Source organism: Pseudomonas sp. lyk4-TYG-107, from assembly GCF_030209055.1.
Lineage (GTDB): Bacteria > Pseudomonadota > Gammaproteobacteria > Pseudomonadales > Pseudomonadaceae > Aquipseudomonas > Aquipseudomonas putida_A.
Map to the genome: position 1 here is coordinate 112,745 of NZ_JARVST010000006.1, position 56,847 is coordinate 169,591.

Annotated in this window: 55 protein-coding genes (2 of these 55 only partly in view); 8 read left to right on the top strand and 47 right to left on the bottom strand. The window is 60.1% G+C overall.

Annotation, left to right across the window (positions count from 1 at the left end; all coding sequences use genetic code 11):
• From QRN61_RS06290 to tssA, 32 genes are all read right to left on the bottom strand, one after another.
• Window positions 1-147: the start of a lysozyme inhibitor LprI family protein gene (locus QRN61_RS06290; protein WP_285373425.1), read on the bottom strand. It extends 612 nt beyond the left edge of the window; the window shows 147 of its 759 coding nt (coding positions 1-147); the start codon lies at window positions 145-147; the stop codon falls past the left edge of the window.
• 2 nt (window positions 148-149) lie between these two features.
• Window positions 150-998: a tetratricopeptide repeat protein gene (locus QRN61_RS06295; protein WP_285373426.1), complete on the bottom strand. Its 849-nt coding sequence runs from the start codon at window positions 996-998 to the stop codon at window positions 150-152.
• A complete protein-coding gene (locus QRN61_RS06300; RefSeq protein ID WP_047596813.1) occupies window positions 985-1,533 on the bottom strand; it encodes a hypothetical protein in 549 nt (182 codons plus the stop codon). Before QRN61_RS06300 ends, QRN61_RS06295 begins: the two co-directional genes overlap by 14 nt.
• 19 nt (window positions 1,534-1,552) lie before the next feature.
• The gene (locus QRN61_RS06305; RefSeq protein ID WP_052032672.1) at window positions 1,553-1,924 is read right to left on the bottom strand and encodes a hypothetical protein; all 372 of its coding nucleotides are present in this window, start codon (window positions 1,922-1,924) and stop codon (window positions 1,553-1,555) included.
• 4 nt (window positions 1,925-1,928) lie between these two features.
• On the bottom strand, window positions 1,929-2,384 hold the full coding sequence (locus QRN61_RS06310) for a hypothetical protein (RefSeq protein WP_183783528.1): 456 nt from the start codon (window positions 2,382-2,384) through the stop codon (window positions 1,929-1,931).
• 86 nt (window positions 2,385-2,470) lie between these two features.
• Window positions 2,471-2,980, bottom strand: a complete 510-nt coding sequence (locus QRN61_RS06315; protein ID WP_285373427.1) for a hypothetical protein — start codon at window positions 2,978-2,980, stop codon at window positions 2,471-2,473.
• Window positions 2,977-5,427 carry an alpha/beta fold hydrolase gene (locus QRN61_RS06320; RefSeq protein ID WP_285373428.1) on the bottom strand — a complete coding sequence of 817 codons (2,451 nt, stop codon included), beginning with the start codon at window positions 5,425-5,427 and terminating at the stop codon, window positions 2,977-2,979. Before QRN61_RS06320 ends, QRN61_RS06315 begins: the two co-directional genes overlap by 4 nt.
• A gap of 9 nt (window positions 5,428-5,436) precedes the next feature.
• Complete coding sequence (locus QRN61_RS06325) at window positions 5,437-6,831, bottom strand: TIGR01777 family oxidoreductase (RefSeq protein ID WP_285373429.1); 1,395 nt, start codon at window positions 6,829-6,831, stop codon at window positions 5,437-5,439.
• A gap of 86 nt (window positions 6,832-6,917) precedes the next feature.
• Complete coding sequence (locus tag QRN61_RS06330; RefSeq protein WP_096795402.1) at window positions 6,918-7,796, bottom strand: hypothetical protein; 879 nt, start codon at window positions 7,794-7,796, stop codon at window positions 6,918-6,920.
• Complete coding sequence (locus tag QRN61_RS06335; protein ID WP_096795403.1) at window positions 7,793-8,800, bottom strand: DUF2515 family protein; 1,008 nt, start codon at window positions 8,798-8,800, stop codon at window positions 7,793-7,795. The genes QRN61_RS06330 and QRN61_RS06335 overlap by 4 nt, the downstream gene beginning before the upstream one ends.
• A complete protein-coding gene (locus QRN61_RS06340; RefSeq protein ID WP_285373430.1) occupies window positions 8,797-11,022 on the bottom strand; it encodes a type VI secretion system Vgr family protein in 2,226 nt (741 codons plus the stop codon). Before QRN61_RS06340 ends, QRN61_RS06335 begins: the two co-directional genes overlap by 4 nt.
• A gap of 28 nt (window positions 11,023-11,050) precedes the next feature.
• Complete coding sequence (locus QRN61_RS06345) at window positions 11,051-12,052, bottom strand: serine/threonine-protein kinase (protein ID WP_096795405.1); 1,002 nt, start codon at window positions 12,050-12,052, stop codon at window positions 11,051-11,053.
• A complete protein-coding gene (locus tag QRN61_RS06350; protein WP_003229555.1) occupies window positions 12,049-12,777 on the bottom strand; it encodes a PP2C family protein-serine/threonine phosphatase in 729 nt (242 codons plus the stop codon). The genes QRN61_RS06345 and QRN61_RS06350 overlap by 4 nt, the downstream gene beginning before the upstream one ends.
• The gene (gene tssM, locus QRN61_RS06355; RefSeq protein ID WP_285373431.1) at window positions 12,777-16,316 is read right to left on the bottom strand and encodes a type VI secretion system membrane subunit TssM; all 3,540 of its coding nucleotides are present in this window, start codon (window positions 16,314-16,316) and stop codon (window positions 12,777-12,779) included. Before tssM ends, QRN61_RS06350 begins: the two co-directional genes overlap by 1 nt.
• Before the next feature lie 13 nt (window positions 16,317-16,329).
• A complete protein-coding gene (gene icmH / locus QRN61_RS06360) occupies window positions 16,330-17,205 on the bottom strand; it encodes a type IVB secretion system protein IcmH/DotU (protein WP_003229559.1) in 876 nt (291 codons plus the stop codon).
• Between the two features lie 5 nt (window positions 17,206-17,210).
• Window positions 17,211-18,542 (bottom strand): type VI secretion system baseplate subunit TssK, encoded by a 1,332-nt coding sequence (gene tssK, locus QRN61_RS06365; RefSeq protein WP_007962327.1) that lies wholly within the window; start codon window positions 18,540-18,542, stop codon window positions 17,211-17,213.
• A gap of 2 nt (window positions 18,543-18,544) precedes the next feature.
• The gene (tssJ, locus tag QRN61_RS06370) at window positions 18,545-19,045 is read right to left on the bottom strand and encodes a type VI secretion system lipoprotein TssJ (RefSeq protein WP_007962325.1); all 501 of its coding nucleotides are present in this window, start codon (window positions 19,043-19,045) and stop codon (window positions 18,545-18,547) included.
• A gap of 5 nt (window positions 19,046-19,050) precedes the next feature.
• Window positions 19,051-20,244, bottom strand: a complete 1,194-nt coding sequence (tagH, locus tag QRN61_RS06375; RefSeq protein ID WP_115988609.1) for a type VI secretion system-associated FHA domain protein TagH — start codon at window positions 20,242-20,244, stop codon at window positions 19,051-19,053.
• 18 nt (window positions 20,245-20,262) lie between these two features.
• Entirely contained in the window at window positions 20,263-20,403 is a 141-nt protein-coding gene (locus tag QRN61_RS06380) for a hypothetical protein (protein WP_003229566.1), read from the bottom strand.
• Window positions 20,404-20,736: 333 nt separating this feature from the next.
• A complete protein-coding gene (locus QRN61_RS06385) occupies window positions 20,737-22,257 on the bottom strand; it encodes a sigma-54 interaction domain-containing protein (RefSeq protein WP_097089472.1) in 1,521 nt (506 codons plus the stop codon).
• Window positions 22,258-22,267: 10 nt separating this feature from the next.
• Window positions 22,268-24,925 carry a type VI secretion system ATPase TssH gene (gene tssH / locus QRN61_RS06390; protein ID WP_282412664.1) on the bottom strand — a complete coding sequence of 886 codons (2,658 nt, stop codon included), beginning with the start codon at window positions 24,923-24,925 and terminating at the stop codon, window positions 22,268-22,270.
• A gap of 11 nt (window positions 24,926-24,936) precedes the next feature.
• Window positions 24,937-25,944, bottom strand: coding sequence for a type VI secretion system baseplate subunit TssG (tssG, locus tag QRN61_RS06395; RefSeq protein WP_003229570.1), 1,008 nt, complete (start codon window positions 25,942-25,944; stop codon window positions 24,937-24,939).
• Window positions 25,908-27,695, bottom strand: coding sequence for a type VI secretion system baseplate subunit TssF (gene tssF, locus QRN61_RS06400; RefSeq protein ID WP_285373433.1), 1,788 nt, complete (start codon window positions 27,693-27,695; stop codon window positions 25,908-25,910). Before tssF ends, tssG begins: the two co-directional genes overlap by 37 nt.
• A 69-nt stretch (window positions 27,696-27,764) precedes the next feature.
• Window positions 27,765-28,187 (bottom strand): hypothetical protein, encoded by a 423-nt coding sequence (locus QRN61_RS06405; RefSeq protein WP_027610383.1) that lies wholly within the window; start codon window positions 28,185-28,187, stop codon window positions 27,765-27,767.
• Window positions 28,184-28,408: a hypothetical protein gene (locus tag QRN61_RS06410; protein ID WP_047597110.1), complete on the bottom strand. Its 225-nt coding sequence runs from the start codon at window positions 28,406-28,408 to the stop codon at window positions 28,184-28,186. The genes QRN61_RS06405 and QRN61_RS06410 overlap by 4 nt, the downstream gene beginning before the upstream one ends.
• 47 nt (window positions 28,409-28,455) lie before the next feature.
• A complete protein-coding gene (locus QRN61_RS06415) occupies window positions 28,456-28,812 on the bottom strand; it encodes a hypothetical protein (protein ID WP_256214096.1) in 357 nt (118 codons plus the stop codon).
• Between the two features lie 5 nt (window positions 28,813-28,817).
• Window positions 28,818-29,468 carry a hypothetical protein gene (locus QRN61_RS06420; RefSeq protein ID WP_027610381.1) on the bottom strand — a complete coding sequence of 217 codons (651 nt, stop codon included), beginning with the start codon at window positions 29,466-29,468 and terminating at the stop codon, window positions 28,818-28,820.
• A gap of 1 nt (window position 29,469) precedes the next feature.
• Window positions 29,470-29,994: a PAAR domain-containing protein gene (locus QRN61_RS06425; protein WP_027610380.1), complete on the bottom strand. Its 525-nt coding sequence runs from the start codon at window positions 29,992-29,994 to the stop codon at window positions 29,470-29,472.
• 11 nt (window positions 29,995-30,005) lie between these two features.
• A complete protein-coding gene (gene tssE, locus QRN61_RS06430) occupies window positions 30,006-30,413 on the bottom strand; it encodes a type VI secretion system baseplate subunit TssE (RefSeq protein ID WP_007920274.1) in 408 nt (135 codons plus the stop codon).
• 9 nt (window positions 30,414-30,422) lie between these two features.
• A complete protein-coding gene (gene tssC, locus QRN61_RS06435; RefSeq protein ID WP_003229584.1) occupies window positions 30,423-31,898 on the bottom strand; it encodes a type VI secretion system contractile sheath large subunit in 1,476 nt (491 codons plus the stop codon).
• Between the two features lie 25 nt (window positions 31,899-31,923).
• A complete protein-coding gene (gene tssB / locus QRN61_RS06440; protein ID WP_003229587.1) occupies window positions 31,924-32,427 on the bottom strand; it encodes a type VI secretion system contractile sheath small subunit in 504 nt (167 codons plus the stop codon).
• Window positions 32,428-32,459: 32 nt separating this feature from the next.
• The gene (gene tssA / locus QRN61_RS06445; protein WP_027610379.1) at window positions 32,460-34,022 is read right to left on the bottom strand and encodes a type VI secretion system protein TssA; all 1,563 of its coding nucleotides are present in this window, start codon (window positions 34,020-34,022) and stop codon (window positions 32,460-32,462) included.
• A 752-nt stretch (window positions 34,023-34,774) separates the two neighbouring features.
• Between tssA and QRN61_RS06450 the strand changes: the two genes are divergently transcribed.
• Entirely contained in the window at window positions 34,775-35,131 is a 357-nt protein-coding gene (locus tag QRN61_RS06450) for a hypothetical protein (RefSeq protein WP_285373435.1), read from the top strand.
• 96 nt (window positions 35,132-35,227) lie between these two features.
• Here the strand turns inward: QRN61_RS06450 and QRN61_RS06455 are convergent, their stop codons facing one another.
• From QRN61_RS06455 to QRN61_RS06465, 3 genes are all read right to left on the bottom strand, one after another.
• Window positions 35,228-35,503, bottom strand: coding sequence for an HU family DNA-binding protein (locus tag QRN61_RS06455; RefSeq protein ID WP_003213368.1), 276 nt, complete (start codon window positions 35,501-35,503; stop codon window positions 35,228-35,230).
• A gap of 190 nt (window positions 35,504-35,693) precedes the next feature.
• Complete coding sequence (locus QRN61_RS06460) at window positions 35,694-36,842, bottom strand: NAD(P)/FAD-dependent oxidoreductase (protein WP_285373436.1); 1,149 nt, start codon at window positions 36,840-36,842, stop codon at window positions 35,694-35,696.
• 20 nt (window positions 36,843-36,862) lie between these two features.
• Window positions 36,863-37,030 carry a rubredoxin gene (locus tag QRN61_RS06465; protein ID WP_003437744.1) on the bottom strand — a complete coding sequence of 56 codons (168 nt, stop codon included), beginning with the start codon at window positions 37,028-37,030 and terminating at the stop codon, window positions 36,863-36,865.
• Between the two features lie 198 nt (window positions 37,031-37,228).
• On the opposite strand from QRN61_RS06465, the gene QRN61_RS06470 reads away from it, so the two are divergent.
• A complete protein-coding gene (locus QRN61_RS06470) occupies window positions 37,229-37,789 on the top strand; it encodes a chorismate--pyruvate lyase family protein (RefSeq protein ID WP_202369216.1) in 561 nt (186 codons plus the stop codon).
• Window positions 37,789-38,679 carry a 4-hydroxybenzoate octaprenyltransferase gene (gene ubiA / locus QRN61_RS06475; RefSeq protein ID WP_285373438.1) on the top strand — a complete coding sequence of 297 codons (891 nt, stop codon included), beginning with the start codon at window positions 37,789-37,791 and terminating at the stop codon, window positions 38,677-38,679. The genes QRN61_RS06470 and ubiA overlap by 1 nt, the downstream gene beginning before the upstream one ends.
• A gap of 112 nt (window positions 38,680-38,791) precedes the next feature.
• On the opposite strand, the gene QRN61_RS06480 is transcribed toward ubiA, so the two are convergent.
• Window positions 38,792-39,175 carry a COG4315 family predicted lipoprotein gene (locus tag QRN61_RS06480; RefSeq protein WP_027610374.1) on the bottom strand — a complete coding sequence of 128 codons (384 nt, stop codon included), beginning with the start codon at window positions 39,173-39,175 and terminating at the stop codon, window positions 38,792-38,794.
• 151 nt (window positions 39,176-39,326) lie between these two features.
• Between QRN61_RS06480 and phoB the strand changes: the two genes are divergently transcribed.
• From phoB to QRN61_RS06495, 3 genes are all read left to right on the top strand, one after another.
• Window positions 39,327-40,016, top strand: a complete 690-nt coding sequence (gene phoB / locus QRN61_RS06485) for a phosphate regulon transcriptional regulator PhoB (protein ID WP_003229608.1) — start codon at window positions 39,327-39,329, stop codon at window positions 40,014-40,016.
• A 74-nt stretch (window positions 40,017-40,090) separates the two neighbouring features.
• Complete coding sequence (gene phoR / locus QRN61_RS06490; RefSeq protein WP_263399147.1) at window positions 40,091-41,377, top strand: phosphate regulon sensor histidine kinase PhoR; 1,287 nt, start codon at window positions 40,091-40,093, stop codon at window positions 41,375-41,377.
• A gap of 110 nt (window positions 41,378-41,487) precedes the next feature.
• The gene (locus tag QRN61_RS06495) at window positions 41,488-42,828 is read left to right on the top strand and encodes a hemolysin family protein (RefSeq protein ID WP_007962298.1); all 1,341 of its coding nucleotides are present in this window, start codon (window positions 41,488-41,490) and stop codon (window positions 42,826-42,828) included.
• Window positions 42,829-42,942: 114 nt separating this feature from the next.
• Here QRN61_RS06495 and QRN61_RS06500 read toward each other — a convergent pair whose 3' ends face one another.
• The 8 genes from QRN61_RS06500 to QRN61_RS06535 form a co-directional block, all read right to left on the bottom strand.
• Complete coding sequence (locus QRN61_RS06500) at window positions 42,943-43,839, bottom strand: peptidoglycan DD-metalloendopeptidase family protein (protein ID WP_285373439.1); 897 nt, start codon at window positions 43,837-43,839, stop codon at window positions 42,943-42,945.
• 208 nt (window positions 43,840-44,047) lie between these two features.
• Window positions 44,048-45,007 (bottom strand): response regulator, encoded by a 960-nt coding sequence (locus tag QRN61_RS06505; RefSeq protein ID WP_027610371.1) that lies wholly within the window; start codon window positions 45,005-45,007, stop codon window positions 44,048-44,050.
• Window positions 45,008-45,187: 180 nt separating this feature from the next.
• Complete coding sequence (gene phoU / locus QRN61_RS06510) at window positions 45,188-45,949, bottom strand: phosphate signaling complex protein PhoU (RefSeq protein ID WP_003229617.1); 762 nt, start codon at window positions 45,947-45,949, stop codon at window positions 45,188-45,190.
• Window positions 45,950-46,019: 70 nt separating this feature from the next.
• Window positions 46,020-46,853, bottom strand: coding sequence for a phosphate ABC transporter ATP-binding protein PstB (gene pstB, locus QRN61_RS06515; protein ID WP_007962289.1), 834 nt, complete (start codon window positions 46,851-46,853; stop codon window positions 46,020-46,022).
• A 144-nt stretch (window positions 46,854-46,997) separates the two neighbouring features.
• Window positions 46,998-48,668, bottom strand: a complete 1,671-nt coding sequence (gene pstA, locus QRN61_RS06520; protein ID WP_007962288.1) for a phosphate ABC transporter permease PstA — start codon at window positions 48,666-48,668, stop codon at window positions 46,998-47,000.
• Between the two features lie 15 nt (window positions 48,669-48,683).
• On the bottom strand, window positions 48,684-50,717 hold the full coding sequence (locus QRN61_RS06525) for an ABC transporter permease subunit (protein ID WP_171061889.1): 2,034 nt from the start codon (window positions 50,715-50,717) through the stop codon (window positions 48,684-48,686).
• A gap of 483 nt (window positions 50,718-51,200) precedes the next feature.
• Window positions 51,201-52,202, bottom strand: coding sequence for a phosphate ABC transporter substrate-binding protein PstS (locus tag QRN61_RS06530; RefSeq protein ID WP_011336616.1), 1,002 nt, complete (start codon window positions 52,200-52,202; stop codon window positions 51,201-51,203).
• Window positions 52,203-52,434: 232 nt separating this feature from the next.
• A complete protein-coding gene (locus QRN61_RS06535) occupies window positions 52,435-53,733 on the bottom strand; it encodes an MFS transporter (protein ID WP_103368519.1) in 1,299 nt (432 codons plus the stop codon).
• A 376-nt stretch (window positions 53,734-54,109) separates the two neighbouring features.
• Here QRN61_RS06535 and QRN61_RS06540 point away from each other — a divergent pair, with 376 nt between their 5' ends.
• Together QRN61_RS06540 and QRN61_RS06545 are read left to right on the top strand one after the other, a co-directional pair.
• On the top strand, window positions 54,110-54,514 hold the full coding sequence (locus QRN61_RS06540) for an acyl-CoA thioesterase (RefSeq protein WP_003229628.1): 405 nt from the start codon (window positions 54,110-54,112) through the stop codon (window positions 54,512-54,514).
• Between the two features lie 58 nt (window positions 54,515-54,572).
• The gene (locus QRN61_RS06545) at window positions 54,573-55,472 is read left to right on the top strand and encodes a D-hexose-6-phosphate mutarotase (RefSeq protein ID WP_285373441.1); all 900 of its coding nucleotides are present in this window, start codon (window positions 54,573-54,575) and stop codon (window positions 55,470-55,472) included.
• A gap of 151 nt (window positions 55,473-55,623) precedes the next feature.
• Here the strand turns inward: QRN61_RS06545 and QRN61_RS06550 are convergent, their stop codons facing one another.
• The 3 genes from QRN61_RS06550 to QRN61_RS06560 form a co-directional block, all read right to left on the bottom strand.
• Window positions 55,624-56,160, bottom strand: a complete 537-nt coding sequence (locus tag QRN61_RS06550; RefSeq protein ID WP_027610367.1) for a DUF3299 domain-containing protein — start codon at window positions 56,158-56,160, stop codon at window positions 55,624-55,626.
• 102 nt (window positions 56,161-56,262) lie between these two features.
• On the bottom strand, window positions 56,263-56,508 hold the full coding sequence (locus QRN61_RS06555) for a GlsB/YeaQ/YmgE family stress response membrane protein (RefSeq protein WP_003229635.1): 246 nt from the start codon (window positions 56,506-56,508) through the stop codon (window positions 56,263-56,265).
• Between the two features lie 109 nt (window positions 56,509-56,617).
• On the bottom strand, window positions 56,618-56,847 hold the final stretch of the coding sequence (locus QRN61_RS06560; protein ID WP_285373442.1) for a 5-(carboxyamino)imidazole ribonucleotide synthase. Its footprint extends 853 nt past the window's final position; only the last 230 of its 1,083 coding nucleotides appear in the window; its start codon lies off the right edge, out of view; the stop codon is at window positions 56,618-56,620.

Below are 56,847 nucleotides of genomic sequence, written 5' to 3' on the forward strand. Positions count from 1 at the left end.
ATTGAGTTGCGTGTCGGCTTCCTTGCGGGCTGCCTCCACACACCGATCGACCTGGGCGCTAACGGTGATTTCTTTGCAGTCGTCCTCGGCCATCGCAAAAGAGGCAAATAGGCATCCAAAGGAAAACGCGATAAAACGCACAAACATGTTCAATTTTTCATTCCCTGAATTGCGGATCGCTCAACGACACGTTGAGGTATTTTCTGCGTCTTGCCGTCGGCGCTCATCGCGTCGCGGTACTGGCTGTAATAGCGCTGCGCTTCGTCTTTGCGATCGAGACGCCAGAGTGAATCGGCGATGTTCAACATCAGTACCGTGCGTTTACCAACGGCCTCAACGCCGCGATAAAACTTCAGCGCCAGCTCATCTCTACCGCCCTCGGCTAGATAAAAACCCAGGTCGTTGTACGCCTGAACATTTTGCGCCGGGGGATGGCACGCCATGTAGGACTCGGGGCTTAAAAAGTTCAGGCCCCATTCGATGGATTCTGCGCGGGATTGCGCCGGCCTCATACTTGAAACATATTTCAGCAAGTCCTTTGGGGACTTCGTCTCCAGGGCAGGAGTGAGCACATCACCGTCTGCGGAAATCCACTGATTGCCCTTCCACTGACCGACACAAAAAGTGGACCAACGATCAGCCAGCACGCAACCGGTCTCCATGGAGATCACAACGCAATGCTGTTGCGACTCCAGTTTTTCTTCACCATTCTCGAGCGACAACATCCCGAAGATCACTGGATCGAGCAGCAGAGTTTTCTTGTCAGGACTGAGCATATTGGAATGCCCATCGGCGCCAATGTCGGCGCCGAAAAGCGGGAAGGTTTTGCCGTTGGCGGTGAACCATGCGGTCCCCGGCTCAACGCCGGGCATAGTCCACTTTGTCGCTCGAAACGTAACCGTGTGTCCGTCGATACCGACTATGGGCGGGTCCTCGGCAAGGGCACTTGTGGCGGCAAGAAGGCAGTTGATCATCAACACCCACTTAAGGCTGGCCATAGACGATCCTCTTCACCGCCGGGCTTTCTGACATTAGCTGTCTCTTCGTAACGCCATAGGCCTTGATCAGCTCTTCCCGAGATCCCTTCGAGCCAAAAGAGCGTTGGTTATTATCGAAGCTGTATTGCTCCAATAGCCCTGCTGTCGAGTAATACCCATGCCACTCCGCGCAGGCACCACAACCGCCATATCCGCCTATCGAAACAAGGCTGCCCTGGGTGCCTTCCACGCAATCCATCGCCACAACGACATTGCTCAACATCTTCGTCTTCGCACCGTCGGAAGTGAGTTGTGAAACTTTGCTGATATCGCGTCGAAGCACCTTGCTACCGATGTTGATGGTCTGGTCGGAGCAAACCGGGATAACGTGGGTTTCCGCATCATCCACCGTCACCGATCGGCAAGACGACACCAACACCACTTCAACACCGCCGCACTGCATGACATCGCGTTGGGTGTAAGCATCCGTCGGCGCGGCGAAGGCTGGGGAAGAGAACAACCATGCCAGCCCCCCGAAAAACAAAAACTGATTCATTAAGAAATCCTTTTCGCCGTTAACCAGCCTGTTGTTCCGCCAAGCACTTCGCATAGCCGTCCGCAAACTTGGCATCGAATGACAATGCCACTGGCTCCTCCAACTCCGCCGAGCTATTGAGCAATACACGGGTAGCCGGGGTGTATTTGATCCAGCCAATCGTGCCGGTGCCGTCGGTGTCGAAAAACAGCTGAGCGCGCACTACTTCACCGTCATCCTCATCGATCAGCAAATTGACCTTGTCCTTGCCGACATAACGAAACGGAAAATCGCTGCTCCTGACAAGCTCAGTAAGGTAGCCGTAGCAACTCCCTTCGCTGGCAGTCGCGGGCAGTGAATGAGATAAAAGCGAAAGCGCAATCAGCACAGGCCGAATGAAAAACCGATTCATCGACTCACTCCTCATCCATCGGCGACGATTCCACGTCTGTCATGCTCAGCAGCCGGAATTCGTTATTCACAAACTCGTAGTAACGATCCCGGTTGCCGCTTTCCAACGCATTCCCTTGGGCGTCCTCTTCACCGTCGAGCGTGATGCCGGAGACGATGATCAAACGACTATCGGGCTGGTAAACCATGCCGAAGGTGCTGCCGTCGTAAGCATTCGGCAGACCGCCAACAACCTCACCGGTCTGGGCATCCAGCACTTCGCCGCAAATGGCGCTGCCGCCACAACCTAGTCTGTGCAGGATGTAATGGCCGGCGAAGTTGACCTTGCCTTGCAAGGCTTGCACCCGTGCCTGATCCATCATTGAGCTGCTGTTTTCTTGCAGCACCAACTTATGGTTGGGGCCGGTGAACACTGGCGTGACGGTGTAATCCTTGAAGGTTGGGTCGGCAGCGAATGCCATGGACGCGGCAGCCAATATCAAGCTGCCGAGAACAATCGAAAATCCTTTCACGTAGTAACTCCGTAAATGCAGTGGGGACCGTCGGCTCACTCAGACTGCCCTTCATAAAGCTGTGTGTGCGGATTGAATCGCCACAGATGTGGCCGGGTCATGGCCTCTTTGCCCTTGTAGCGGATCTGGCCGCGCTTATCGCGAATGTAGGAGTAGATCTCGATGTCTTTTACATCGCCGCCGTTCTTGGGCGTACCGTCCAGAACTTTGACCTCGGCGAAATAATCGCCCCCGACATGCTTCAAGTAACCGTGGCACTGGATGAGGAAGGCGAAGGTCGAGTCACCCGCTGAACCACGGCTTGAGTAGGAGGTGAAAATGAAATCTTCCTGGCCGTCGTCATTAAGATCGCCGTGATACACCACCTTGCCCTCCTCCAGACTGAATCCATCAGGTTGAAAACTTGAATGTATATCCAGGATGTAATCGGGTCTTTCCACCCATTGCGAGAGAAAATTCTTCGTATCGGTCTCCGAATTGCACAGATCCGTCGCCATGCTCACCATCGGCAACCAGGCCAAACACATCAACAACCGTCGTTTCACTTCGTATCCTTCGAATTCATCAATTGCAACTCACCATCCCGATACAACACCTCACACCCCACCCACGCAGGATCCACCTGCGGCATCACCGCCGACGGCTTTCGCAATTCGCGCAGCAACGTCGAGCCATGCGACAACCGCCCACCCATCCGCGCAATCACTGCCCGCGCCGTTTGGTAATGCGCGTGCCGCCCCGGATCGAGGGTGTCTTCGAGCAAAATATCCTCGCCCAGAATGCCTTGCACTTGCCCCGGATAAATCATGAAACCGGTGGCCTGCTCCGCACCTTCGCGACCGTCCTGCCAGAAGCTGCCGTCACGGGTGCGCACGTCGGGATGCGGCGCAAACCAGTGCTCGCGATCCGCCATCGGCATCGCGTGATGCAGACGGAAGAAGATGCGCATCAGGTTGTCGCGGTACCACTCGCGTACTTGCAGGTAGTAGCCGCGCAGGCCCGGCAGGCTGGTCGAATGCGCGAGGCGGATCAGTCCGGACCATTGCGGGAATGGCTGTAGCGGCAGCTCGCTCGACGCAGGTCGAGGGGTGGCCGGGTCGGTTTCCCACGGCAGTCGATGAGGACTGTTTTCCAGATTGTCGTACGCGGTCGGCGGGCGGCCCAGCCAATCGCCGCCGCTGCTGGCCAGCGCCGTGGCGATGCACAGATTGCCTTGCACCACGAACACGTAGAACCGGGAGAACCAGTCTGCTAATTGCTGGCCATCGGCAGCTTGGGCGACCAGTTCGGCAAGCTCCCGATCGAAGCGCTGCAAGCCGTTTTCAAGGTTCAGCAAATGGCCGCGGGCCTTGCGTTGCATACGTAAAAACAGCGGCAAAGAACGCAGCATCTTCAGCGGTTGCCACGGCAGATGCGGCGTCGCTCCGCCAACTTCACCGGCGTAGTTAGCGGCGCTGATGCCCCAGTCGGCCAACCGGGCAAGAAACAGATCATTGTTGATGTAGGAAGCACCGCCGAACACAGCAGTGAATGGCTCGTTGTCCTGCAACACTCGCGCATCCCAGCGCGCCATGATCGCCGGGATACTCGCTGCCGCGCGGCGCTGGGCGTACTCGACCAGCACGCTCGGTTGCGGCGGCAGGATCTCGGCGATGTTGGCGGCGGTCAGGTGCCGGCGCCAGCCATAATCGCTGATCGGCCGGTATTGCAGCAGCCACAGTTGCGAGCCGTCCCAGGCCCATTCGACGTCGCCGGGCACGTAGTGGAACACGCGCAACACGTCTTGCAGAAAGCACCACAGCAGGTCTTCGGTCAAGCCGTGGGACGGCGTGAACGTGCCGCTGCGCCAGGCATCACCAAGCCGCGAAAGCGTTGCTTGTGAGGGGCTGACGTGACCGTCGGCCAGCGTTTCGAGATGGCCTTCAACCCACTCCAGCTCTACCGAGAGATGGCGCACGAACGCGATCCCGGAAACTACCGGCGTGATGAAGCGCTGCACCACCACTTCCTCGACGCCTTCGGCCGTCAGTTCGGCGATGCGTTTCGACACATTGGCGGTCGGCTCGCGCAGATAGGTTGTGCTCAAACCGGCATTTGCCGAATCGGCCTGATCCTCGCCATAACTGGAGGAGCGCACCGCCCAGGTCACGTCGGGTTGGGCAGCGAGAAATGCTGGCAGACGCGGATCATTGCAATCGTTGAGGGTCAGCGCCGCCGGCACCGCTTGCCGGGCCAGTTCAGCCAAGCGCAAACGCCCGCCCTTGGTGTGCGCGACAAACCCGCGCTCGCCCGACTCCAGCCACTGCGCGAACTGCGCAGGCGAGTCAATCCACGGGTAATGGCCCCAACCGGGTTTGAGGCTGATAGTCAGATCAGCGCGAGCGAGAATCGCCGACCACGCCGCCGCTTGCTCGATGCCGAGCACAGCGTCCTGATCGCCCCAGACCAGCTCGACCGGATCGGTGATCCACTCCAGCAGCGGCAGCGCAGTGTCGGCACGAATCAGATCCCAATGCGGAACGAACGCACGGCAGCGCGCATAACCGGCGCCCATGCGCTGGTATTGCGCGGGGGTCCAGGTCTGGTTGGAGAACTTGCGCGCGAACAGCGCGGGTTTGTTCGACAGCAGCCAGTGAATGGTCTTGCGAATCGGCAGCGGCGACATCAGCGCCGGCAACCGCCGCTGCCATAGAAACGCACCGACTGGCGCCAACAAAACGCTGCGGGAGAAGTGCCCCGGCCGACGTTGCAACGCATGCAACACCAGCAACGCATTGACCCCGACCGCCATGATCGCGCTGCCCTGCTGTGTCATCGCCAGCAAGGTCTGCGCGTAGTCCGCCAGATCCTCGCAGGGCGGCTGCAGGTTGGCGCCGAAGCCCGGCAGCTCCAGCGGCACCACGTCGTAACGCTGAAAGTGCGGCAGCGCGTCACTCCACCAATCGGCGGCGCTGCCGTTGCCGGCCAGCAGATACATCAAGGGCTTGCTCATGGACGATCCTCAGGTCAGATCGCGCAGAGCAGCGTCGAGGGTTGGATAACGGAATGTGTAGCCAGCCTCGGTCAAACGCTGCGGCACCACGCGCTGACCATCGAAGAACAACTGCGCCATCTCCCCTGCCAGCGCACGCACTGGCGCGGCGGGAATATGGAACCACACCGGACGCTTGAGGACCTTGCCGGCCTGCTCGGCGAACGCTGCCTGACTGACCGTTTCCGGCGCCACCATGTTGTAGGTACCGCGCAGACTGTCGTCATCGAAAGCCATTGCGATCACCTGAAGCACATCATCGCGATGCACCCAACTCATGATCTGCCGACCATCGCCCATGCGCCCGCCGAAGCCCAAGCGGAACGGCAGCAGCAACGGCGTCAACGCGCCGCCCGGGCCGAAGACCACGCCAAGACGCAGCACCACCTGACGCACGCCAAACTCAGTGGCCGGTTGCGCGGCGGCTTCCCAACGCGCGCAGAGTTCGGCCATGAAACCGTCGCCCTTGCTGGCGTGTTCACCGAGGCTTTCGCTGGCATCGCGCACGCCGTAGAAGCCGATGGCAGAGGCTTGAATCCACAGCGATGGTTTTTGCTTGGTGTTCTTTAGCCAGGTCATCAATGCTTCGGCGGTGCCGACTCGGCTGGCGAGCAGTTGCGCCTGACGTTTGGGAGTCCAGCGTGGGCCGGCGACGGGTGCGCCGGCGAGATTGATCACTACGTCGAAGGCTTCGTCGCGGCTGAGTTCGCTGAGCGAATGCACGCAGCGGGCGCGGCCGTCGAATAGATTGGCCGCGTTCAACGGGTCGCGCGTTAGGACGCTGACCGAATGGCTGGCGTCTAGCAGTTGGTTGACCAAAGCTTCACCGATGAACCCGGTGCCGCCGGTGATCAGCACGCGCTTGAAAGCGCCGCTGGCAAACGGGTCAGACAGGCTCGTTGTGTTTACTGCAGGAGACTTCCGGCGGTCATGGCGATACAGCCACACCAGCGGCGGTAACAACACCAGCAACGCAAAACCGTCGAGCCACAGATGCGACCAAACCTGCTTTTGCGCAGACAGCCACATGTCCTGCGGCGCCCATAACAGGATGCCGGCGATCAACCATCCCCACACTGCTGGAGCTTTCAAGCGATTGCCCAAGTGCACCAGCGCGAGCATGTACAGCGAATAACTTTGCAGCGTCGCGCCAAACAGCGCGAGCCACCAGACCTGTTGTTCGTGGCCGGCGGCAGGTACCGCATCGGCGCCCCAGAATGCGAGTTCCAGGGTGTGCAGATAGCCGTCAAGTAATCCGGAATGCCCGGCCCAGGCCAGGGTGAGGCCGGCAAGTATGTGCACGATTGCGGCGGTGTATAACCAGAACGCTACCGCGGGGCGAAGCGAGGTCGAGGGGGCTGGCATTCCGTGTCCTGAGCGCATTACTTGGGGTGGAGAGTTTAAGGGGGACGGGCAAAACTCAATACACAATCCGCCCCCATTCAACCTGCTTACTTTAATGCTTGGATGGTTGGGTCTTGATAGCTCGAATCAATTTCAATACCCGCCTTTTCCGCCTTGTTTTCCCGGGACTGCCGAATCGCAGCGTATTCTTTCAACTTGCCTGGTAGCAGTTCTTTCCAGCGTTTTTTATCTTCAGTCTCTGGAAAAGCAGCACTCCAATACTCACGGTCGGTTGTGAAGCTCAAGCTCACCAAATAGGTTCCGCGCTCATCAGGAGCATCATCAGAATCTCGCCGCCATGCCTTCAACGTCAGATGATTGCCATCTTTGTGAAAATGCCAATTGTAAAATTTACCAACCTTCAACCACCGCTCAAGATCCAGTTCATAGTTCGGATCCAGCCACGGGTGGCTTAATACGTAATCCCCCATAACTTCATCAGCTGAATTAATCTTGTCAATCTGACTGCCCGAAATTCTTGGGTCAGAAGGTGCGTAATAGTGCATCCAACCCGCTTTTTTTATGTCTTTAATCAACCCGTACAAAAACGCTCGATACTCATCATGTTTGCTGCCATCCGGGAGGCTGCGAACCGATAAGTCAAGGTTCTCTATAGTCGTACCTACCTCACCATCTACTGCAGTGCTGACGCTGGCGACCTGATTCAGTCGCAGATTTTTATTCACCTCAACTGACGGCAGATCATCGTCACCGAAAGACTTCTTGACTTTATACCAACACATGTTTACGTCAGAGATGCACTCTTTCGAGAAAGGCACCGGGGAATTAGAAAGTAGATCTTTGATCTCTTCGCCAATCTCAACACTGATTAGCGGATTTTTGTTCGTCATGGAGCCAGCTCCTACACTGTCTGAATCGCCGCATGCTGCAAGCAATAAAAAAACCAATAAGCCATAAAATTTCATTTCCGGTTTTTCCAGGTAGAAATCATCCCTATTTGCTGCTCCATATATTCTTTTTTCTGCCCCATCATTTTATGGTACTGCTCTGCAATTTCCTGAATGAACACCATTCGATCTGACTCGTTAAACAAATCGCCTTTCGTCATCTGAACTCTCAACTCCTTATTGTTCACATCACAAGCAGAACTAAAAGAGGCAACCCGTAACGGTACAAAAGGGGCACCTTCGGCAGCAGCTTGAGTCTGTAGAACCTTCTGAAACAGAAATCCGTTGTAAATAAGCGGCTGAAGAATTCTTCTTTGCTCATGATCAGCAATTGCCAGAAGCGATTGCTGCTGAAGATTTCGTTTCGCAACTGGATCAGATGTCGTCTCGGATTTTTTTATAAGATTGAAGCCAGTGGTGATATCTGGGGTCAAGCCCAGATTATTCAGAACGGGTAGTGCATCGTCTGCCCAAGGCAGTTCATCAATATTCATTTGAACTTGCGCATCACAGCTCTTGGCATTTCGCTTCGGCGCACAATCATTAAATTGTTCTGGATACTTTTTATAGAACCAGTGCCAAACAAAAATATCCTGAAACAGCCAAAAATTGCCCATACCGAGGCCGTTTTTACCTATTTTGTAGGGGATCTGAAACGGCAACGGCACTATCCCTGTCAGGTACGGTTCCGAAGGAATGTAATCCAGACCGCACATGACCTGCTTACTCGCGAAAGCTGCCAGCCCCATCCAATAAAATCTACCTTTTAAGTCTGGCTTTCCATCTTCACCACGCTCCAAATAAAACTCGGCATAGGCAGCGGCGATGCGTGCGGCTCGTGCGCTGAAATCACCCACCAATACCATCTTGCTGGACGAAGAGAACCAGCTCGTCTCAGCCACACTTAGCCGACTGATCGCCTCTTGCTGCCCCATCGTCCACAATTTGTCACATTTCAACGTAATGTCTTGAACGGAGCAGCTCTGATTGTTTGTTTTGAAGGTAGCAACAGGTGTGCTCATTTATTTCTACTCGCTTCGTAATCGTCGGAGCCTTCCGGCACGATGAGTTCATCCCACATCAAATGGACTTCCGCGGTTTCCTCGCTATCGCTTACAACACGCGGGTGCAGACCCTCGGTGTTGCTTTTGGAGATTTTTGGAGCGACTGAAGAAGGGAGAATAATTGCGGCTTTTACCGACTTGATAGGTTGACCTAGGCCAGTCACAAAACGGATCTGTTCATCATATTTCGGGCTATTCGCAGTCCCGGATTTAAGTGTATTGCCCGCCCGAGCCTGATCAGCAATCAGTGGAATGACCGGAGCCAGAATCCCGATCCCGGTGCCACTCCCCGGCGAGCCCCCGGCATTAATCTTCACCACCGGCCCAACCACCGTCACACCACCGCCATCAAGCTTGATAAAGCTCCCACCACCAAGAATGGTCAGCTCCGTCCCCGCCTCAATAACAATCTTGTCCCCAGCCTTGAGGTGAATCTCTTTCCCCACGCTGGTGAGCTGCGCAGTCCCCAGCTTCACATGCTGGTTCTGCCCAACCGTGAGGTGATCATCCAGCTTCGCTTCAACCTTGCGGTCGGAAATCGTCGTGCGGTGTTCTTCAGCCTTGAGCTCGGTGTAAGTGTTCTTCACCACGGTGTCGTGACGTTCGTTGCCGACACGAATCTTCTGGTCGTGCTCAATGTTCTCGTCCCAGTCGCGCTGGGCGTGGATGTAGATTTGTTCGGCGCCTTTTTTGTCTTCGATGCGCAGTTCGTTGTAGCCGCCGCCACCCGGGGAGCTGAGGGTTTTGAAAACGCTGCGGGTTTTATTTGCCGGCAGGGCGTACGGCACCGGGTTTTCCTTGTGGTACAGGCAGCCGGTGACGAGGGGTTGGTCGGGGTCGCCTTCTAGGAAGGTGACGAGGACTTCCATGCCGATGCGCGGGATGCTGATCGCACCGTAGCGGTCGCCGGCCCAGGAGCTGGAGACGCGTAGCCAGCAGCTGGTTTTGTCGTCGGCCAGGCCTTCGCGGTCCCAGTGGAACTGGACTTTGATGCGGCCGTATTGGTCGCAGTGGATTTCTTCGCCTTTGGGGCCGGTGACCATGGCGGTCTGGCTGCCGAGCACGCGGGGTTTCGGGTGTTCGAGGGCCGGGCGGTAGAAAACGTCCCACGGGGTGGCGAGGAAGGTGTTGCGGTAGCCCTGATGGAAGTCGTCCTTGTTGTCGGTGGTGTCGCTGGTCACGCCTTCTTCGAGGACTTGCGGCTGTTTGCCTTCGTGGAAGATTTCGGTGAGCAGCCACAGGTCGTTCCACTCGCTGCGCGGGTGGTCGGACATGGCCATGAAGTGACCGCTGACCAGTTTGGTCTGGTCGCCGCGACCTTCGGCCTGGCGGTAGTCGGCGCGATGGCGTTCGAGGGCGCGCTGGCTGAGGAACTTGCCGCGCGCGCGGTCGATGAAGCGGCCCGGGTAGTCGTAGTCTTCGAGATCCGGTTCAGTGCTCTCGCCATCCGGTTTGTAAGCCGCTTCCATCTGCAGGCGCGGTTTTTCGAAGTCGTAGTCGCGGCGCGTGGTGCGGCTGGTGCGGGTTTCCAGGCGCAGTTTGAAGCCTTTGATCACCGGCTCTTCAGCGACCATGCCGCTGCCCTGTATGTAGGCGGTCGGCTGGCCGAGGTCGGGGAACACGGTCTGGTCGTCGCCGAACACCAGCAGGTGGCCCTTGTCGCTGTGCTGGAAGTGGTAGTGAATACCCTCCTCCTCGCACAGGCGCTGGACGAAGTGCAGATCGGTTTCTTCGTACTGCACGCAGTAGTCGCGATCCGGGCACGGCTGGCTCAGCTGGAAGCTGTAGGCGTTGCCCTTGATCCCGTGTTCGTCGAGGATCAGCGCGATGATTTTCGGCGCCGACATCTGCTGGTAAATGCGCTGGTTGGTGCGGTGATGCAGGTATTGCAGTTGCGGCACCAGCGAGACCTTGTAGCGGGTCAGGCGCTTGCCGGCATCACCCTGGGCGACGCGGTAGATCTGCCCGTGAATGCCTGACCCTTGTGGATCGAATGCGAGGAACGCCTGCTTGTGCAGGAGTTTTTCCAGATCCAGATCGGGGTTTTCGCTGACCAGTTCGAGGTCGAAGCGAAACGGCTGGCTGATGCCTTCGGTGCCGGTGAACGACAGCACTTGCAGGTCGCCCACGTAGTCTTCGACCTTGAGGCTGAAGTGGGTTTCGTTAGCTGGGTTGAACATAAAGCGCTCCCTGTTCGAATGTCGTCCGTTACGCCCGAAGTCGCAACCGTTGCAGCCAGGACGAAGTGGCGCCCAAGGCGTCACGCAATTGTTGGGCAGTGATGGTGCGTTCTGCCGCATTGAAGCTCAGCGCGGTTCGCAGCGCTGGCCAGCCGTGTTTCGGTAAGTTCGCCGGGGCTCGCAGCTCGCGCTCCAGGTGCTCGTCGCGGGCCTGGGTCGAGGGCAAGCGGCGGAACGGGTGTTTGCCGCTCGCCAGTTCATAGATCACGCAAGCCACGCCGTACACGTCCGCGCTGGCCGACAACGGTTGGCCCTCAAGCAGTTCGGGGGCGGCGTAGCCCGGGGTCCAGGCGTTGAAGCGCTCGCGGCTCAGGTGCGGCAGGCCGGGCAACACGCCCTCGTCTGCCTGGCCGAGACCGAAGTCGAACAGGCGCAGGCCGTCTTCGCTGAGCATGACATTGCTCGGTTTCATGTCACCGTGCAGCACGCCGCGACGGTGGGCGTAGGCCAGCGTGTCGAGCAGCGGCAACGCGATGTCGCGCGTTTCTTTCCACGGCAGGCCGAGAGGCCGCTCGCAGAGCAATTTGTCCAGGGTCAGGCCACGCATGTATTCCATGGTGATAAAGGCCCGCTGGCAGTCGGTATCGACTTCAAAAGTGTGCGCACGCACGACGTTGTCGTGGCGCAGGCGTCGGGTCAGGGCGAACTCGCTGTAAAGCAAGGCACTGGCGTCCGGCGATTCGGCAAATTCTTCGCTGAGGATTTTCAGCGCAATGTAAGGGTCGGGATCGCCGAACTGCTCGTGCAGCAGATCCCGTGCCCGATAGACCGCGCCCATGCCGCCCGCCCCGAGCAGACGCTCGAGGTGGTAGCGGCCGGCGAGTACGTCCGGCAGTGCACCGATGCTGGCCTTGGTCGGCGCCAGCAACGGCTCGGCGTTGTTTGCCTTGGCGAAGGCGAAGTAGGTCAGGTTGCTGGCCTGCTCTTCGCTCATCAGCAAGTCATCGACTGAGGATTCGATTTCAGTCATTGGCGGATCACCACGGCAGTCAGGTTATCCCGGGCGGCGCCACGCAGGGCGCCGTCGAACAGACGTTCCAGCGCCACATGCGGCGCGCTGAGGCTGAGGGCGTTGCCGAGGGCATCGCTGCTCAGGCCCTGATACAAACCATCGCTGCACAGCAAAAACGCATCGCCCGGATAGACCTCGAGTTCGAGGACATCCAGGGTCAGCTGTTCGGCGGCGCCGACGGCTCGGGTCAAGGCTTGAGCCGCCGGGTGTGCTGCCGCCTGTTCGACGCTCATCTGTTGCTCGTCGATCAGTTGCTGCTGCAGCGAATGATCCTTGGACAGCTGATACAGCCGCTGCCCGCGCCACATGTAACAACGGCTGTCGCCGGCCCAGATGCAGGCCGCGCGGTTGCCTTCCACCAGCAGCGCCACAACGGTGCTGCCCATGATGCTGTCGTGGCGTCCGGCGGTGACCGTCAACTCTTGCCCCAAGCGCCGGTTCAGCCAGTGCAGGCACTGGCGGATGGCTTTGAGGCGTTCGTCGAAGTCCTCGTGTTGCGGCAGTTCAGCCAGGCTGGCGACGATCAACTGGCTGGCGATGTCGCCACCCTGATGACCGCCCATGCCGTCCGCGACCACCCACAGCCCCTGCTGCGGATTGTCGAGGAAGGCATCTTCGTTGCGCGCCCGCACCTTGCCCGGGTCGGTACGCGCCGCGCTGCGCCAGGGACTGGCCACCAGCATCAGAGCTGCACCGGCATACGGAAGGTACGCAGCACGCCCATGTCGAACGGGTTCGGCGTGCGCTGGCTGGTCAGCAGGTAGTTGGCACGCAGGCCACCCACGTCGGCTTTCAGCACCAGCACGTCGCGACCGGTCAGGTACTCGGTCTGCATCAGGTCGAAAAGACGGAACAGCGACCATGGGCCGGAGTTCTTCTCGATACCGATCGGACGCCCGGCCATCTTGTCCATCACCAGGCTGGTGCGACCGTCTTCAGCATCGGTCGGCCACTTGAACGTCATCGGCAGGATCGGACCGTGGCGGTACTCCATGGTCTTGTCGCCGAACTTGAACTCGGAACGGCTCACCGCCGGATCGAGGGTGTACGGCTCTAGTTTGAACTGCACGGTCGGCTCGGCCGGGTTGATCGAGAAGAAGCTCTGGCGAATCGTCAGCGCCGCCGCCATCTGGTCGAGGTACATCTTCGATACCGGCAGGCTGTGACCGTCGACGCTGCGCATCCGGTAGTTGCCCGGATCACCGCTGACGAACGGACGCATGTAGCTGTCGAAGAAGCGATCGACGGTGCCTTGAGCCCGGAAGAACTCGCGGAAGTCGCTGATCGCCACGTCGCTGGTGCTGCTGGCGCTGAACGGATAACGCTTGCTGATGGTTTTGCCATACACGCTGTACAGCTCGTTCTGATAACGGCCGTTCAGGTATTGGTAAGCGTCGTTAAGCACCAGGCGCCACGAGTCTTCGGCCAGCACGTTGAACCACACGCTCAGCGGACGCGGCAGGCGACCCGAGGCTGCACGCAAGTTGGTCAGCGCATCACGCTGGCCGCTCATGCGGGTTTTCGCCATTTCGAACGCGGCTTGTTCCGGCGTGCTGGAACGGGCCAGACCGGACAGTTGCAGTTGCAGGTCGTTGAGCGCGCTGATGGCCGGGGTCAGGTCAGCGGCCGGGCCGTTGTTGTCATCGAGCAAACGGTGCAGCGGCTCGAAGCGGCGTTGCAGCGACTTCTTCGCGGTGTCCGGCAGGCTTTTCGCCACGGCCATCGCCGAAGCCTTGTCCGCCACGGCAGACGCCAGTTTGCCGACCTTGCCCAGTTTGCCCTTCTGCCCGGCCAGTGCATCGGCAGCATCACCGGCTTCATCCACCGGATCGGCAGCTGCCGGGAAGCGCGTGTTCTCGCGCACTTCAGTGAGCAACGCCAGCACCGGCGAGTTGGCCGAAGTCAGGCCCGCCAGTTGCTCGGCGCCTTCACCGGCATCGCTGATCGGCGGCAGCGCCACCTGGCCAACGGCCTCGCTCCAGTAGTTGGCGTAGTCGCGGAAGTACAGTTGCTCCAGTTCGACCATCAGGCGACGCAAGTCCATGTCGCTGATGCCCGCACCTTCGCCCAGCACCCAGTTGTCACGCAGGATGTCGGTGACCAGCGCCGAACCCTGCACCGAGAAATACTGCTGATAACCCTGCTGGGTGTAGAACCCCGGGATCACGTATTCGGTGCCGATGAACAGCGAGCCTTGCGGGCCGAGGTGTTGGCTGAAACGGTATTCCGGCAGGTTGCGCGCCTGCTCGCGGAGCATGCGGTAGACCACGGTGGCCAGCGATTCAGCGCGCAGCACCTGACGTGCCTGAGTCACCAGTTGATCGTTCAGCGGGTAGATGAACGGCTGCTTCAGCAGGCGCTCAAGGTGAGTGTTCAGACCGTTCTGCACCGCGGTGTTGCCGGTGTAGCGCTGCGACCAGTCAGTGGCGACCCAGTCCTTGAGCCACACCGCGTCACGACGGTCTTTCATGTTCAGCATCAGGTACGCACGCAGGCTGTTGAGCAGCTTGTCGCGGTCCTTCATGTTGGCGCGGATCTGCCCTTCGAGCATCGTCGCGACCCGTGGCAGCAATTGCGCTTCGAGCTCGTGCTCGTAGGCTTGCTTGACCACCGGATTGACGTCTTCGCCCTGATACAGACCGCCACGCTCGTGGTACGAAACGTCGCCCTTCTTCGGGAACACCTGAGTTGCGGTGTAGCTGGTGTCGAGGGTTTTCAACACGCCCATCGCGTCATCACGCGGGGTCAGCGCCGAACGCTGCTGAGTCCAGTTCTGCGCCAGCGTGCGCAGGTTTTCCAGACGCTCATAGTTGGCCGAGAAACCACCGGCCCAGAGCATGCCGAACAGCGCCAATGCCGCCAGTGCGCCAACGTACAACGCACGCTGACCCCAATGGATGCGGCTGCGCTCACGCTTGTCGAGGCCGGCCAGATCCGACTCGGGGAAAATCACCCGGCTGAACAGATGATGGATGAAACGCGAACGGCCGCTGCGCAGGGTCGGCAGCACGCCGGCACTCATGCCGAGGCTGGCGCCGATGCCGGCGGTGGTCGCGTCCATTTCCTGCGTCAGGTGCGGAGCACTGGTCAGGTAGAAACCACGCAGCAGCGACGCACGCTGATACCGGTTGCCGGTGAACGCCATGTCGACGAACAGGCACAGACGCTCGCCGATCTGCCCCAGTTGATGCGGGAAGTCGAGGATGCGGCCACGGCGCTGGGTATCGCGCTCGGAGTGCATGCGCATGATCACCTGATTGTTCAGGCGCCGCAGCAGCTCTTCGAACTCGCCGCGCAGTACCGCGACGTCGGTGCCGACCTGATCCTTGCGGAAACTGGTACCCAACACCTGATCGCTTTCTTCGCGGGTCAGTTGATCGAAGAACTCGTCGAACCCGAGCAGCTTGTCAGCCTTGCTCAGCACCAGATACACCGGCACATCGACGTGCAGTTTCTGATAGACGTCTTGCAGACGACCGCGCACCTGGCGCGCCAGGGTGTCGATGTCCTGCTCGCTGCCACCGATCAGGGATTCCACCGGAATGGTCACCAGCACACCGTTCAACGGACGCCCGCGACGACGCTTGCGCAGCAGTTCGAGCAAGGTGGTCCAGGCACTGCCGTCGACTTCCGCGTCCGGCTGTGTGGTGTAGCGCCCGGCGGTGTCGATCAGCACACCGTGGTCGGCGAAGTACCAGTCGCAATGACGGGTGCCGAGGGTGTCGCGGGTCAGCTTGCGGTCGATCTTGTTGATCGGGAATTCCAGCCCGGAGAAGTCCAGCAGGCTGGTCTTGCCGGAGGCCTGCGGACCGATCAGCAGGTACCACGGCAAATCGTTGCGCCAGCGTTCGCTGCGGCCGCGATACAGGCTCGAAGTCTTCAGGGTTTTCAGCGCGTCCTTGAAGCGCGCCTTCAACTCTTTCTGCTCTTCTTCGATCAGCTCGTCACGACGGATGCGATCCTGGCCATCTTCGGTTTCTTCGACGGCTTTCTTGCGGATGCCCGCGCGCCAGCTGACGAAGACCATGGTCAGGCCCCAGATCAGGAACAACACGGCGATGGTCAGCAGACGCGAGGTCGCGCTTTCCCAGAACTTGTAGTCATCCACCGCCAACAACGGGCCGACGAACCACACCAGCAGCGCCACGAACAGCACCAGCAGCAGGGTCCAGACCCAGGTCTGGCGCAGGAAAGCGCCGACTTTCTTGAAAAACTTTTTCATCACACGTCCCTGTTTACGGCTGCGACTGCGGTTGCACCGCGGCCGGATCAAGCGGCTGATAAGGTTGCAGAACGGTGTCGCGCTGCTCGCCCAGGACCCAGGCGAAGCCCGAATACATCACCACCAGGCAGACCAACGTGAACAGCACCACCATCCACGCCGGCACGATGCGCACCAGGTTGCGGCGCTGATCGTTGAGGCCTTCCCAGTGCGGCGACAACTCGCGCGGCACGTCGCCACGCAACTGACGGATCTGCCGGTACAGGGCGTCGCGGATGCCTTCAAGCTCAAGCATGCCACGGGCCTGCACGCGGTACTTGCCCTCGAAACCAAGGGACAGGCACAGGTACATCAGCTCGAGCATCGGCAGGTGTTTGACCGGGTTCTTCGACAGGCGATCGAGCAGCTGGAAGAACTTCTCGCCACCGAAGGTCTCGTTGTGGAAGCTGCTGAGCAGGCTCATCTGCGACCACTCGCTTTCGTTGCCCCACGGCGTAGTCACCACAGCTTCGTCGACCACGGTGCAGAGCACGTAACGCGCGGCCATCACCTGGCTGCTTTCGGCGCCGTTGTGCAGGGCGCGCACTTCGAACAGTTTGAGCCCGGCGGTCAGGCGCTCGTTGAGCGCGTAGAGGTCTTCGCGAGTTTCGCTGTGCTTGAGGCGCACCACTTCCGAGAGCAGTTCGGACGACGCCGCCACCAGCGAATTGAGGCTGATGTTGAACGCCTCCGCCGGGCGCAGGCGCGCGGCGTAGATCATCCGTTCTTCCAGTTGCTCGAAGCGCGGCGGCGCGGCGAAGTCGGTCAGCGGACTGGCTGCCGGTCCGTGGCCCTGACGATCGAGCAGGACGGTTTTGTCGTCCTGGTTGTAATCCGTTTCCTTGATCATGGCGGTCAGTTCCTGATGGCCCAGAATTTCAGTTCAAGCTCGGCGAATTCGCCGGACACGTGGAACGCGAAGCCGCCGGAGCGCTCGAGCTGCGCCAGGTCTTCGGAACTGAGTTCGAGGATGAAGTAGGTTTTGTTCGAGTGGAACGCGATCTGCCGCGGGGCCACCGGCAACGGTTTGACCTTGATCCCCGGCAGGTGCAGGTTGACCAGTTGGCGGATGCGCTCCACCGGGCCGACCTTGAGGTGCGCCGGCAAGCGGTGGCGCAGTTCTTCGGAGTCGCAGTTGGCACTCGCCGCCAGCACGAACGACGCCGAGCCGAGCAGTTTGTGGTCGTGCAACGGCGACACGATGATGCCGTACTGACGCGCTTGCAGGATCAGCTCGATAGCGTGCTGTTCGAGCACCATCGACAGCACCTGACGAATCGCTTCCATCAGTTTGCGGAAGCTCGCGCCCTGATCGGCGTGGGAATAGCGGCTGTCCAGACGCGGGCGCTTGCTGTCGCTGGAGAAGGTCGCCAGATCGCCGAGCATGGTCAGCAGCGTGCGGTACAACTCTTCCGGGTGCACCTGCTCCAGACCGAGGTAGTGGCGCAGCAGCAGTTCGGTACGGTTGATCAGTTGCAGCATCATGAAGTCACCGACTTCCGCGCCGCCGACCTTGCCGTTGGAGCGGATCCGCTCGGCAATCGTGTCGCCCCGGTGGTTGAGCATGCTGATGACTTCTTTCAGGCACGACAGCAGATAGCTGGACGCGTGGGCCTGGATGTAGGTCGGCACGAAATCCGGGTCGAGGCTGATCACGCCGTCCGGCGTGGTGTCGAGCACGTCGCAGATCTTCAACTTCACGTAGGCCTGATCGCTCTGCTGCTCGCCGAGCAACAGTTTGAAATCCGGGCGACCACAGCTGACCTGACTGGCGGAATCGTCGCCGGCGTTGGAGTCGGCCACTTCGGCGTCGTACGCGGTGTAACGCGCGAGCACGTCGGACTGCTCCGGACGGCGCGCTTCGATGTGGTTCCCGGTGACCAGCGGCAGCGCCAGGTAAATCGGCGTGTTACCGGTGTTCGGCGGCACGTCCAGCGCCAGCGGCTCGGTGTTGCCGCCGAGTTCGAACAGGCTGCCGTCCGGCAGGATCCCCGAGGCGGCACTGATCACCAGTTTGCCCATGTTGAGGAACTGCAGGTCGATCTCCAGATTGAGGAAACCCCAGGTGTAGCCACCCAGCAACTGGGTGCGGGTTTTCATCTGGTGATCGTAGTAGCGATCGTTGTGCTGGAAGTGCTGCGGCCGCAGCAACATGCCTTCCTGCCAAATGACTTTATGGGTATTCATGTTCAGTCATCCGCCTTGGCGAGCGCTTCATGGGTGTTGCGGATACCGGCCTGATCGAGGGTCAGATCGGCCTCGGTCAGCTCCAGCGGGGTGACCTGAACGGTGTAGCGCCACTTGGTTTCCGGCAGATCGCGGTACGCAGCGAGAACGCCAACGTAGCGGCTGCCCTCCTCCACGCTGAGTTTCATTTCCACGGTTTCACCCGGGCGCAGTTCGAGTTCTTCGCTGGCCACCAGATCCGGGTTGAGGGATTCCTTGGCGCGCTCGTAGAGGCTGAAGAAATCAGCATTCTCGAAGGTCACCGGGTGCTTGAGCTCGAACAGGCGCACGACGATCGGCGAAGGACGGCCGTTGAGGTCCGGGTTGAGCTGATCGCTGCCGGTCAGCTTCAGATTGATCTTGGTCACTTTCGAGTACGGCGACAGCGACGAGCAACCGGCGAGCAGCACCAGCACGGTGAGCGCAGTCAGCGTCTTGAAAAAAGCGGTCGAGCGGCGAGACATGCGCATCATCCTTGGTGGTCGGTGTGGAGGGTGGAGATCAGGCGGATCTGTTCTTCGTAGGCCTGGGCGAAGTCGCGGGCCAGCAGACGCTCGCTCCAGTCATCGTCCTGACGCAGTGCCTGGTGGTAACGGCCGAACGCTCTCCAGCGCCCGCCCGAGGTGGCGATCAACGGCTTGTTGTCGCGCTCGAAACGCAGGGTCAACTGCTCTGGCGAGAAGTGCTCCAGGGTGCCGCGCACGGCGGCGCGGCTGGCGGTGAGCAAGGCCACCTGATGCGCCTGCAGATCGCGGAACGCTCGGGAAATCGCCTGCTCGGCCGGCAAGTGCCCGGGCTTGTGCGGCTGCAACAGAATCTCCAGCGCTTCGCTCGGATCGACGGCGAATTTCAGCGGGTTCTTGTTGGTGCCTTGCACGGTGGTCTGGGCCAGACGCAGTTCGTTCTTCAGCTCCGAACGAGTGCGCAGGCTCTGCTGCAAACCGCCGATGCTCTGGCGCAGCAGACGCGCGGCATTCAGCGCCAAGGCTTCGCGGGCGTCGTGATCCAGACCTTTGACATCCACGCCCAGCGCCGCGCCGAAATGCTCCCAGAAACCCTCGCTCTGCCGCTCGACGACCTTCGGGGCCGGAGCTGGCTCGGGCTCAACCGGGGCGATCAGCTCCGGCACCATCAGGCTTTCCATGTCGATGCGCGCGTAGTCGGCACGCTGACGGGAGTCCTCGGGCTTGGCCGTCGGCGCCAACAGTTCGTCGATTTCCGAATAGACGCGCTCTTGCTGTTCGATCGCGTTCAACGGATCGAGGTCGAGGAAGGCGTCGTCCGGAATGATGCTGCCGGCGGCACGCGGACGGCCAACTTCGCCGTCGAAGGTCGCCGGATCGCGCACCAGCCGTGCACGAATCTCGAAGTCACCGAGCACGTAGGTGCTGCCGTGCTCGATGCGCACCGGTTCGCCCTTGTGCAGGCGTGCGCCGCTGCCGCCGTCCTGGACGCCGTTGCTGCTGGTGTCGGTGAGGAAAAACATGCCTTCGCGGTAGCTGACAATCGCGTGGTGATTGGACAGATGCCGCTTGCGGTCAGGAATGATCCAGTCGCAGTCCTCGCCCCGCCCGATCACGCCGCCGGCCTGTTTGAAGGTCTTCTGGCACAACTCGGTGGGCACGAACTGCTTGGTGTTCAGCATTTCGAAAACCAGTTCCATGTTTGATGCTCCTTGCGGTCACTTGCCGCGATTGACCGCTTGCGGATCACCCAACGGGCGATAGTCGTTGTCGTTGAATTTGTAATTGCCGCTACAGCCGCCAAGGCCGCATAGAACGACGAGGGTCAGCAGGACAGCGTGCCAGTGACGAACAGACATCAGAGGGTCTCCAGGGGTAGACAAAGCACAAAGCGCCGACCCTTGCGGGCGGCGCTGAAATTAATTCTTTGGGTGGTCTCGAAGGCTCTACATCGGGGCCTTCGAGCCACCAGAAGGGATATACCGATCCTCTGTGGCGAGGGAGCTTGCTCCCGCCGGGGTGCGCAGCAGCCCCAAAACCAGACACCGTGGTGCATCAGGGAAACCGGGTGGACCGGATTGCGACTGCTGCGCAGCCGAGCGGGAGCAAGCTCCCTCGCCACAGGAAATCTGCAAGCCCCAAGCAAATCATTGGCCACAGGAATACGGCTCGACGCAGCGATCAGTTTCAGATCAACCATCGAAGTCACCCAGGTTGATATTCAACCGCCCGAGGCGGTACAGCAGGGTGCGGCGCGGCAGGCCCAGTTCGCGGGCGGCGAGGGTCTGGTTGCCGTCGTTCTTGCGCAGGCAGTCGAGCAACAACGTGCGTTCGACTTTTTCCAGGCGCTCGCGGAGATTCAGGCCGCTGTGGTCTTCGGGCATCGGCTCCATGCGCAGGGAGAAATGCTCGGCCAGCAATTCGCCGCCCTCGCACAACAGCACCGCGCGTTCGACCAGTGCCTTGAGTTCGCGCACGTTGCCGGGGAAGGTGTAACCGGACAGGTGTTCCAGCGCCGCGCTCGACCAGCGCACCGGATCACGCTGCAAATATGCGCAGGTCTTCTCGGCAAAGTGCTGAGCCAGTTCGAGGATGTCGCCTTCGCGCTGACGCAGGGCCGGCAGCTCGATCGGAAACTGCGCCAGTCGGTAATACAGGTCCTCGCGGAATTTGCCTTCGCTGACCAGCGTCGACAGATCGCGGTGCGTCGCGGCGATGATGCGCACATCGATTTTGTGCGTGTCGTTGGAACCCAGCGGACGAATCTCGCCCTCCTGCAACACCCGCAGAATCTTCGCTTGCAGCGACAGCGGCATGTCGCCGATCTCGTCGAGCAACAGCGTGCCACCGTTGGCCGCATCGAACAGCCCCGCGCGGTCACGGTCAGCGCCGGTGAAGGCACCTTTGCGATAGCCGAACAGCTCGCTTTCCAGCAGGTTTTCCGGGACGGCCGCGCAGTTCTGCACGATGAACGCCTGAGAGCGGCGCGGGCCGCAATCGTGAATCGCCCGGGCGACGACTTCCTTGCCGGTGCCGGTCTCGCCGCGCAGCAGCACGGTGTACGGGCTGTGCAGGACTTTGCTGATCAACGAGTGGGTCTGGCGCATGGCGGCGCTTTTGCCGATCAGGCCATAGCCGTTGATGCTCGGCACACTGCGCGCCACCGTGGCCGATTCTGCCGGCGGCTGGCGCAGACGCTGCAGCAAGTGCAACTGACCAAGGACGAACGAGCCGAGCTGGCCGAGTGAATCGGCAAAACCCTGCAGGTCGACGTGACGACGACTGGCGCACAGCAGCAGGCCTTCAACCGCCTTCTGCTGATTGACCAGCGGCACGCACAGCAGCGATTGCCAGGCACCAGCGGTGGCCGGCAGGAAACTGGTTTCGTGCAGGCTGGCACCCAGATCGTCGAGGCAGACCACGCGGTTCTGGCACAGGGCAAACTGCAGCAGCTGCTCACCGTTGTAGTCCGCCGGCAGGCTGGTGGCGGCGCGCGGTTGCAGCGCGCCGTCGAGGCATTCGGCGTTCATCCCCAGGCAGGTGTGGGTGGCGTCGAGCAGGTACAGCTGCGTCAGTTCGCAACCGCTCAGCTCGGCCAACCCGCGCACGAAGTCACCCAGCAGCGCAGCACCGTCCGCCGCGCGCGACAGGCTGGCGAACTGCGCCAGCAAGGCTTCGGCATAGACCAGTGGCTGCGGCACTTGAGTGAACATCACACCCACCTCAGGCGAACTCGCACGTCACGCTGGCGTTGCCGTCGAGCGTGGCATGCACACGCTTGAGGCTTTCACCAGTGGCCATCGCATCGAGCAAGCGGTCGGCTACCAACGGCAGCACGTGCTGATCGAGCAGATGGTCGATCAGACGCGCGCCGCTTTCGCTTTGCGTGCAGCGCTCGGACAGGTGATCGACGAGGTTCTGGCACCAGCTGAAATCCAGCTGACGGCGGTTCAGGCGCTCGCCGAGACGACCGAGCTTGATCTCGATCAGCTCGCGCAGCACCGGGCCACCGACCGGGTAGTAAGGCACCACTTTCATCCGCGCCAGCAGCGCCGGTTTGAAGTGTTTGCTCAGCACTGGGCGAATGGTCTCTTCGAGCAGCTCGGCGGTCGGGCGGGCGCCGTCTTCGCAGAGGTCGCTGATCTTGTCGCTACCGAGGTTCGAGGTCATCAGAATCAAAGTGTTGCGGAAGTCGATTTCGCGACCTTCGCCGTCGTTGGCCACGCCCTTGTCGAAGATTTGGTAGAACAGGTTGAGCACGTCCGGATCAGCCTTTTCGACTTCATCGAGCAGCACCACCGAGTACGGCTTCTGGCGCACCGCTTCGGTGAGCATGCCGCCCTCGCCGTATCCGACGTAGCCCGGTGGCGCACCGATCAGACGCGAGACGGTGTGCTTCTCCTGAAACTCGGACATGTTGATGGTGGTGATGAAACGGTCACCGCCGTACAGCAGGTCAGCGAGGGCCAGCGCGGTTTCGGTCTTGCCGACGCCGCTCGGGCCGACCAGCAGGAACACGCCGACCGGTGCATCAGGTTTGTTCAGGCCGGCGGCAGTGGCGCGCATCGAGCGATCCAGCGCGTGCACGGCTTGTTCCTGACCACGGATGCGCGTGCGCAGGTCGGTGGCAAAACTCGCGACCTTGGCGTTGTGCTCGCGGGCCAGTTGCGCCAGCGGCACGCCGGTCCAGGCGCTGATCACTTCGGCCACCAGACGCGGGCAGACTTCGAAGCTGACCAGACGCTCTTTGACTTGAGCAGCGGTCAGGGCGCTGTGGGTCTGGTGCAGTTCGGCTTCCAGCGCTTCGACGCTCTGGCCTTCCTCGACCTCGGCGGCGATGGTTTCGATCACGGTGCCTTCGGCGTCTTCTTCAACGCTGACGGTCGGCTCGACAGCGGCAGCTTCGCGGGCCTTGGCCAGTTGCTGACGCAGTTCCAGCAGGCGCTCGGCCAACTGCTTCTGTTCGGTCCACAGGGTTTCCAGCGCGACCATTTCGCTTTCCGCCTCGTCGAGCCGCGCTTCCAGCGCATCCAACGCTTCGTGGTCGATCAGCAGACCGGCCTCGGCATCGCGACGCAGGGCCTGACGCTGACGGCCACCTTCAGCCAGTTCGCCACGCAGGCGTTCGAGGCTTTCCGGGGCAGCGGCGAGGCTGATGCGCACCCGGGCGCACGCGGTGTCGAGTACGTCGACGGCTTTGTCCGGCAGTTGGCGACCGGCCAGATAGCGCGCCGACAATTCCGCCGCCGAGACCACCGCGTCATCCCGCAGGTAGATGCCGTGGCTCTTCTCGTAGACCTGCGCCAGACCACGGAGGATGGTCACCGCTTCGCTGACGGTCGGTTCGTGCAACTGCACTGGTTGGAAACGCCGAGCCAGCGCCGGATCCTTCTCGAAATATTTCTTGTACTCGGCCCAAGTGGTAGCGGCGATGGTGCGCAGTTCACCACGGGCCAGCGCCGGTTTCAGCAGGTTGGCCGCGTCGGAACCGCCGGCGTTGCCACCAGCGCCGATCAGGGTGTGGGCTTCGTCGATGAACAGAATGATCGGTTTCGGCGAGGCTTTGACTTCGTCGATCACGCCTTTGAGACGCCGCTCGAATTCACCTTTGACGCTGGCGCCGGCCTGCAGCAGGCCCATGTCCAGCGACAGCAGCTCGACGCCCTTGAGCACCTGCGGCACTTCACCGGCAGCGATGCGCGAGGCCAGGCCTTCGACGATGGCGGTTTTACCGACGCCGGCTTCACCGACCACGATCGGGTTGTTCTTGCGCCGACGCGCGAGGATGTCGACCATCTGGCGGATCGCGCCATCGCGGCACAGCACCGGGTCGAGTTTGCCGTCGCGGGCCTGCTGGGTCAGGTTGTGAGTGAAGCGCTGCAGCAGCGATTCGCCTTGAGCGGCCGGCTTGCCGTTAGCGGCCGGTTGCTCCTGTTGCGACAGGGCAAATTCTTTCAGGCGATCGATGTTCAACTTGGCGAGCAGCGGCTGATAACGGCTGCCGGCGTAGCGCATCGGGTTACGCAGCAGCGCAAGGATCAGCGCGGCATCTTCGACCTGGGTCTGGCCCAGTTCGAGGTTGGCCACCAGCAGCGCGTCTTGCAGCCATTGCACCAGTTCCGGGGCGAACACCGGGTTGCGCGAGGCGCTGTGTTCAACGCGAGATTGCAGTGCGGCGCTCAGTTCACCGGCATCGACATCCGCATCCTGCAGCGCTCGCGAGAGCAAGCCGTTCGGACGCTCCAGCAGCCCCAGCAGCAGGTCTTCAACAAGGATCTTGCTGCCGCCACGGGCCACGCAACGTTCGGCCGAACGTTCCAGATCACGACGGGTTTCGGCGTCCAGCGCCTGGATGAGTTGTTGCAGGTCTACGTTGATCATGGCTCACGTCCTTAATGAATTTTGCTGCCGAGGGTGACCACGCCGTCTGCTTTTTCGCAGCCCAGCCAACTGGTCCACCCCAGGCGACAGTCGTTCTTCTCACCAATGCGCAGTTCGCGGATTTCTTCCGGGCGCAGCACCAGGCGAATGTCGTAATCGAGCGGGTCACGCAAGGTGAACCGCACCAGCGCGCACAGCGGCTGGTAACCGAAACCGATCGGCAGGAATTCGTGGAATCGCTCCCAGTCGAGTTCGGTGATGTGAATGCGGAATTTGCCGCTGCGGTCGCGCACCTGCTCGCCCAGCACCAGGTCTTCACCGAGCAGGCTGTTGGCGCGACCGAGGCGGTTGCGCTGCTCGTCGAGGATCTCCACGCGACGCTCGATGCACTGCTCGATAACCAGGTCCTCGTGCTTGAAGTAGTAACGCAGCACGGCTTCGATCAGCGCCGCCGAGTGCGCGCGCAAGCTGAGCAGCCCGAGGTATGGCAGCAGGCGCTTCCAGTTCAGTTCCTTGGCCTTGCGGATCTCGTCGCCACCCAGACCGATCAGCGCGAACAGCTGCGAGGAGAACGGGTCGATCGCGCCGCTCTGGAAACTGGCGCGATAACGGTATTTGCGCCAGATCGGCAGCATCAACCGTTGCAGGCGATGATGGAACAGGTCGAGGAAATTGCGCGTCGGGTTGCCGTCCTCGCTGTCGCCCAGCGCTTGTTCGCCGTAGAACGCCGGCAGCGGCGAACCGGAGCCGACCAGCCCGATCAGGTTGAAACGCATGCGCGCGCGCATCTGCCCGTGCTCTTCGAAAAACTCCACGCGATCGACGTCGCTGCGCGGAAAGCCCAGGCTCGGGTTGGCCTGGAACTCCACTTGATCGTACAGATCGTCTTCGCTCAGGTACGGGTGCGCCTCGCGCAGCCGGTCGATCACCAGCAGCACGGCCTGAAACAGCGAGTACTCGCGTATTACCTTGGTCAGCCCGCTTAAAGCAGGGGCTGCAGGCCCATACGTGGTGTCCATTGGTACACCTCTCCCTGTGTGCTTTTTACCCGCAGCTCGTGGTACGAATTGAGACTGGCGTAAAGCGCGAAAAACTCGTTAAGAACCGAAGCGAAAACGAACAGGTCGCCTTCGCCGATATACCCTTCGGGGTCGATGGTCAGTTCGGTGCGCAGACCGCGCACCGGCAAGCCACGGTGCAGCCGGTCGACGTGGTGGTGCTTGATGTGCTTGAGGCCGCCGAGCAGGCGTTTGCTGACCTTTTCCGCGTGCTGGTCGTAGTAGCGCGGCAGGTCGTAGGTTTCGAGAATCACCTTCAACGCGTTGACGTCGGCCAGCGACAGATAGTTGAGCGACATGTTGCTGATCAGCTTCCACAGGAAGTCACGGTTCAGCGGCGGCGCAAAGCTCGACGTGGCCGGGGTGATGTTACGGAAACTCAGGAACTCCGGGGTCTCTTCACAGGCCATGCAGATGTCGCCGAGCTTGAGCTTGCGCGGCAGGTTCTGGTTGGTGCAGATCAACTCGATCGACAGGGTTTCGTGGGCTTCGGTGTGACGGATGCCGAAGCTCAGGTAGGTGTCGAGGCCGTCATGCAGCAACGACGAACGCTGGCGGATGCTGTAATGCGGACGGCTGTTGGGCACGTCGAAACTCGGGTCATGCTCGAAGGATTCGAACGGCACGTACTCCTGATAACCGAGGCCGCCGGGCTTCCAGCCGGTGACGGTTTCCAGCGAGAACACGCCGCAGTTTTCCAGATCGTATTCCGCCGGCAGCAGCAGGTATTCATCCTGTTTGCCATCGAGGCGGATCGGCAGCGCGTCATGCGCGAACAGGTTGGCAATCGGCGTGCAGAACAGCTTCACGTTATCCAGGGTCGGACGCATGCGCATGATCCCGCTCTTGCGGATATCGAAACGCAACTCCAGGCCGCGCATCTGCTTGAGGGTGTCTTCCGGCAGCGCCTTGAGGATGTCCAGACCGTTGACGTCGACGAACAGGAACTTGTCCTGGAAGGCGAAGTATTCCTGCAGGTAGCGATAGCCACGGAAGGTGTTCAGCGGATATGGGATCAACGCTTCTTCTTCGGCAAAGCCCACCGGCTTGACCCGGTCACCGGGAATCTTGAACGCCATCGGCTTGCCCGCCACGCCATCGATTGGCTTGCCGGCGCCGTCGAGCGGGATCAGCTCGATGCCTTCGAGGTTGCGCAGCAGGCTCAGGTAGAGCATCTGGCTGATGTAGCGCTCGCCGGCAAAGTGCAGGCGCAGTTTGCTCAGTTCCAGCTCACCGAGGTGGCCGTCGGCGCTCATTTCCAGACGCAGACTGAGCAGCGAACCGTCGCCCTTCACCGAGTAGTTCAGCGCGGCCAGATCCAGCGGCAAGACTTCGGTCGGGTAGCAGGTGCGGAAGCGGCAACGCACGTCTTCGATCGGTTTGCTTTCAATCGGCGTATCGCGCTCGACCACCAGCGCCGGCCCGGAACGCTTCAGCGGATCAAACTGCAGAATGCTGAACGCCGGCAGCGGACGCATGTAGTTCGGCCACAGCAGTTGCATCAGCGAATGGCTGAGCTCGGGCAGCTCGTCATCGAGCTTCTGCCGCAGCCGCCCGGTGAGGAACGCAAAACCTTCCAGCAACCGCTCCACATCCGGATCCCGCCCAGCCTGGCCCAGAAACGGCGCCAACGCCGGACTACGCTCGGCGAAACGGCGACCCAGCTGGCGCAGTGCGGTGAGTTCGCTTTGGTAGTAGTGGTTAAAGGACACGGGTTACCTGCCTGGTAGTGGAACTCATGGAATAACTGTCCTGCGGAGTACGCTCGATGTCCGACCTGGTCATTGGATTGCACCTGCAGGCTGACTTGGCTGAATGCGACCTGCGATGTTTCGCAAAGCCCAACGCAACTCGATGACTTGAGTGGTGAGGATCGCCAGCAACGTGACGCAGCCTTGAGCTACGCCGTAAAACAGGGCTCTTAACGGGTTGTCGGGTAGCATCCAGAGCAGGATGAAGCCCACCATCAGAAAAAGGATGGCCAGCTTGGCGACCAGACCTGGAATTAGCGCAACGATCAGGTTGACGCCCAGAAAAATGTAAAACAGTGCGTAACTCGCAATGCCGATGGCGACACCATGGGAGGTAAATCCGCCGTTAAAAAGCCTGTAAGCATGCACAACCGCGTCATTCAAAAATGCATAAGCCACGCATCCGAGGGCGTGGATTAATAGGCATAGGGCGAGACGAACGTAGCTACTCATGTAAGCCTCAAATTCCCATACCACGAACCAAAGCCATGGATAGCAACAATGGCTACCAGAACCGAAAACGTCATCACACGGTGCAGGCGCGAATTCCGAGCAGCGGGAAAAATTGCTGCCGCGAGTAAAAAAAAGCTCAACAGGGCCAGCCAGCCGAACAGGTCGCTGTCGGCAACAAAGGCGAGGTAGCCTTGAATTTCACCTGCTTCAGATATTTTCATCAGCTTCCAACGTATACCCAAGAATGCCTTTTAATATTTGCTCATAGCTATTTCGCTTTAGCTTTTTCAGAACTTAGGACTTTGCGTTGCTGAAGATAAATAACACCTTCTCCTGAAAAGGCAATTACACTGTTAGATGTGAGTGGCTCGCTATTCTCGTCTCCAAACTTGAGCCATCCTTCATCCCACAACTCACCACTTTCATGCCTGACTTGAACGAAATAATATGGAGGTTCTGACTTAGTCACTTCAATGTATTGACCTCCATCAGCACCACCTCTCCAATGAGCATTTGGATATTCGCTGAGTACATGCGGCTTATCTTCTGAAAAATCCATAAAAAACATTACCCCGAATGCTATCAACAGAGACAGTGCACCAACGGTCATCAGAAAACGCTTCAACCAGATCAATCTTTTATCTCCAACGTATCGCTGCTGAATGTGTAATCCAGATCTGGCTTTGTTTCTTGGAAATCCTCCATATAATCTTTTGGTATCACTGCAAAATAGGATCTTTTAGGCGCACCGAGATCCAGACTATCAACTAAATCAGCCACAAACGTCATACAGTTGTGGCTTCTTATGCTGTACGGTTCTCTATTCATGTTGTCATTGTCTTTTTCTTTATTTTTAAGCCATGCTTCGGCCTGAGAAAAAGCGGCCCCCCTGAGTACAACCCCAGACACATTGCTCGACTGACCATAAGCTGAAGACATACTTCTCAACGTTTTTTTGAGTGATGACTCAGTAATCGCTCCGCCTTTGATCGTCACATTAGGAACAGGGCGTAACCTCACAATTCCCGGTGGACCTGCTCCTTCATAACGCCCGTACTCTCCGTACTTCGTCAGCCCCGTTTTACCGTTGACAATTAGTACACCTGCGTGGCCTAAGTCAGAGAACTTATGACTAATACCCAAAGCCTCCACATGAATTTTGTAGTCCGGAAACACAACAGGAATCACAAAATCATGATCACTTACCAAGTAAATTTGTACTGGGGTCTTATCCTTAGCAGGAGTGGTCGCTACAGTTGCGAGTTTTACGGCTTGAGGCATTTCACTCTCCCCTAACCAACCAATTTGGTATAGCCGAAATTTGTATATTTTGGACTTGAGCTTTTGAGCCCAGCGACTTGGATAGTCCGGTCTCGTCTGTTACGCCTCGAATTTCCGAACCATCCTCAAGCGTAGCGGTGTATGCAATATTTTTAAGTGGGGCTCCCGATACTGGGTCCATTAACTGAACACGTACATCAAAGCCAAATATATTCAACGGAATTGGTGGCACAAACGGCGCCGGCGAGTGCGAATTACCGATAATCACCGTCCCGGAACCTGCCGTGACCTTGTTGCCGTGAGCACCAACCGAACCTACGGTCGCAGCGGGTTTGCCATTGATCAAAACCGTGGTCGCCAGATCGCCAACCAACGCACCACCACACGCCGAGGCATCGCCTTGGCGGGCGGCCGCGAGGCCGTCGAAGAACACGTCGCCGGAACCGGCGGCGATCGGGTTGGTACCGTGGCCAGGAAGTGGGCAAGCGGTGGGGTCGGATACGCGTGCTGCGGGTTTGCCAGACATCGGGAATCTCCTTAGGTGACCTTCACTTGACCGCTGCCATCCAGGCGCGCGGAAAAACTGACCTGACGCTTGAAACCCTCGACTTCCAGCAGGCCTTCGATGCTGAAGGCCAGCCGCAACTGGTCGTGGTCACGCGGCAGGGAAATGACACGCACGTTGCTCAGGCGCGGCTCGTAGGCTTCGATGAAGTTTTCGATGGCCAGACGGGCCTGACTCAGGGAGTCGTGCAGGCTCAGACGCATGTCATTGAGATCGGGCAACCCGTAGTCGGCCAGCGTTTGCACGCTGCCGGCCCGGGTGCTGAGCATTTTGGCCAGATGGGCAGCCACTGACGCCATGGCACAAGCCTCAAGGCTGTTGCCCTTGCGTAGTTGCGCGTCGCCGTTGAGGCGCTCGAACAGGCTGCCGTATCCGTCCATGAGTCGCTCTTACTCTTTGTCCAGCTTGCCAACCAGCGACAGGGTGAAATCGGCGCCCATGTACTTGAAGTGCGGACGCACGTTCAAGCTCACGCGGTACCAGCCCGGCTCGCCTTCAACGTCGCTGACGATCACTTGCGCAGCACGCAGCGGACGACGGCCACGCACTTCGGCGCTCGGGTTTTCCTGGTCAGCCACGTACTGGCGGATCCACTTGTTCAGTTCCAGCTCGAGGTCGGTACGCTCTTTCCACGAACCGAGTTGCTCGCGCTGCAGTACTTTCAGGTAGTGAGCCAGGCGGTTGACGATCATCATGTACGGCAGTTGGGTGCCGAGCTTGTAGTTCAGCTCTGCCGCCTTGCCTTCTGCGCTGATGCCGAAGAACTTCGGCTTCTGCACCGAGCTGGCGGAGAAGAACGCCGCGTTGTCGGAGCCTTTGCGCATGGTCAGGGAGATGAAGCCTTCCTCGGCCAGTTCGTATTCACGACGGTCGGAAACCAGAACCTCGGTCGGGATCTTGGTTTCGATTTCGCCCATGCTTTCGAAGTGGTGCAGCGGCAGATCTTCAACCGCGCCACCGCTCTGTGGGCCGATGATGTTCGGGCACCAGCGGAATTTGGCGAAGCTGTCGGTCAGCTTGGTGCCGAACGCGAACGCGGTGTTGCCCCACAGGTAGTGCTCGTGGCTGTTGGCAACGGTTTCCTTGTACACGAACGATTTCACCGGGTTTTCTTCCGGATCGTACGGGTTACGCAGCAGGAAACGCGGCACGGTCAGGCCGACGTAGCGGGAGTCTTCCGAAGTACGGAAGCTCTGCCATTTGGCGAATTGCGGGCCTTCGAAGTGGTCTTTCAGATCTTTCAGATCCGGCAGGCCGGTGAAGCTTTCCAGACCGAAGAATTTCGGGCCGGCGGCGGCGATGAATGGCGCGTGGGACATGCAGGATACGCTGGCCACGTATTGCATCAGTTTCACGTCCGGCGAGCTTGGGGACATGAAGTAGTTGGCGATGATCGCGCCCACCGGCTGACCACCGAACTGGCCGTATTCAGCGGTGTAGATGTGCTTGTACAGGCCCGACTGCATGACTTCCGGCGAGTCTTCGAAATCGTCCAGCAGGTCTTCTTTGGAGACGTTGAGGATTTCGATCTTGATGTTTTCGCGGAAGTTGGTGCGGTCGACCAGCAACTGCAGGCCACGCCACGACGATTCCAGAGCCTGGAAGTCCGGGTGGTGCAGGATCTCGTCCATCTGACGGCTGAGCTTGGCATCGATCTCGGCGATCATGCGGTCAACCATGGCCTTCTTGACCGGCTCACCGTTGTTCTGCGGCTTGAGCAGTTCTTCGATGAACGCCGACACGCCACGCTTGGCGATGTCATAGGCTTCGTCGTCCGGAGTCAGACGGGTTTCGGCGATGATGCTGTCGAGAATGCTGTACTCGCCGCTTTCGGCGCTCTTCTCTTGTGCTGCGCTAGTGCTCATTGTGTTGGCTTCCTTGGCTGGAGTCTCAGGCGTCCGGGGCTGCGGCGTTCAGGCCCAGCTCACCGAGTACGCGACCGCGGGATTCGTCGTCGGCGAGCACGCCTTCGATCGCTTTACGGAACGCAGGTGCGTTACCCAGCGGGCCTTTGAGGGCCACCAGCGCATCGCGCAGTTCCATCAGTTTTTTCAGCTCAGGCACTTGCTCGACCAGGCTGGCCGGGTTGAAGTCCTTCATCGAATTGACGCGCAGTTGCACAGCCAGCTCGTCGGCCTCGCCATCTTCCTGCAGACGGTTCGGCACGCTCAGCGTCAGACCCAGCTCTTGCTTGGCCAACACTTCGTCGAAGGTCATCTTGTCGATGCTGATCGGCTTGCGATCTTCGATTTTGCGATCGTCCTTGCGGTGGGTGTAGTCACCGATTGCCAGCAGCTTCAGCGGCAGTTCAATCTCTTCCTGAGCACCGCCGGTGGCGGGTTTGAAGGTGACGTTGATGCGTTCCTTGGGGGCTACCGAGCCTTCTTTGGCCATGGCTTTTCTCCTTGCGGTTGTGGCCCTGGGGCCTATTCGAGTACCACTTCGAGGTCGAGGTGGCACAGCCTGCGATAAATCTCTTCCTTGCGTTCACGTACGGCATGGTTCTGCGGCAACAACTCGCAGCAGCTATGCAGTAAATGCAGCACTTCCAATGCAAGATCGGGCTCCCAGGCGTGCAGGCCTGAGTCCTGTAATGTCTGATCGAGGGTTTCTAGCTGGTTCTTGGCCAGTTCGTACTTCTTGGCCATGAAGCACAGCCGGGCAAGGGCGAACTGCCAGAAGAACCGCTCGCGTCCACCGTGAGCCGATTGCAGCCCTTGCTTGAGCGTCTGCACGGCAGGCTTCAGGCCTTCCTTGCGCAGCATCGGCAGCACGTCCTGAAGGGCCTTTTCCCAGGCGGGCTGGGTTTCGACGTCGTCGGTTTCGACCTTGCGCGGCGCACTGGCGCTCTGCAGGTGCGGCATGACATTGCCGGCGATCCACGCCCGGGTGGACGGATCGGCAAACGGCGCGCCGTCATGGAAACGACATTCGATGATGCCGGGCAGGCGTTGAACCAAAAGCGCGAAGTGGATTTCCACTTCGCGCATTGCCATCTCGGCGTTGAGGTTCTGGAGACATTCCCAGACCATCCTCTGGCCATCGAACCAGAACGGCGCCTTCGCCAGGCTCGCCTCCAGTTCCACCAGCAGGTCGGCGTATTTGCCCTGATCGAAGCGATCCTGATACTGCTTGAGTTTGTCCACCGGCAGACCGCGCAGCACGGTGATCTGCTCAGCGTTGCGTTCGGGCACCGCGTCGATCGGCAGCCACAGCAAAGTGCGGTTCAGGCGCAGGGCGCGCAGGTCGGTGGCCTTCTGCTTGAGCCACCAGGCACACAACGGACGCGCGCTTTCCTGCTGCGCGCGCAAAGCCTTGTAGGCATCTTTTTCGTTATCGATCGGTGCGCCGGGGGTCAGCAACTGGCTCGCGGCCTGCTTGACCTGCGCCACCGCTGCGCCCACCACACCGGGGGCCGGCTGATTGTCGGCGGCACGCTGGATCATGGTTTTCAGGCGACGCGAGAGCGGCAGCAACAGCGGAGCGTCGTCGCCCAGGTGCTCGGTGCACGCGGCATCGAGCCCGGCCAGATGCTCGGACAACTGCCGGAACATCGGCAGCTGTTCCTTGATCGCGATGTTTTCGGTGAGCACCTGCTCCAGACGCGGCACCAGCCAACCGATGGCGGCAGCGCGGGTGCGCGGTTTGAGCGGGTGAACGTCGGCCCAGTGGTTTTCCGACAGATGGTGCAGCAGACCGAGGCCGGCCAGCAGCCCGGGGAAGGATTCACGCTGGTACAACGACCAGGTCAGCCAAGCGCCAACACGTAAATCCTTGGATTGGGTACGCAGCAGATTTTCGCTGTTTTCACGGATTTTCAGCCAGTCGATCTGCCCGCTTTCGTGCATCGACGAGGCTTTGGCCAGCTCGCTTTCCAGCGCCTCGAATTCGCTCGAAAAACGAACGTCTTCGCCCGCGAAATTCTCTTTGGAAACAGAGACTTTTGCGAGTTCGAGGTAATGGGCGGAAAGTTTGCTTGAGTAGGACATCCATGGCCTTTAATTAGGATTACAGTCATGCGCCTATTGGAGTTGCCGCGGCGCGGGACAGTATCGAAGAGCAGTGAAGCGACTCATCCAATTGAGATGTGCTCTTTCAAGTGGGCGCATCGTAATCACTATGATGGCCACTAGCAAGCATCTGGTTAAACAACAAGACGAAGTGTTCATTGGGCTGTGTAGGAGATCGCCCTATATGTGGCAGGGGAATCCCTGATGGCGAATTATATTGTGAACATTCGCCCTGCGCCCTCAGAACCCTTGATCCAGAGCGGCCCGATCCCGCCTGCGCGAATCGCGTCGAACATCCGTCCTATTACACGGGGGCCAGCATGACAACTCTCGAAAAAAATAGAAGTAGGATTTTTCCGAGAACCCGCTGGAATTACAAACAATTCAGCGGCGACAACGCTCAACAAAAAAAGTGCCATCAATTTGATGGCAATTCATTTTTCTGAAACTTTATTCATCTCGTGAATGCTGTACTTCAGTGCCAACTCAATAATTATCGAAGTGCGATCCAACAGTCATTTCCACCACTTACGCAACACTTCCACGCCGAAAATACTCTGACAAATGTCAGGGATAATTCTTACATCGTTTTATTTCCCACGTTGCCAGCTTGCCTTGGTAAATTCTTTTCGACCGGCAATGTCAACCAGACTGGCTGACTGTTGAGCCACGGTCCGAAGCCTGCATCTCATTCGGCTCCCGAGCCCGGAGCCGCCAAGGAGCTTTACCTCATGGAATTGAAAGCCATATTTTTCGCAGTACTTATTTGGTTGCCAACAACTCAAGCGTCAGCGGACACCCCGCCACTGGACGGTCATTACTATCTGACCGGCGCAATGGAAATGGGCGCCGAATTGATGCTGCGCAAGGACGGCACGTTTGACGCCGGCGTGTCGTATGGCAGCGCAGATGGCTTTGCCAAGGGCACCTGGCGGGTGGAAAACCACACCGTAACGCTGAAGAGCGAAACCAAACCGGCGTCGAACAGCGATTTGTCCGGCCTGTTCCAGGATCTGCAACTGGCGATCGAACCGAACTGCCTGGCCGTGGATTTCGGCAACGGCAAGGCCTGCTTCCGGCGTCAATAAGCCGATTGGCAGGCACAAAAAATGGGCACCCGACCGCAATCGGTGTGCCCATTTTTTATTGCAGTTCTCCCCGCTACTCAGGGAGTTCGCCGCAATTTAAGGATTGACGCTGTCTTTCAACGACTTGCCTGGCTTGAATGCCACGGTGTTGCTGGCCTTGATTTTCACCGGTTCACCGGTTTGCGGGTTCTTGCCGGTGCGGGCGCCGCGGTGGCGTTGCAGGAAGGTGCCGAAGCCCACCAGCGTGACGCTGTCCTTGCGGTGCAGAGCGCCGGTGATTTCTTCGAGGACGGCGTTGAGAACGCGGTTGGCCTGTTCTTTGGTCAGATCCGCTTTTTCAGCGATTGCAGCGGCGAGTTCTGGTTTACGCATTAGTGAAGCCCCTTTGACGGTTTTTTGTTGTTATGTCCGTGCTGTTCTCGTTGGAACAGCGCCCAAGGCGCCGCAGGCTCTACTCTGCGGCAGACGGGAGTGAGAATGGCACGCGGATACCGGCGGCGCCAGTCTCCCCGCGACCTTTGTGGGGGCAAAAGCGGGGTGATTCCGACAGAACGACCGGTATTTACGCCAGCAGGGCCGGTAGCTGTTTGTTCAGGGCGAGTTTTTCCATCACCGCCGTGCCGGTCAGCGCGTAACCGAGTAGTTGGCCATCGGCGCTGTGGCACAGGGCTTTGATGTCGGCGCCCTGCCCTTCGACGGTCCAGACGCCTTCGCTGCCCCGTGGCGGTGGCGAAACGACCAACGGGCACACCGGGGTTTTCACCGTGATCGGCATCGCGCCGTAACTTACGGCCGTCGGATTGCCGGCCAGGGTTTGTGCCAGTGCACGCGCACAGCTCATGAGGGGCATCACGTACAACAGATTCAGCCCATTGACCTCGGCGCAGTCGCCCAGGGCGTAAATATTGGCGTGGGACGTCTTCAGATACCGGTCGACTACGACACCGCGATTGACCTGCACCCCGGCCGCCGCGGCCAGATCGATGCGCGGGCGCAGGCCGATGGCCGACACCACCACATCGCAGGCAATCACCTGCCCGTCGGACAGATGCGCTTCCAGACCGTCTGCGACTTTTTGCAGGCGGGTCAGCACCGGGCCGAGGTGGAAACGCGCGCCCAGGCTTTCCAGCCCGGCCTGCACGGCTGCTGCAGCGGCCGGGTGCAGCAGCATCGGCATCACTTGCTCGCACGGCGCCACCAGTTGCACCTCGTAGCCGCCGAGGATCAGGTCGTTGGCGAATTCACAGCCGATCAGGCCCGCCCCCAGCAGCAACACGCGGCGCTTGCCCGCAGCGGCTGCACGAAAGCGCGCGTAATCTTCGAGATCGTTGATCGGAAACACCAGATCAGCACCGTCACCGTCGATCGGCACTCGCACGGTTTCCGCACCCCAGGCGAGGATCAGGTCGCGGTAGTACACCGCTTCCTCGCCGATCCACAGGCGCTTGTGGCCGGCGTCGATGCCGCTGATGCGCGTGTGGGTGCGCACTTCGGCCTTCAACTGCTCGGCCATGGCGCCGGGTTCGGCCATGCTCAGGCCATCGGCGTCCTTGTTCTTGCCGAAACCGGTGGAGAGCATCGGTTTGGAGTAAGAGCGCCCGTCATCGGCGGTAATCAGCAGCAGCGGGGTTTCGCCATCGAGTTTGCGAAACTCGCGGGCCAGGTTGTAGCCCGCAAGCCCGGTGCCGACGATTACGACAGGTGCGTTCATGCCTTACTCCTTGGTTTTTCTCAGTTGATTTCGATCATTTCGAAGTCCATCTTGCCGACGCCGCAGTCCGGGCACAGCCAGTCTTCCGGCACGTCCTGCCACAGGGTGCCCGGCGCGATGCCGTCATCCGGCCAACCGTCAGCTTCGTTGTAGATCAGGCCGCAGACGATGCATTGCCACTTTTTCATTCAGGTACTTCCTCAATTCAGGCTTTTGTCGGCGCGGACGGTCGATGGTGGGAGCACTGCCATCCGGCTCAGGGCGTTTTGTACTGAGGGTGCCGGGCAGATGCAAGCCTGTTCGGCGCAACGGCGACCCGGATCCATCAAATTCGCAGCACGCCATGTTAAGCTCGCCGCCTCATTTGCGGCCAATAATGACTCATTGTGCAACATTCAAATGCCTGCCCGGCCCCGCTCTGGCTGACTCAAAGCCGACTGACGCCCCTTCCCGATTCGTTGACCCTGAACTGGTTGTTCGACGAAGGCTCGCTGACCCGCCGCCTGACGCGGCTGTCGAATGACGGCTTCAGCGTCACACCGTTGTTCGAAGGCTGGGACACTTTGCGCAGCGACGAATGCGCGGCGCTGGATCTGGCCGAAGGCAGCGAAGGCTGGGTGCGCGAGGTGTATCTGCGCGGTCACGGCGAGGCCTGGGTGTTCGCCCGTAGCGTGGCGTCACGCGCCGCCCTGCAAGGCGACGGCCTGCACATGGACGAACTGGGCAGCCGCTCGCTGGGCGAACTGCTGTTTTGCGACCACGCCTTCCAGCGCCGCGCCATCGAGGTCTGTCACTACCCGCAAGACTGGCTGCCGCCAGCCTGCCGCGCCCCGGAGCTGTGGGGCCGCCGCTCGCGCTTTGACCGTGGCGCCTTGAGCGTACTGGTGGCGGAGATTTTCCTGCCGACGTTGTGGAGCGCCGCCCGCGCCCATCCGGAGAACTGCTGATGTACCAGAGCCTGCTCAAGTCCCTGAACCGCTTGAACCCGCGCGCCTGGGATTTCATTCAGCTGACGCGCATGGACAAGCCGATCGGCATCTACCTGCTGCTGTGGCCGACGCTATGGGCGCTATGGATTGCCGGTAAGGGCTCGCCGTCGCTGGCCAACATTGTGATTTTCGTCCTCGGTGTGGTGCTGACCCGCGCCGGTGGCTGTGTGATCAACGACTGGGCCGACCGCAAGGTCGACGGCCACGTTAAACGCACCGCGCAACGACCGCTGGCCAGCGGCAAGATCAATTCGAAAGAGGCGCTGGTGTTCTTCGCGCTGCTGATGGGCGTGAGCTTCCTGCTGGTGCTGTGCACCAATGCGCCGACCATCTGGCTGTCGCTGGGCGGTCTGGCACTGGCGTTCACCTACCCGTTCATGAAGCGCTACACCTATTACCCGCAAGTGGTACTGGGCGCGGCGTTCTCATGGGGCATGCCAATGGCGTTCACCGCTGAAACCGGTGAGTTGCCGGCGGCGGCATGGCTGCTGTGGATCGCCAATCTGCTGTGGACGGTGGGTTACGACACCTATTACGCGATGACCGATCGTGACGACGACCTGAAGATCGGCGTGAAATCCACGGCGATTCTGTTCGGCGATGCGGATCGGGTGATCATCCTGACGTTGCAGGCGCTGTCGCTGGGCTGCCTGTTGCTGGCCGGGTCGAAGTTCGAGCTGGGCATCTGGTTCCATCTCGGCCTGTTGGTGGCCGCTGGATGCTATGCGTGGGAGTTCTGGTACACCCGTGATCGCGACCGGATGCGTTGCTTCAAGGCGTTTTTGCACAACCACTGGGCCGGGTTGGCGATTTTCGTCGGGATTGTGCTGGATTACGCGCTGCGTTGATCCACAAAACCTGTGGGAGCGGGCTTGCTCGCGAAGGCGTCGTGTCAGCCAACGAATTGGTTACTGACACACCGCCTTCGCGAGCAAGCCCGCTCCCACAGGGGGGTTGCATTTACTTGGCCTTGGCGACGTGCCAGGCGCCGTCCATCTTGCCTTCACCGGTCATGTCACCAGCCTTCTTGTCCATGACGAAGGTGTACAGCGGTTTGCCCTCGTAGGCCCATTGCATCTTGCCGTCATCGCGCTTGATCACGGTCCAGTCGCCCATGGACTTGTCGCCGGCCGTAGCCATTAGCGGTGGCCAGTTCGCCGCACACTTGTCGTTGCACATGGACTTGCCCGCAGAGTCTTTGGCAAAGGTATACAGGGTCATGCCCTTGTGATCGGTAAACATGCCGTCCTTCTCCATCGCTGGCTCAGCAGCAAACGCCATGGTCGGTAAAGCAACGGCAGCAGCCATCAGCAGAGCTTTGAAAGAAGCAGTCATTTGAGTCATGGAAACCTTCTTTTGTGGTTGTCAGGATTCGGACTTAGAGCTTAGTCCAGGATCACGCCAACCGCCGGGCGACTAAAATACTGTCACACGACTGCAATAATTCCGTTATCTAATGCGGCGCAAGACAGTTAAATGACAAGAGGATTAAGGCATGGTTGGCAGGAGCATTCTGATCGTCGACGACGAAGCGCCCATTCGCGAAATGATCGCCGTTGCGTTGGAAATGGCCGGCTATGACTGCCTCGAGGCGGAGAACTCGCAGCAGGCACACGCCATCATTGTTGACCGTAAACCGGACCTGATCCTGCTCGACTGGATGCTGCCTGGCACCTCCGGCATCGAACTGGCCCGCCGCCTCAAGCGTGACGAGCTGACCGGGGACATCCCGATCATCATGCTCACCGCCAAGGGCGAAGAGGACAACAAGATCCAGGGTCTTGAAGTCGGCGCCGACGACTACATCACCAAACCGTTTTCTCCACGCGAACTGGTCGCACGCCTCAAGGCTGTACTGCGCCGCGCCGGCCCGACCGATGGCGAAGCGCCAATCGAAGTCGGCGGCCTGCTGCTCGACCCGATCAGCCACCGCGTGACCATCGACGGCCGTCCGGCCGAAATGGGCCCGACCGAATACCGTCTGCTGCAATTTTTCATGACCCACCAGGAACGTGCCTACACACGCGGGCAGTTGCTGGATCAGGTCTGGGGCGGCAACGTCTATGTTGAAGAGCGCACCGTCGACGTGCACATCCGCCGCCTGCGCAAGGCCCTCGGCGACGCTTACGAAAATCTGGTACAAACCGTGCGCGGCACCGGCTATCGGTTTTCCACCAAGGCCTGATCCGACCGCCAGACTCGCTGACAAGGACCGTATTTTCCGTGAATCAAAACTGGCATGGCACCCTGATTCGCCACATGCTGTTGCTGGTCACAGCGTGTCTGGTGATCGGCCTGATCACCGGCTATTACGGCTGGAGCCTCGCTGCCGGCCTGGGCATTTACTTGGCCTGGACGCTCAAGCAACTGTTGCGTCTGCACGAATGGCTGCGCCTGCACCAACCCGATGAAGCACCGCCCGACGGCTATGGCCTGTGGGGCGAGGTGTTCGACAGCATCTACCACCTGCAACGCCGCGACCAACGGGTGCGCGGGCGCCTGCAAGCGGTGATCGACCGGGTGCAGGAGTCCACCGCCGCGCTCAAAGACGCGGTGATCATGCTCGACAGCGACGGCAACCTGGAATGGTGGAACCGCGCTGCCGAAACCCTGCTCGGCCTCAAGACCCCGCAGGACAGTGGCCAACCGGTGACCAACCTGGTACGGCATCCGCGCTTCAAGGAATACTTCGAGCAGGACAGCTATGCCGAACCGCTGGAAATTCCCTCGCCGACCAATGATCGGGTGCGCATCCAGCTGTACCTCACGCGCTACGGCAACAACGAACACTTGATGCTGGTGCGCGATGTCACGCGCATCCATCAACTGGAACAGATGCGCAAAGACTTCATCGCCAACGTCTCCCACGAACTGCGCACGCCGCTGACGGTGATCTGCGGCTACCTGGAAACCCTGCTCGACAACGTCGAGGAAGTGAACCCGCGCTGGAGCCGCGCGCTGCAGCAGATGCAGCAACAGGGCGGGCGCATGCAGACGCTGCTCAACGACCTGCTGTTGCTGGCGAAACTGGAAGCCACTGACTACCCGTCAGACAACCAGCCAGTGCAGATCGATACCCTGCTGCAGTCGATCAAGAGCGACGCCCAGCAGTTGTCCGGGCAGAAGAACCAGAAAATCACTCTCGAAGCCGATGCGCGCATCCTGCTCAAGGGCAGCGAGGCGGAGCTGCGCAGTGCCTTCTCCAACCTGGTGTTCAACGCGGTGAAATACACCCCGGCCGAAGGCAATATCCGCATTCGCTGGTGGGGCGACGAGCAAGGCGCGCACCTGAGCGTGCAGGACTCCGGGATCGGCATCGACAGCAAACACCTGCCGCGCCTGACCGAACGCTTCTACCGCGTCGACTCCAGCCGCAACTCCAACACTGGCGGCACTGGCCTGGGTCTGGCGATCGTCAAACACGTGTTGCTGCGCCACCGCGCACGGATGGAGATCAGCAGCGTGCCCGGTCACGGCAGCACATTCACCTGTCATTTCGCTCCGGCGCAAGTGGCCAGCGCACGGGCGATCAGCACCGCTGAGTAATGTCGCACTAGGCAATCGCCAGGTCAGCCGCTACATTGGCTGACTTGCGCCTGCCTTTCAGGCGCGACTTTTCTCTCTTTTGAATCACACGGAACCCGCAAAACTCCATCATGGACCCTTCCCCTGGCTTGTCCCTCGCTACGATTTTCGCCGATTTCGGCATGATTCTTTTCGCTCTGATCCTGGTTTTGCTCAACGGCTTCTTCGTTGCGGCGGAATTCGCCATGGTCAAACTGCGCTCGACCCGGGTCGAGGCCATCGCTGACAAGAACGGCTGGCGCGGGCATATCCTGCGCACCGTACACAGTCAGCTCGATGCGTACCTCTCGGCGTGTCAGCTCGGTATCACCCTCGCCTCCCTCGGTCTGGGCTGGGTCGGTGAGCCGGCATTCGCGCACCTTCTCGAGCCGCTGCTGAGCGCGGTCGGCGTGCAGTCGCCGGAAGTGGTCAAAGGCATTTCGTTCTTTACCGCGTTCTTCATCATTTCCTACCTGCACATCGTGGTCGGTGAGCTGGCGCCCAAGTCGTGGGCGATCCGCAAACCCGAGCTGCTGTCGTTGTGGACGGCGGTGCCGCTGTACCTGTTCTACTGGGCGATGTACCCGGCGATCTACCTGCTCAATGCCAGCGCCAACGCGATTCTGCGGATCGCCGGCCAGGGCGAACCCGGCCCGCACCACGAACACCATTACAGCCGCGAAGAACTGAAACTGATCCTGCACTCCAGCCGTGGCCAGGACCCGAGCGACCAAGGCATGCGCGTGCTGGCATCGGCGGTGGAAATGGGCGAACTGGAAGTGGTCGACTGGGCCAACTCCCGCGAAGACCTGATCACCCTGGAATTCAATGCGCCGCTGAAAGAAATCCTCGCGATGTTCCGTCGCCACAAGTTCAGCCGGTATCCGGTGTACGACAGCGAACGTCAGGAGTTCGTCGGCCTGCTGCACATCAAGGACCTGCTGCTGGAGCTGGCGGCGCTGGACCACATTCCGGAGTCGTTCAACCTGGCTGAACTGACCCGTCCACTGGAGCGCGTGTCGCGGCACATGCCGCTGTCGCAGCTGCTGGAGCAGTTCCGCAAGGGCGGCTCGCACTTCGCCGTGGTGGAAGAAGCCGACGGCAACATCATCGGCTACCTGACCATGGAAGACGTGCTGGAAGTGCTGGTCGGCGACATCCAGGACGAACACCGCAAGGCCGAGCGCGGGATCCTCGCGTATCAGCCGGGCAAGCTGCTGGTGCGTGGTGATACGCCGCTGTTCAAGGTTGAACGCCTGCTCGGAATCGACCTGGATCACATCGAAGCCGAAACCCTCGCCGGTCTGGTCTACGAGACCCTGAAACGAGTGCCGGAAGAGGAAGAAGTGCTGGAAGTCGAAGGCCTGCGGATCATCATCAAGAAGATGAAAGGGCCGAAGATTGTGCTGGCGAAGGTGTTGATGCTGGATTGATGGGCTGATCGGGCACCGCGCCGATTCCTTCGCGAGCAGGCTCGCTCCCACAGTTGAAATGCATTCCAGGGTGGGAGCGAGCCTGCTCGCGAAGGGGCCAACAGATACAACACATCACTGTTTGCCCAACGCAAAGTTGGGCAACGCCCCCAGTGGCTGGTTGAACTGATACGGAATCGACACCAGCCCCTGCCCGGTATTGCGCTGCACCACAAAGTGCAGGTGCGGGCCGCTGCTGTTGCCGGTATTGCCGGATAGCGCCAGCGGGCTGCCAACCATCACCCGCTGCCCCTCGCGTACGCTCACCGAGCCCTGCTTGAGATGCAGGTACACACCCATCGTGCCGTCGTCGTGCAGTACCCGGACGAAATTGCCGGACGCATCGTTACCGCGTCCGCTCTGTGAATTTTCGGTTTTCACCACCACCCCGGCCCGTGCGGCAATGATCGGCGTCCCCACCGGCATGGCGATGTCCATCGCATACCGGTTCTTCGGCCCATAGTGGCTGTACTGACCGTTGGCACCCTGACTGAGACGGAACGGCCCGCCCCGCCACGGCAACGGATAGCGATAGCTCTGCGCGGCTCCTGTGGGGTCACCCAGCGAGTACTGGAATTGCGGCGAATACACCAGCGGCTGACCCCGGCTGATCGCCGTCAGCAACGCCAACCGCGTATTGCTGCGCGCCGGCAGCACCCGGCGAATCGTCTGCGCCGGAGCGCCACGCACATTGCTCAGGCCGGTAAACGCCAGTGCAATCTCGACCGGCGCATACAGATCGTTGCGCACAAACACCACGTCGCTGCCCTTCTGTTTCTTGATGTCGAGGTACACCTGACGTTCGAGGTGCTCGACCATGCGGTCCTGAAACACGAACACCTGCGAGCCTTTGCTCGGCCGGTCGCTGTACGAGACCACGCCGTTGGCATCGGTGGATTTGTAGATGGTCATGGCCACAGTCGAGGTGGAGGCCAGGAAAAGACCACAGAAAAACAGCAGGCGCGCGAGCATGGGCAAAAGTCTGTCGAAGGAAGGCCTGGAAATGAGCCTAGCAGGTGAAGCAGACCAGGCTAGTCGACAGATGTTTCAAATTGGGCGGTCTGGGAAATCGATGTCGTAAGTGATGGCCCCTTCGCGAGCAGGCTCGCTCCCACCTATGAAATGCATTTCAATGTGGGAGCGGGCTTGCTCGCGAAGGCGGCGTGTCAGGCGACGAGGATCAAGCGCCCGGAACGAAGTGCTTCTGCGCCGTGCCGCGGGCGATCAGGCGTGAGATGTAATCGAGCTTCTGCGCATCCTGGTCGACGAAACGGAAAGTCAGTTGCAGCCAGTCGCTGTCGGCTTTCTGCTCGTGGGCAACGATGGCGTGCAGGTAGCCGTTGAGACGGGCGATTTCGGCGTTGTCGCCCTGCTCCAGGTCGAGCACGGCGCTGTCGAGGATCTGCGGCAGGGTGTCAGTGCGTTTCACTACCAGCAGCGCTTCCTTGATGCTCAGGGCCTTGATCACGCATTGCTGGGTGCCACTTGGCAGGCGCAACTGGCCCTGGCCACGACCACCGACTGGCGCTTTCGAGGCAGCCGGGGCCTGCACCGGCGGGCTGTTAAGCAAACCGCGCGACGGCGCAGCAGCTGGCGTTGGCGCGACAACAGCCGGTTTGGCAAACGGATTGACCGCAGCAGCGGCCGCCGGCGCAGCACCGACCACGGCAGGCTTGCCGCCGGTCAATGCGCTCAGGGAATCGTTGCCGAACGCCGAGTTCATCTTGGTCGGCGCGCTGTTCATCAGGGTGTCGAGCTTGCCAACCTTGTTCAGCGCCTGCTTGACCTTGGTCAGCAGTTGTTCGTTGGTGAACGGCTTGCTGACGTAGCCGGAAACCCCGGCCTGGATCGCCTGCACCACGTTCTCTTTATCGCCACGGCTGGTGACCATGACGAACGGCATGGTCTTGAGATTGTCCTGCTCGCGGCACCAGGTCAGCAGCTCGAGGCCGGACATTTCCGGCATTTCCCAGTCGCACAGCACCAGGTCAAACGCTTCCCTGGCCAGCATGGCCTGGGCCTTTTTGCCGTTGACGGCGTCCTCGGTGCGGATCCCCGGGAAGTAATTACGCAGGCACTTTTTCACCAGGTCACGAATGAACGAAGCATCGTCCACGACCAACACACTGATCTTGCTCATCCAACACCCCTATAAAAATCCCGGCAAGCATACCGCTTTTACTGATGGCACATTGCCAACAATCTTCAGTCACGCCGGGACTTTTCGTTCGCGGGTGCTGCTTTTTAATTCGATTTCCTGATTCAGGCGCCCTAAACAAAAACGCCCGGCCAAAGGGCCGGGCGCTTTTCTCAGGCAATCTTACTTATCGTCAGCATTGCCCGGAACATTAGCGGTTTCGCCGCTTGTACCTTCAACTTCTTCTTTCATGCGTTTGAGGCCCAGGTGGCGTACGTCGGTGCCGCGTACCAGGTAGATCACCAGCTCCGAGATGTTGCGCGCATGATCGCCGATGCGTTCCAGCGAACGCAGCACCCAGATGATGCTCAGAACCCGCGAGATAGAGCGCGGGTCTTCCATCATGTAGGTCGCCAGCTCGCGCAGGGCGGTCTTGTATTCGCGGTCGATGACCTTGTCGTATTGCGCCACCGACAAGGCCAGATCGGCATCGAAGCGGGCAAACGCGTCCAGCGCATCGCGAACCATGTTGCGCACCTGATCGCCGATGTGACGGACCTCGACGTAACCACGCGGCGCTTCGCCTTCTTCGCACAGCTGAATGGCGCGACGGGCGATCTTGGTCGCTTCGTCGCCGATGCGCTCCAGATCGATCACCGACTTGGAGATGCTGATGATCAGCCGCAGGTCGGACGCCGCCGGCTGACGACGGGCCAGAATGCGCAGGCATTCTTCGTCGATGTTGCGTTCCATCTGATTGATCTGGTCGTCGATCTCGCGCACCTGCTGAGCCAGACCGGAATCGGCCTCGATCAGCGCGGTGACCGCGTCGTTGACCTGCTTCTCGACCAGCCCGCCCATGGCCAGGAGGTGGCTGCGCACTTCCTCAAGCTCGGCGTTGAACTGCGCGGAGATGTGGTGGGTAAGGCCTTCTTTACTAATCATGTTGGCGTCCTTGGAGCGTCCGGTAAGGTGCGGTGGGCCGCAGCGTCAATTCTGTGAATAACCGCAACTGTCAGCCGTAACGACCGGTGATGTAGTCTTCGGTCTGTTTCTTCGCCGGATTGGTGAACAGGGTATCGGTGTCGCCGAATTCCACCAGTTTGCCCATGTACATGAACGCCGTGTAGTCGGAAACCCGCGCGGCCTGCTGCATGTTGTGGGTCACGATGACGATGGTGAACTTGGACTTCAGCTCGTAGATCAGCTCTTCGACTTTCAGGGTCGAGATCGGATCGAGGGCCGAGCACGGTTCGTCGAGCAGCAACACTTCCGGTTCAACGGCGATGGTGCGCGCGATTACCAGACGCTGCTGCTGACCACCGGACAGGCCGAGTGCCGAGTCGTGCAGACGGTCTTTGACTTCGTCCCACAGTGCCGCGCCTTTCAATGCCCACTCGACGGCTTCGTCGAGAATGCGCTTCTTGTTGATGCCCTGAATGCGCAGACCGTAGACCACGTTTTCGTAGATGGTCTTGGGGAACGGGTTGGGCTTCTGGAACACCATGCCGACGCGGCGACGCAGTTCGGCGACGTCTTCACCCTTGCGGTAGATGTTGTTGCCGTACAGGTTGATCGCGCCTTCGACACGGCAGCCGTCAACCAGGTCGTTCATGCGGTTGAAAGTACGCAGCAGCGTGGACTTGCCGCAGCCGGACGGGCCGATGAAGGCCGTCACGCGCTGTTTCGGGATGTTCATGCTGACGTCGAACAGCGCCTGCTTCTCGCCGTAGAACAGGCTCAGGCCCGGGACTTCGATGGCCACGGTTTCCTGCTCAAGGCTCAGGCTCTGCTTGTCGCGACCCAGGGCCGACATGTTAATGCCGTGGGTATGTGTTTCGTGCTGCATGGGAGGCTCCCTGTGCTAACAAATTCGGTTCGGTTTTTGTGGGAGCCAGCCTGCTGGCGATTCAGGCGCTGCGGTTCGTCTATGAAACCGCGGTGATGCCTTCGCGAGCAGGCTCGCTCCCACATAGAAATCAGTGCTGCAAAATCAGCTGTCCAGTGCTTTGTATTTTTCGCGCAGGTGGTTACGAATCCACACCGCCGACAGGTTCAACGTGGCGATCACCAGCACCAGCAGCAGCGCCGTGGCGTACACCAGCGGTCGTGCCGCTTCGACGTTCGGGCTCTGGAAGCCGACGTCGTAGATGTGGAAGCCCAAGTGCATGATCTTCTGGTCCAGGTGCAGGTACGGGTAGTTGCCGTCCACCGGCAGCGACGGCGCCAGCTTCACCACACCCACCAGCATCAGTGGCGCCACTTCACCGGCGGCGCGGGCCACGGCGAGGATCATCCCGGTCATCATTGCCGGGCTGGCCATTGGCAGGACGATCTTCCACAGCGTTTCCGCCTTGGTCGCGCCCAGCGCCAGCGAGCCTTCACGGACGGTGCGCGGGATACGCGCCAGACCTTCCTCGGTCGCCACGATCACCACCGGCACCGCCAGCAGCGCCAGGGTCAGCGAGGCCCAGAGCAGACCCGGAGTACCGAACGTCGGCGCCGGCAGTGCTTCGGGGAAGAACAAACGGTCGACCGAACCACCCAGCACGTAGACGAAGAAGCCCAGACCGAATACGCCGTAGACGATCGCCGGAACGCCGGCGAGGTTGTTCACGGCGATGCGGATGATCCGGGTCAGGGCGTTCTGCTTGGCGTATTCACGCAGGTAGACCGCCGCCAGCACGCCGAACGGAGTCACGATCATCGCCATGATCAGGGTCATCATCACCGTGCCGAAAATCGCCGGGAAGATCCCGCCTTCGGTGTTCGCTTCACGCGGGTCGTCGGAAAGGAATTCCCAGACCTTGCTGAAGTAGAAACCGATCTTGGTCATCGTGCCCATGGCATTCGGCTGATAGGCGTGAACCACTTTGCCCAGGCTGATTTCGATCTCTTTGCCGTTGGCATCGCGAGCAGTCAACGCGTCGCGGTTGAACTGCGCATGCAGATCGCTCAGACGCGCTTCGATGTCCTGATAACGCGCGTTCAGCTCGGCACGCTCGGCGTCCATGTCCGCTTGCGCGGTGGCGTCGAGCTTGCCGTCGAGTTCCAGTTTGCGCCCGTGCAGACGGATGCGTTCCAGCCCTGCGTTGATCGCACCGATGTCAGTCTTTTCCAGCGACTTGAGTTGCGCGGCAAGGCCGTTCACACGGTTGATCCGCGCTTGCAGCTCAGGCCAGGCCGCTTCGCCTTCGGCGATCACCTTGCCGTCCTGTTTAACGTTGACCAGGTAGCCGTAGAAGTTGCCCCACTCGCGACGCTCGATCGCCATCAGTTCCGGCGGCGTGGTCTGCTTGGTCAGCCATTCGCCGACCACCCAGGTGAAGTCGTTGCCGTTCAGGTCACGGTTGCCGACCTTGATCAGCTCGCGGGTCATGAATTCCGGGCCCTGATCAGGCACCGGCAGGCCGGCGCTTTTCAGGCGTGCACGCGGCACCTCTTCTTTCTGTACCACTTCGCCGATGACCAGATGATTGGCCTGGCCAGGTACGTCGTAGCTGGCGTGGATCAGGTCCGCCGGCCAGAAGTGACCCAGACCGCGCACGGCAATCACCGCCAGCAGGCCAATGGTCATGATGACCGCAATGGACACCGCGCCACCGCTGATCCAGACGCCCGGGGCGCCGCTCTTGAACCATCCATTCAGGGAGTTCTGTTTCACAGACTTCTACCTTTCTTAAAGCGACGAGTATTTCTTGCGCAGACGCTGACGAATCAGTTCTGCCAGGGTGTTCATGACGAAGGTGAACAACAGCAGCACCAGCGCCGAGAGGAACAGCACGCGGTAGTGGCTGCCGCCGACTTCCGACTCGGGCATTTCCACCGCGACGTTGGCGGCCAGGGTGCGCAGGCCTTCGAACAGGTTCATTTCCATGACCGGGGTGTTACCCGTGGCCATCAGCACGATCATGGTTTCGCCGACCGCACGGCCCATGCCGATCATCAGTGCGGAGAAAATGCCCGGGCTGGCGGTGAGGATCACCACGCGGGTCATGGTCTGCCACGGCGTGGCACCGAGCGCCAGGGAACCGAGGGTCAGGCCGCGCGGCACACTGAACACGGCGTCTTCGGCAATCGAGTAGATGTTCGGGATCACCGCAAAACCCATCGCCAGACCGACCACCAGAGCGTTGCGCTGGTCGTAGGTGATGCCCAGGTCGTGGGAGATCCACATGCGCATGTCACCGCCGAAGAACCAGTTCTCCATGTACGGACTCATGTACAGCGACAGCCAACCGACAAACAGGATCACCGGAATCAGCAGCGCACTTTCCCAGCCATCCGGGACTTTCAGGCGGATCGACTCAGGCAGACGACTGAAGGTGAAGCCGGCGACCAGAATGCCGATCGGCAACAGCATCAGCAGGCTGAAGATGCCCGGCAGATGTCCTTCCACATACGGCGCGAGGAACAGACCGGCGAAGAACCCGAGGATCACCGTCGGCATCGCTTCCATCAGCTCGATCACCGGTTTGACCTTGCGGCGCATGCCCGGGGCCATGAAGTACGCGGTGTAGATCGCGGCGGCAACCGCCAGCGGCGCGGCCAGCAGCATGGCGTAGAACGCCGCCTTCAGGGTGCCGAAGGTCAGTGGCGACAGGCTCAGTTTCGGTTCGAAATCGGTGTTGGCGGCGGTCGATTGCCAGACGTACTTAGGTTCGTCGTAGTTCTCGTACCAGACCTTGCTCCACAACGCGCTCCACGACACTTCCGGGTGCGGGTTGTCGAGCAGCAGCGGTTGCAGCTTGCCGCCGGCCTCGACGATCACCCGGTTGGCGCGCGGCGACAGACCGAACAGGCCCTGGCCTTCGGCTACCGGCTCGACCAACAGGGTGCGGTGCGCGGTGCTGTGGAACACGCCGAGCTTGCCGCTGGCATCGAGGGCCACGAAACCCTTGCGACGCTCTTCGGCGGTGATTTCAACGATCGGCGTGGTGCCCATCTGGAAGGTACGGATCTGCTTCAGGCGCAGCTCGCCATCGGTATCGCGAGCCATGAACCACTGGGCCAGACCACCCTTGGAATCACCGATGATCAGCGAGATGCCGCCCACCAGTTGCGTGCTCGCGGTGACTTCGGCGTCAGCGTTTTCCAGCAGTTTATAGCGACCGTTGAGGCTCTTGTCGCGCAGGCTGAACACGTCGGCCTGGGCACGCCCGTTGACCACGTACAGCCATTGCTGGCGCGGGTCGACGAAGATGTTTTTCACAGGCTCAGTCATCTGCGGCAGCTCGATACGCTTCTGCTCGTTGGTGACTTCACCGGTCATCATGTTTTCTTCGCTGGTCAGCGCCAGCACATTGAGTTGCGAACCGGTAGAACCGACCAGCATCAGCGTCGAATCGGTGGCGTTGAGGCTGACGTGCTCCAGTGCCCCGCCGCCCTCGTTCACCGCGATCGGCGCTTCGCCATACGGGTATTCGATGGCCGGAGTGATGGTTTTCTTGCCATCGGGGTAGCTGACTTTATAGGTGTGACGGAACACCAGCGCCTGGCCATTGGACAGACCCACGGCGACCAGCGGATGACCTGGCTGGTCTTCACCGATGGAGGTTACGCTGGCGCCGGCAGGCACCGGCAGATCGACGCGCTTCAATTCAGCGCCACTGTCGATGTCGAAGAACAGCGCCTGGCCCTTGTCGGAAACGCGCATCGCCACCTGATTCTGCTCTTCGAGCGAAATCATCAGCGGCTTGCCGGCGTCCTGCATCCAGGCTGGGGTAATGGCCTCTTTCGCGGTCAGGCTGGCACCCTGGAACAACGGTGCAACGACGTAGGCGAGGAAGAAGAAGATCAAGGTGATGGCTGCCAGCACCGCCAGACCGCCAACGAGGACGTACCAACGTGTGAAGCGATCCTTGAGCGCGCGAATGCGGCGCTTGCGTTGCAGCTCAGGCGTATTGAAATCAATGCGCTTGGGAGGGGAAGTCGTAGTCATTGGGGAATTGGCCAGATCATTCATGCGCTCACCCTAGCGATCCTGTATGACAGAAAGATGACAGTGCAGTGACGCAGCAAATCCACCGCCAGCGGGTACTGGAGGAGGATCAGAGAATTCAAAGATTCTGTGGGAGCGGGCTTGCTCGCGAAAGCGCTTATTCAGTCAACGAAGATGCCGAATCTGAAGGCCTCTTCGCGAGCAAGCCCGCTCCCACAGTGGAGTCCGAAGGGTATTTACTACGGACTCAGTTTGTTACTTTTTTGCGACTTCAGCGCCGCCTTCCTGCAGACCCAGGTCAGCCAGTGCTTTTGCAGCAACCTTGGCTGGCAGCGGGATGTAGCCGTCTTTCACCACAACTTCCTGGCCCTGTTTGGACAGAACCAGCTTCACGAACTCGGCTTCCAGCGGGGCCAGAGGCTTGTTCGGGGCCTTGTTCACGTAAACGTAGAGGAAGCGCGACAGCGGGTACTTGCCGTTCAGGGCGTTTTCTTCGGTGTCTTCGATGAAGTCAGTGCTGCCTTTCTTCGACAGAGCAACGGTCTTCACGCTGGCAGTCTTGTAGCCGATGCCCGAGTAGCCGATGCCGTTCAGCGAGGAGCTGATCGACTGCACGACCGACGCCGAACCTGGTTGTTCGTTGACGTTAGGTTTGTAGTCGCCTTTGCACAAGGCTTCTTCTTTGAAGTAGCCGTAGGTGCCGGATACCGAGTTACGACCGAACAGTTGCACTGGCTTGTTGGCCAGGTCGCCGGTCACACCCAGGTCGCCCCAGGTTTTCACGTCGGCTTTGGCGCCGCACAGACGGGTGGACGAGAAGATCGCGTCAACCTGTTCCATGGTCAGGTGCTGGATCGGGTTGTCCTTGTGCACGAACACCGCCAAGGCGTCCACGGCCACCGGGATAGCGGTTGGCTTGTAGCCGTATTTCTGTTCGAAGGCCGCCAGTTCGGTGTCCTTCATCTTGCGGCTCATCGGGCCGAGGTTGGAGGTGCCTTCAGTCAGCGCAGGTGGCGCGGTGGCGGAGCCAGCGGCCTGAATCTGGATGTTTACGTTCGGGTATTCTTTCTTGTAGTTCTCAGCCCACAGGGTCATGAGGTTAGCCAGGGTATCGGAGCCGACGCTGGACAGGTTGCCCGACACACCAGTGGTTTTGGTGTAGCTCGGGATAGCAGGGTCAACAGCGGCAACCGCGTTGGCAGTCGCAACGCCAGCAGCGACAAAAGTCATTGCCGCCATCAAACGCTTCAGTTTCATGCCTTACTCCTAGCAGATAGGGTGTGTTAAGTCGGGGCCAAGTATCAGCAGGCCGCGTGAACACTCTATGGCTGAAATATGACAATTGGATGAAAGGCCAGCATCCGGGTTTTACTGAATGATTCGAGTCGCCCTCATTCGCGAGCAGGCTCGCTCCCACAGTTGAAATGCATTCCAATGTGGGAGCGAGCCTGCTCGCGAAGGAGCCGGTACTGCTGGAGGAAATTCCGGATCAGCGCCCCTTTTTCCAGAGCCACGCCCCCACCAGAATCCCCATCGCGCACAGCACCGCCACATAGTAAGCCGGGCCCATCGCACTCTCTTTAAGCAGCAGGCTGACCACCATCGGCGTCAGGCCACCGAAGATCGCGTACGCCACGTTGTACGAGAACGACAATCCGCTGAAGCGCACCACCGGCGGGAATGCCTTGACCATCACGTATGGCACCGCACCGATGGTGCCAACCAGCAGACCGGTCAACGCATACAGCGGGAACAGCCAGTTCGGGTGATCGCCGAGGCTGTGATAGAAGGTCCAGGAGCTGATCAGCAAGCCCAGGGAACCGAAGACAAACACCCGGCCGGCGCCAAACCGATCCGCCAGGGCACCGGAGATGATGCAACCGACGCTGAGGAACACGATCGCCAGGCTGTTGGATTGCAGCGCCACTGTCGCTGAGAAGTGATAGACCGTCTGCAGCACGGTCGGGGTCATCAGGATCACCACGACAATCCCGGCGGACAGCAGCCAGGTCAGCAGCATCGAGACCGCAATCGCCCCGCGATGGTCACGCAGCACCGCACGCAGCGGTACTTCTTCGGCCAGCGCCTTGCGCAGTTGCAGCTCGGCGAACACCGGAGTTTCGTGCAGCCAGCGGCGCAGATAGACCGAGAACAGGCCGAATACGCCGCCGAGCAGGAACGGGATCCGCCAGGCGTAATCCGCGACTTCCCCCGGTGTATAAATGCTGTTGATTGCCGTGGCGACCAGCGAGCCGAGCAAGATGCCGGCGGTCAAACCGCTGGTCAGCGTCCCGCAGGCGTAGCCGATGTGCTTTTGCGGCACGTGTTCGGAAACGAAGACCCACGCTCCCGGCACTTCCCCGCCAATCGCCGCGCCCTGAATCACTCGCATCAGTAACAGCAGGATCGGCGCCCACATACCGATCTGCGCGTAGGTCGGCAGCAGGCCCATGATCAGGGTCGGCACGGCCATCATGAAAATGCTCAGGGTGAACATCTTCTTGCGCCCCAGCAGGTCGCCGAAGTGCGCCATGACGATGCCGCCCAGTGGCCGCGCAAGGTAACCGGCGGCGAAAATGCCGAAGGTCTGCATCAGGCGCAGCCATTCGGGCATGTCGGCCGGGAAGAACAGCTTGCCGACCACGGTGGCGAAGAACACGAAGATGATGAAGTCGTAAAACTCCAGCGCACCGCCCAGGGCCGATAGCGACAGAGTCTTGTAATCATTGCGGGTCAGGGGGCGTGCAGGTTGCTCGGGCTGCGCGAGGCTCGAAGGCGCTGTGGTCATGGCAAGGGCTTCTCTTATAGGCGGATCTACCGCCACAACAACGCTGGCTGTGGCTTGGGCAGGTTCGGCACCATAGCAAATTGTTCGAAAAAGCACATAGAGGCGCGTATTTGCCGGTCAAAATCAGAACCCGATGGTCGTCGCGGAGTCTACCGACCGATATACTCGCAACCTTGCTCCGGTTTGTAGGGGGTTGCTGTGCGAAAACGTCGTTGGCCCGGCCTTTGAACGGGATCAGCCGGTTTCGCAGAGTTTCCCTTTAGACGCCTATGGAAAACGTGACGAACGCAGTATGTTCGGTGCTGAATCGTTTTTCCTGAAGACGGCTACCACCAGCAATACCAACGAAGAGTCACGGGTCAGAGGCACCCCCGGCATGATAGAGCTCGAACAAGAAGATCCGATCCCGCAAGGCGACCTGGCCCTGCAAATTACCGCACTCCCCCGCGAAACCAACGGCTTTGGCGATATTTTCGGCGGCTGGCTGGTGGCGCAGATGGATCTGGCGGGTACCGCGATGGCCAGCCGCGTGGCCGGTGGTCGCGTAGCCACTGTCGCCATCGACCGCATGGCCTTTCTGGTGCCGGTCGCGGTGGGCGCGCAATTGTCCTTTTATACCCAGACCCTGGAAATCGGCCGCAGCTCGATCCAGATGATGGTCGAAGTGTGGAGCGACGATCCGCTGTCCAGCGAGTGGCGTAAAGTGACCGAGGCGGTATTCGTCTTCGTCGCCATCGACGGCAGCGGTCGCACCCGCTCGGTGCCACCGCGCGCGCGTTAAACATCGCCGCGGTTTTGCGGTCGATAGTCGTCCCAAGTGTCTGATCGAGAGTTGCCCCATGAACACGCCCAACGTTGAAGCGGTGAAACTGGATGAACTGAACTGCTGGCGCATCCGCCACGGTCAGGCCGAAGTGCTGGTGGCCCAGCAAGGCGCGCACATCCTCAGTTACCAGATCGACGGCCAGCCGCCGATCATCTGGCTCAACGACAAGGCTGTGTTCAAGACCGGCAAGAGCATCCGCGCCGGTGTGCCGGTGTGCTGGCCTTGGTTCGGCAAGTTCGAACGCAACCCGCAGAGCGTGCAGGCCATGTACACCGGTGAGCAACCGGCACCCGCGCACGGTCTGGTGCGGGCGATGGATTGGGAGCTGGGCGGCATCGAATCAGAGGCTGACGGCGTCAAGGTTGAATTCAGGCTGCCCTACCCCGAAGGTGGCCTGCCGGGCTGGCCGCATCAGGTCGATCTGACCCTGACCCTGCATCTGAGTGATCAGTTGCACATCAGCCTGACCAGCCACAATCGGGGTGTCGAAACCGTCAGCATCAGCCAGGCGCTGCACACTTATTTCGCAGTCAGTGATGTGCGTAACGTGCACGTCGAGGGTGTGGCCGGTCTGGATTACATCGAGACGCTGGATGAGTGGAAAACCCACAGCCAGCAAGGTGACCTGCATTTCGCTGGCGAAACCGACCGCATCTACCTCGACGCTCCGCCGCAACTGAGCATTGTCGACCCGATCTGGGAACGACGCATCGTACTGACCGCCAGCGGCTCACGCACCGCCGTGATCTGGAACCCGTGGATCGACCGCGCGGCAGCGCTGACCGACATGGACAACGATGGCTGGCAGCGCATGCTGTGCATCGAGACGGCGAATGTGATGGATGATGTGGTGAATCTGGTCTCGGGTGCGAGCCATACCATGGGTGTCAGCATCGGTAGTAAACCGCTCTAACCAACACCGCAATATCAATGTGGGTGAAAGCCTTTGTGGTGAGGGGATTTATCCCCGATGGCCTGCGGAGCAGGCCCCTGCCCTTGATTCAAAGCGGGGGTCGCTTCGCAACCCATCGGGGATAAATCCCCTCGCTACAATTGTTCAGATGTTAGAGATCAGACTCCTGCACCACCCGCACCTTGTCCGCTTCCAGCGCATACGCCGCATCGGCCAGGTCATTGCTGACCTTCTCGATCTTCAGCGTGCCGGTCACCCACAGCGGCGTGTAGATGTCATCCAGCTTCAAACCTTTGGGATAACGCACCAGCACCAGTTGATTCGGTGGTGGCGGCGGCACGTGGATGCAGGCGCCCGGATACGGCACGAGGAAGAACAGCGTGCTGCGGCCCTTGGCGTCGGATTCCAGCGGCACTGGGTAGCCACCGATGCGGATGTGCTTGTCGTTCATCGACGCCACGGTCTTGGTCGAATACATCACCGCCGGCAGGCCTTTAGCCTGTTTCATCCCGCCCTTCTCGGTGAAGGTGCCGGTGGCTTCCGGGGAGTTGTGGTCGATTTCGGGCATGGCCTCGAGGGCTTTCTGGTCCGACTTGGGCATCAGTTCCAGCCAGTCGGTTTCCGGCAGTTCGCCGGCGTGGGCCAGACCGCTGCCCAGCAAAAGAAGAGTCAACAGAAGACGGCGCATGGAGGTGCTCGGTAAAAGATGCTCGGATAAAGGAAGGACGTTGAATCGCCGAGCATTCTAGCCCTCCCTGCCGCGTTGGCAGAGAGGACTTGGTCGCTTGGATCAGTTCTTTTTGATCAGGCCGTAGATCACCAGCAGCACGATCGCGCCGACCAGTGCACCGATGAAGCCTGCGCCCTGACCTGCCTGATAGATACCCAGGGCCTGGCCGCCGTAAGTGGCCGCCAGCGAACCGCCGATACCGAGCAGGATGGTCATGATCCAGCCCATGCTGTCATCGCCCGGTTTGAGGAAGCGTGCCAGCAGGCCGACGATCAAGCCGATAAAGATGGTTCCGATAATTCCCATGGCATTTCCCTCTGATTTGGTAGATATGCCAAAGCCTAGTCAGACTTTGGCATCCTGCCATGAGAGAACGGCGGCTCCCGAAGGTTCCGCCGTTGCCACATGAAACTGTTTACTCGGCGATAAGCGCTTCGACCTTGACGATCTGTGCTTGCAGCGTGGCCATGTCGGCGCAGCGCAGGTTGGCGTGACCGACCTTGCGCCCGGCCTTGAAGGCTTTGCCGTAGTGGTGCAGATGGCAATCTTCGATGGCGATCACTTTCTCAACCGGCGGAACCACGCCGATGAAGTTGAGCATCGCGCTCTCGCCGACCTTGGCGGTCGAACCCAGCGGCAGGCCGG

Bases quoted from the DNA above. Each gene is read 5' to 3' on its own strand.
- QRN61_RS06330 (WP_096795402.1), bottom strand. From the start codon at position 7,796: ATGAAATTTTATGGCTTATTGGTTTTTTTATTGCTTGCAGCATGCGGC.
- QRN61_RS06495 (WP_007962298.1), top strand. From the start codon at position 41,488: ATGGACCCTTCCCCTGGCTTGTCCCTCGCTACGATTTTCGCCGATTTC.
- QRN61_RS06460 (WP_285373436.1), bottom strand. From the start codon at position 36,842: ATGAACGCACCTGTCGTAATCGTCGGCACCGGGCTTGCGGGCTACAAC.
- ubiA (WP_285373438.1), top strand. From the start codon at position 37,789: ATGTACCAGAGCCTGCTCAAGTCCCTGAACCGCTTGAACCCGCGCGCC.
- QRN61_RS06320 (WP_285373428.1), bottom strand. From the start codon at position 5,427: ATGAGCAAGCCCTTGATGTATCTGCTGGCCGGCAACGGCAGCGCCGCC.
- QRN61_RS06500 (WP_285373439.1), bottom strand. From the start codon at position 43,839: ATGCTCGCGCGCCTGCTGTTTTTCTGTGGTCTTTTCCTGGCCTCCACC.
- QRN61_RS06555 (WP_003229635.1), bottom strand. From the start codon at position 56,508: ATGGGAATTATCGGAACCATCTTTATCGGCTTGATCGTCGGCCTGCTG.
- QRN61_RS06335 (WP_096795403.1), bottom strand. From the start codon at position 8,800: ATGAGCACACCTGTTGCTACCTTCAAAACAAACAATCAGAGCTGCTCC.
- tssM (WP_285373431.1), bottom strand. From the start codon at position 16,316: ATGAAAAAGTTTTTCAAGAAAGTCGGCGCTTTCCTGCGCCAGACCTGG.
- QRN61_RS06295 (WP_285373426.1), bottom strand. From the start codon at position 998: ATGGCCAGCCTTAAGTGGGTGTTGATGATCAACTGCCTTCTTGCCGCC.
- pstB (WP_007962289.1), bottom strand. From the start codon at position 46,853: ATGCAGCACGAAACACATACCCACGGCATTAACATGTCGGCCCTGGGT.
- QRN61_RS06540 (WP_003229628.1), top strand. From the start codon at position 54,110: ATGATAGAGCTCGAACAAGAAGATCCGATCCCGCAAGGCGACCTGGCC.
- QRN61_RS06545 (WP_285373441.1), top strand. From the start codon at position 54,573: ATGAACACGCCCAACGTTGAAGCGGTGAAACTGGATGAACTGAACTGC.
- tssA (WP_027610379.1), bottom strand. From the start codon at position 34,022: ATGTCCTACTCAAGCAAACTTTCCGCCCATTACCTCGAACTCGCAAAA.
- QRN61_RS06305 (WP_052032672.1), bottom strand. From the start codon at position 1,924: ATGAATCGGTTTTTCATTCGGCCTGTGCTGATTGCGCTTTCGCTTTTA.
- QRN61_RS06535 (WP_103368519.1), bottom strand. From the start codon at position 53,733: ATGACCACAGCGCCTTCGAGCCTCGCGCAGCCCGAGCAACCTGCACGC.
- tssB (WP_003229587.1), bottom strand. From the start codon at position 32,427: ATGGCCAAAGAAGGCTCGGTAGCCCCCAAGGAACGCATCAACGTCACC.
- tssH (WP_282412664.1), bottom strand. From the start codon at position 24,925: ATGATCAACGTAGACCTGCAACAACTCATCCAGGCGCTGGACGCCGAA.
- QRN61_RS06385 (WP_097089472.1), bottom strand. From the start codon at position 22,257: ATGTTCACTCAAGTGCCGCAGCCACTGGTCTATGCCGAAGCCTTGCTG.
- QRN61_RS06465 (WP_003437744.1), bottom strand. From the start codon at position 37,030: ATGAAAAAGTGGCAATGCATCGTCTGCGGCCTGATCTACAACGAAGCT.
- QRN61_RS06505 (WP_027610371.1), bottom strand. From the start codon at position 45,007: ATGAGCAAGATCAGTGTGTTGGTCGTGGACGATGCTTCGTTCATTCGT.
- phoR (WP_263399147.1), top strand. From the start codon at position 40,091: ATGCTGTTGCTGGTCACAGCGTGTCTGGTGATCGGCCTGATCACCGGC.
- QRN61_RS06420 (WP_027610381.1), bottom strand. From the start codon at position 29,468: ATGCCTCAAGCCGTAAAACTCGCAACTGTAGCGACCACTCCTGCTAAG.
- tssC (WP_003229584.1), bottom strand. From the start codon at position 31,898: ATGAGCACTAGCGCAGCACAAGAGAAGAGCGCCGAAAGCGGCGAGTAC.
- tssJ (WP_007962325.1), bottom strand. From the start codon at position 19,045: ATGTCTCGCCGCTCGACCGCTTTTTTCAAGACGCTGACTGCGCTCACC.
- QRN61_RS06405 (WP_027610383.1), bottom strand. From the start codon at position 28,187: ATGAGTAGCTACGTTCGTCTCGCCCTATGCCTATTAATCCACGCCCTC.
- QRN61_RS06480 (WP_027610374.1), bottom strand. From the start codon at position 39,175: ATGACTCAAATGACTGCTTCTTTCAAAGCTCTGCTGATGGCTGCTGCC.
- QRN61_RS06325 (WP_285373429.1), bottom strand. From the start codon at position 6,831: ATGCCAGCCCCCTCGACCTCGCTTCGCCCCGCGGTAGCGTTCTGGTTA.
- QRN61_RS06340 (WP_285373430.1), bottom strand. From the start codon at position 11,022: ATGTTCAACCCAGCTAACGAAACCCACTTCAGCCTCAAGGTCGAAGAC.
- QRN61_RS06300 (WP_047596813.1), bottom strand. From the start codon at position 1,533: ATGAATCAGTTTTTGTTTTTCGGGGGGCTGGCATGGTTGTTCTCTTCC.
- QRN61_RS06450 (WP_285373435.1), top strand. From the start codon at position 34,775: ATGGAATTGAAAGCCATATTTTTCGCAGTACTTATTTGGTTGCCAACA.
- QRN61_RS06425 (WP_027610380.1), bottom strand. From the start codon at position 29,994: ATGTCTGGCAAACCCGCAGCACGCGTATCCGACCCCACCGCTTGCCCA.
- phoB (WP_003229608.1), top strand. From the start codon at position 39,327: ATGGTTGGCAGGAGCATTCTGATCGTCGACGACGAAGCGCCCATTCGC.
- phoU (WP_003229617.1), bottom strand. From the start codon at position 45,949: ATGATTAGTAAAGAAGGCCTTACCCACCACATCTCCGCGCAGTTCAAC.
- QRN61_RS06350 (WP_003229555.1), bottom strand. From the start codon at position 12,777: ATGCTGGTGGCCAGTCCCTGGCGCAGCGCGGCGCGTACCGACCCGGGC.
- tagH (WP_115988609.1), bottom strand. From the start codon at position 20,244: ATGGAACTGGTTTTCGAAATGCTGAACACCAAGCAGTTCGTGCCCACC.
- tssK (WP_007962327.1), bottom strand. From the start codon at position 18,542: ATGAATACCCATAAAGTCATTTGGCAGGAAGGCATGTTGCTGCGGCCG.
- QRN61_RS06380 (WP_003229566.1), bottom strand. From the start codon at position 20,403: ATGTCTGTTCGTCACTGGCACGCTGTCCTGCTGACCCTCGTCGTTCTA.
- QRN61_RS06530 (WP_011336616.1), bottom strand. From the start codon at position 52,202: ATGAAACTGAAGCGTTTGATGGCGGCAATGACTTTTGTCGCTGCTGGC.
- icmH (WP_003229559.1), bottom strand. From the start codon at position 17,205: ATGATCAAGGAAACGGATTACAACCAGGACGACAAAACCGTCCTGCTC.
- tssE (WP_007920274.1), bottom strand. From the start codon at position 30,413: ATGGACGGATACGGCAGCCTGTTCGAGCGCCTCAACGGCGACGCGCAA.
- QRN61_RS06410 (WP_047597110.1), bottom strand. From the start codon at position 28,408: ATGAAAATATCTGAAGCAGGTGAAATTCAAGGCTACCTCGCCTTTGTT.
- QRN61_RS06455 (WP_003213368.1), bottom strand. From the start codon at position 35,503: ATGCGTAAACCAGAACTCGCCGCTGCAATCGCTGAAAAAGCGGATCTG.
- tssG (WP_003229570.1), bottom strand. From the start codon at position 25,944: ATGGACACCACGTATGGGCCTGCAGCCCCTGCTTTAAGCGGGCTGACC.
- QRN61_RS06310 (WP_183783528.1), bottom strand. From the start codon at position 2,384: ATGGCATTCGCTGCCGACCCAACCTTCAAGGATTACACCGTCACGCCA.
- QRN61_RS06345 (WP_096795405.1), bottom strand. From the start codon at position 12,052: ATGACTGAAATCGAATCCTCAGTCGATGACTTGCTGATGAGCGAAGAG.
- QRN61_RS06550 (WP_027610367.1), bottom strand. From the start codon at position 56,160: ATGCGCCGTCTTCTGTTGACTCTTCTTTTGCTGGGCAGCGGTCTGGCC.
- QRN61_RS06525 (WP_171061889.1), bottom strand. From the start codon at position 50,717: ATGCAGGACGCCGGCAAGCCGCTGATGATTTCGCTCGAAGAGCAGAAT.